Source organism: Azotosporobacter soli, from assembly GCF_030542965.1.
Classification (GTDB): domain Bacteria; phylum Bacillota; class Negativicutes; order SG130; family SG130; genus Azotosporobacter; species Azotosporobacter soli.
The window spans coordinates 1-57,671 of record NZ_JAUAOA010000006.1 but is presented as its reverse complement, the minus strand read 5'-3'; the positions used below and the strand labels follow the sequence as shown (position 1 = coordinate 57,671).

Sequence of the window (57,671 nt, the reverse complement as noted above, 5' to 3'; positions counted from 1 at the left end):
CCGTTATTGCAACTGGGGCTACGGCAACAAATATCTGACCGAAATGGCCAAACATTCGACCGTGCCGATCATGAATCTGCAGTGCGATCTCTATCATCCGATGCAGGCGCTGGCGGATCTGATGACGATGAAGGAAAAAATCGGCGATTTGAAACGCACCAAGGTGTCCATCATCTGGGCCTATGCAGAAAGCCATAAAAAACCGATTTCCGTACCGGTTTCCCAGGTTCTTCTCTTCCCCCGCTACGGCATGGACGTTGTGCTGGCGCATCCGAAAGGCTGGGAACTGCCGGATTGGGTCATCGCCAAAGCGAAGGCCAACGCGGAAAAATACGGCGGTACCGTTACCGTCACCGATAATGAAGCCGAAGCCTATGCTGGTGCGCATATCGTCATCCCGAAAAACTGGGGCAACTGGGTTAACGATCAGACCGGTCTGCAGGCCGCTGGCGCAGTCGCTGTCGTCGATGACAAGCTGAAAGCGCAAAAATCATGGAAATGCACCGAAGCCAAAATGGCGACTGCGGACAAGAATGTCATGTACATGCATGCACTGCCGGCTGACCGCAACAACGAAGTGGAAGACTCCGTGATCGATGGTCCGCATTCCGTCGTATATGATGAAGCCGAAAATCGTCTGCATACCGCAAAAGCGGTTATGACTCTGTTAATGGGCGGTAGATAACGATGAACAAGCTGGCGGTAGTTGCCATAGGCGGAAATTCCCTGATCCGTGACAACGATCACCAGTCCGTGGAGGACCAGTTTTCTGCCGTGTGTGAGACGGCCCGACATATCACCGGGATGATTCAACAGGGATACGACGTCATCATCACGCACGGCAATGGTCCCCAAGTGGGCTTCATCCTGCGGCGGTCCGAGATTGCCAGCGAGAAGGCAGGCATGCATCGCGTGCCGCTCGTCAGCTGCGGCGCCGATACGCAAGGCGCGATCGGTTACCAGATCCAACAGGCCATGGATAATGAGTTTAAGCGGCGCGGCGTCGAGAAGTCAGCGATGACGATCGTAACGCAGGTTATCGTCGATCAGAAAGATCCGGCATTCGTTACGCCGACCAAGCCGATCGGTACGTTTTACAGCGAAGAGCAGATGGAAGCGATCCGTAAAGACAATCCCGACTGGGTCATGGTTAGCGACGCCGGTCGCGGCTACCGCCGCGTCGTCGCATCGCCGAAACCGCAGACGATCGTCGAAAAAGACGTGATCAGCAAACTGGTCAGAGACGGCTATTGCCTGATCGCGGTCGGCGGCGGCGGTATCCCGGTCGTGCAGGAAGAGGACGGTACGCTGAAAGGCGTCGATGCGGTCATCGACAAGGATTTTGCCTCCAGTCTTTTGGCGACGCAGATCGAAGCCGACACGCTCGTCATCTCGACCGGCGTTCCGGTGGTCTACCTGAACTACGGCAAGCCGGATGAAAAAGCGTTGAACAAAGTGAGCTTAGCCGAACTCAAGCAATATGCGGCAGAAAAACACTTTGCCCCCGGCAGCATGCTGCCGAAGGTCGAAGCGGTGATTCAGTTCCTAGAAAACGGCGGCAAACACGCGATCATCACCAATCCGGAATCGCTCGAAGAAGCCGTTGCCGGAAAGACCGGCACCCACGTTTACCCCTAAAAAAACATGGGCGCGAAGCGGGGAGCAAAGTCTCCCCGTCTCGAGCCGATTGTTCAATGAGCAAAGAGTAAAGCGGCTTATTTTTTACTGATTGAATAATATTGAAAAGGGGAACGGTTAACACGAAGACACGAAGAATGGAAGAGTCGAAGAATATATAGAGTGAAATTCTTCGCAAGCTTTGCTTTTCTTCGTGTCTTCGTGTCAAATCACCCCGGAGTATTTTGCTGGCTACGGCAATCGTTTTTCTAAGAAGAAAGGGTGTTGGCGATGTTTATGTTTACGGTCAATGGAAAAGACTGTGCATGCGAATCCGACGCGAATCTGCTCGACTATCTGCGTGACGAGCTGCGATTAACCTCGGTGAAAAGCGGCTGTGCGGAAGGCGCCTGCGGCACCTGTATGGTGCTGCTTGACGGAAAGGCCGTCCGCGCCTGCCTCTATAGCCTCGCGAAGCTGAACGGCAAGCGGATCGTGACGGTCGAAGGATTGTCGAAACGTGAGCAGGAGGTCTATGCCTGGGCGTTTGCCGCTGCCGGAGCGGTGCAGTGCGGCTTTTGCATTCCCGGCATGGTAATCAGCGCCAAAGGGTTAATCGATCTGGAGCCGGAACCGACGCCCGAACAAGTAAAAAAAGCGATTCACGGCAATATCTGCCGTTGCACCGGTTATGTAAAAATTGAAGAAGCGATTTTAGCGGCGGCAAAACTACTGCGTGAAGCTTTGCCGGTACCGGAAAACGGTACCGGTTATCGCGTCGGCGACCGGATGCCGCGTCTTGACGCGCGGGCCAAGGTACTTGGCATCGGACAATATGTCGACGACATGCAGTTGCCGAATATGCTGCATGGCGCTGTACTGCGCGCGCCAATGCCAAGGGCTTTTATCAAAACGATTGATGCCAGCGAAGCAAAAAAACAGCCGGGCGTCGCGGTTGTACTGACGGCCAAAGATGTGCCGGGCGAACGCTTTCAGGGACATATCATTCATGACTGGCCGGCGATGATTGCGGAAGGCGAGGAAACCCGCTACGTCGGCGACGCGGTGGTGCTTGTTGCGGCCAAAACGCGCCGCCAGGCCAAAGCGGCGCTGGCATTCATAAAAGTGGACTATGAAGAACGCGAGCCGCTTACAACGCCGCAGGCGGCGCTTGCCGAGGATGCACCGAAGCTGCACCCGAAAGGGAATCTGCTCGCCAAAACGGTACTCAGTCGCGGCGATACGGCAGCCGCGTTTGCTGCGGCTGCACATGTCGTCCAATACACGTTCCGTACGCCGCCGACCGAACACGCTTTTCTCGAACCGGAAAGCGCGCTTGCGGTGCCGGAAAGCGATGGTACGATGACCGTTTATACCGGAACGCAAAGCATATACGACGATCACGAAGGCATTGTCGGCGTACTTGGCGTGCCGGAAGAACGGGTGAAGGTCGTTAGCAAGCTTGTCGGCGGAGGCTTCGGCGGCAAGGAAGACTTGTCGGTGCAGCATCATGCGGCGCTGCTGGCCTGGCATGCGGGCGTGCCGGTGAAAGTGACGCTCGACCGCCAGGAAAGCATCCGCGTGCATCCGAAACGGCACGGCATGGAAATGAAGTATGAAGTGGCCTGCGATGCTAAAGGCCATCTTACTGCGGTAAAGGCGCACTTGCTGGCCGACAGCGGCGCGTATGCATCATTAGGCGGGCCGGTTCTGCAGCGCGCCTGTACGCATGCGGCCGGACCCTACAAGATTGCCAACGTCGATGTGGTCGGTCTTGGCGTATATACAAATAACCCGCCGGGTGGCGCGTTTCGGGGCTTTGGCGTGACGCAATCCTGCTTCGCGATGGAATGTTGCCTGAACATGCTGGCGGAAAAAGTCGGCATTACGCCTTGGCAGATTCGCTTTCAAAACGCAGTTGCACCGGGCGATGTGCTGCCGAACGGCCAGATTGCCGATCCGGGAACCGGCATTATCGATACGCTGCTGGCCGTGAAAGAGATTTGCGACAGCCGACCCGATGCGGGCATTGCCTGCGCGATGAAAAACGCAGGCATCGGCGTCGGTTTGTCCGACGTCGGTCGCGTCAACATCCGGATCGAAAACGGCAAAGCCGTGATCTATACCAGCGCCGCCTGCATGGGGCAGGGCATAGCGACGACGATGCTGCAAATCGTGGCCGAGACGACAAAGCTGCCGACCGACTGCATTGAAGTGGCTATGCCAGACACCTCGCGGACCCCGGATGGTGGAACATCGACCGCATCACGCCAGACGGTATTTAATGGAGAAGCATCCCGTCTGGCCGCGCTTGATTTAAAGAAAGATCTGGACGAGACGCCGCTGGCAGAGCTGGAGGGACGGCAATATTACCGGGAATATTCCGGCGTGACGGACCCGATGAATTCCGACAAGCCAAACCCCGTCAGCCATGTCGCCTATGGCTACGCGGTGCAGGTCGTACTGCTCGATGCGGAGGGGAAAGTCGAACGCGTCATTGCCGCGCACGACGTCGGCAGAGCGATTAACCCGACCAATATAGAGGGACAGATCGAGGGCGGCGTCGTGATGGGACTCGGCTATGCGCTGACGGAAGACTACCCGCTGCAAAAGGGTGAGCCGACGGCTAAGTTCGGCACGCTCGGTCTCTTTCGCTCCAGCCAGGTACCGAGGATCGAAAGCGTTTTGGTCGAAAAGAACCCGGATAAGCTGGCTTACGGTGCGAAAGGCGTCGGTGAAATCGTCACGGTACCGACCGCGCCGGCTGTGGCCGGTGCGTACTTCCGGCGCGATGGAATTTTTCGCACCGAACTGCCGCTTTCCGGCACGCCGTACAGTCGTAAGAAATAGAACCACCGGGACGTTTTTTACACGAAGAGTCGAAGGAGGGAGGAAGAGATTATTATTCTTCTTTCTTTCTACCGGGCCGATCGGATCGGCCCGCTTCGCTTCTTCGTGTTACCGTATTCTGTTTTAAAAATTGTCCACACTCTGAGGCGGCCGATCGTATCGGCCGCCTATCGCCTTTTTGAACGTTGTGTCTTTGCGGTTGCGTATTTTTCAGCAGGAGAAAAGCGCTGCGAGGCGAAAAGGTAATATTGTATGTTAAAATTTCCAGGAGGTATCTCAAATGAGAAATTCAAATCCGATTTTTAAGAGCGATACGTTTACTCGCTCAGGGTATCAGGTCGGCCAGGAAACGATGACAGTCAGCGGTACGATCAACAAGGCGATGAGCCTGCTCTTCTTACTGGTTGCGTCTTCCCTGTCCACCTTCTTGTATCTGGCAATGACGGGTAAGTTCGAAACCGTTGCGATCTTTGCCGGCGTCGGCATCGTTGCGACGCTGATTCTCGGCATGGTCGCCTGCTTCAAACCGCAAACCTGTCATGTAACGGCGCCGCTGTATGCGGTGTTCGAAGGCTTTGCTCTCGGCTCCATCACGATGATCCTGTCGATGAAATACGGCGGCATCGCATTTCAAGCGGTGATGCTGACGTTTGGCGTCGCAGCGGCGATGTTCGGCTGCTATCGCTTCGGACTGATCCGTGCGACGGAAAAATTCAAGTCGTTCGTGGCGGCGGCTACGATGGGCGTTTTTCTGGTGATCATGGCCAATCTGCTGCTCGGCATGTTCGGCATTAACCTGCCGTTTCGCAGCGGCGGCATCATTGGCATCGTGTTTAGCCTGGTCGTGATCGGCGTCGCGGCGTTGAACCTGATCCTCGACTTCGACCGGATCGAAGACGGAGCGCGTCAAGGCTTACCGGCGCAGATGGAATGGTTCGCGGCTTTCGGCCTGATGGTCACGATGGTCTGGCTGTACTGGGAAATCCTACGTCTTTTGATGATTCTGCGCGGCAGCGATGACTGAATGAAAAAAGCCCCTGCCTAAACAGGGGCTGAGAATGTCGATAAAACGAAAGCAAGTGGGACGTTTTTTACACGAAGAATCGAAGAAGGGAGGAAGAGTTTAGTATTCTTCTTCCTTTTTTTCGGGCCGATCGAATCGGCCCGCTTCGCTTCTTTGTGTTACCGTTTCTTTTCAGCCTTACCAAAAGACTCGGCTTAGGCCGGGTCTTTTGGTATCCGATATTCTTCCAAGGGCAGTGCAAAAAACGCATCGAGCACCAACGGGTCGAACTGTGCGCCGGAACAGCGTTTCAGTTCCTCCACTGCCTCTTCCAGTGGAATTCCCTGGCGGTAAGGGCGATCAGCGGTCATCGCTTCAAACGCGTCGGCTACGGCGCAAATTCGCGCCAGGAGTGGTATGTCCTCGCCTTTGAGACGGTGCGGATAGCCGGTACCGTCATAATTTTCATGATGAAAGAGCGAGACCTCCAGCGCGTCGCGCAGATAGGCGGCATCCTGCAGCACTTCATAGCCGATGCGCGGGTGTTCCTTCATTGACTCGTATTCCTCAACGGTCAGCGGCCCCGATTTTAATAAAATTGCATCTTCAATCGCCAGCTTGCCGATATCGTGGAGCAGTGTACCCCATTCCAGTTTCAACAATTGTTCTTCGCTCAGTTGTAGCTGCCGTCCGATATCCATCGCGATCTGGTTTACGCGCAGCGAATGCGATGCGGTGCGGCTTTCGCGGACTTCGAGCGTCTTAAAAAAGGCGCGGATCGTCAGGTCGTAGCCTTGCGCAAGCTGATCGTTTGAATCCTTCAGATAACCGATCATCGCGACCAACTTCTGCCGCATGCCGTCGATATCCTCTGCCAAACGGCTGATCTCATTCTCGCCTGCGATAGAAACCGGCTCGTTGAAGTTGCCGGATGCGATGCGGCGTACGCTATGAGAGAGGCGCAAAATCGGCTGCGCGATTCGGTTCGTCAGCCAAAAGCTGCAAAGAATGCCGCCGAAAATCGCGGCAAGCGCGATCGCGCCATGCAGCAAAAGGTACTTTTGCCAACGCAGCTGCCATTTGCCGGTGTCATAGACGATCTCGACCACTTTGCCGGTCAAATAGTCCTTCTGGCGCGGCAGTGGCAGATACTCATAAGTCAAAGCGCCTTCGCTCAGCTGCTGCGGCTTTTCGGTATGAACGGCGGATTGCAGGGCGGCCAGTTTTTCGCCGCTCAGGCGATACTGTCCCGTTCCCTTAGCCGCGGTGAAATCGGAGCCGGCCCGGTCGTACACCCGGACAGAGGCCAGGATGTCATGCTCGGAGATCAGCTGCTCGATCGCGGCATCGAAGTCGATGACGCCAAGCGCATCCTGGTGCTGCGAGAGCGCGATGCCGATCTCCAAAAAGTATTTGTCGTCAGGCGTGCTTTGGTAAGAGAATTTCTTAACGCCGTCATAAAGACTGACCGAAGAGCGATCGACCAGGTACTCGTCGTTTTCCCGCGCGTGCTGCAGCGATTTTGCCAGACTCGAATCCGGTCGTATCACGAGCTGGTTCAGATCCGGCGAAAACGTGGTGTAGATGACGCGGCCCTCGTTGTCGAGGACGAAAAGATCGATGTCCAGTCCGGCATTGCGCTGGATGCGCTGCAGATCGATTCGCAACGGGTTCTTTCCGTTGCGCAGATACGCCTGCTGGAAAAGATCCATCGCTTTTTTCATCCGTTCTTCCAGCTGCTGCTCATAAAGCAGATAGGCCTGATCCTGAAAAGCCAGCGTCTGCTGCACCGTGCTGCGGACATTGGCGGCTTCGCTGCTTTGGTACTGCGAGTTCAATTGATAAAAAACAAACGCGTTGCTGCCTTCGACGAGCAGCAGGATTGCGACGATCATCAGTAAGAGCAAGGTGAGGAGTTCGCGTCGAAAAGGTTTACACGGTTTTGTTTCATACATCATGCAATGCTCCATCGTTTAGAAAGTGTGATAGGACAAGCATAGCAAATTACAAAATGAATAACAACGCGAGCGGGGTTTTTAAAGTTATTATACTTTTTCTCGCGAAAAAAGGAAAAAACGTTTAAAAAACTCCTGTTACGGGATGAAACGAAAAAAAGCCGTCGCTTGCCTCGGCTGCGCGCTTAGCGGCAGGAGACAAGGACGGCGCAAGGTGAGAAAGAAGAGCAAAATGCGGCAGGCCTAGAAAATTTCCAGGCCGACCGGGCAGTGATCGCTGCCCATTACGTCGGGATAAATTTTAGCGTCCTTCAACTCGCTGCGCAGGCGGTCGGAAATCAGGAAGTAGTCGATCCGCCAACCGATATTGCGTTCGCGCGCCTTCATCATATATGACCACCAGGTGTAGGCGTCTTCCTGCTCCGGATACAAATGGCGGAACGTATCGGTAAAGCCCGCAGCCAAAAGTTCGCTCATCTTGCCGCGTTCCTCGTCGGTGAAACCGGCGTTGCGACGATTGGTCTTCGGATTTTTCAGGTCGATCTCCTGATGTGCCACATTGATGTCGCCGCAGAGAATGACCGGTTTTTGCCGATCCAGTTCCTGCAGGTAAGCGCGAAAGTCGTCTTCCCATTGCAGCCGATAATCGAGCCGCGCCAACTCGCGCTGCGAATTCGGCGTGTAGACCGTGACCAGAAAAAACGACTCGAACTCAAGGCAGATGACGCGCCCTTCCTGATCGTGTTCGCTCTGCCCCAAATCGTAGCGCACCGACAAGGGTTCCAACCGGGTGAAGATCGCGGTGCCGGAATAACCTTTCTTTACCGCGCTGTTCCAATACTGGCGGTAGCCGGGAAAATCGATTTTGGCCTGGCCTTCCTGCATCTTCGTTTCCTGCAGGCAGACGATATCGGCGTCAATGCCAGTGAAAAAATCGGCAAAGCCTTTGCCCAGACAGGCCCTAAGACCGTTTACGTTCCAGGAAATCAATCGCATAACGTACCATCCTCATTACTTCAATTTGAGTGTAATTATAGCAGACGCAAACAAACATGCCAAGAAACTTCAAAGAGTGATTCATAGAAGAGAAGTGTGCGTAAAAGCGAAAAGTTATCCACAAAAATCGGTGGATATCCTGTGGGTAACTTGTTGGCAAGGTGTGGATTTACAGGTAGAATAGAAGCAGTAAAGCAAATAAAAATAAAGGGAGTGCGAGCATGATAAACGAATATTGCGGGCGAAAGGCAAAATGGATCGGCCTGTGTCTGTCGGCGCTGCTTCTTATCGTTACAGGCATCGCGGGCGCTGGCGTTCCGGCAGAGAAAGACAACAACACAGCGGAAGGCAACAACCAGTTTGCGGTCGATCTGTACCAACGCATCCAGCTAGCGCAGCCGGACAAGAATACGTTTTATTCGCCGCTCGGCGTTTCAACGGCTTTGGTCATGACCTATGCCGGCAGTCGCGGCCAGACCGAAGCGCAAATGGCGAAAGCCTTGCATTTTACGGGGCCGCAAGACGAGCTGCATCAGAAATTCTCCAACCTGCTGACGCAGCTGCAAACGGGGAAGGATAAAGGCTACCGGCTCGAGATCGCCAATGCGCTTTGGGGACAGAAGGGCTTTTCGTTTAGCGAGCCGTTTCTTTCCCTGACCGACCGTTATTACCAGGGGTCGTTTCAAACGCTTGACTTTGCCAAAGATACCGAGAACAGCCGTATGACGATCAACCATTGGGTGGAAGAACGAACCGACAATAAGATCAAAAATCTTTTGCAGCAGGGCGATCTGACCTATCTGACGCGCCTCGTGCTGACCAACGCGATTTACTTTAAAGGCGACTGGGAAAAACCATTTAAGGCCGAAGCGACAAGCAACCAGCCGTTCCGCCTCGCTGACGGCAGCAAGATCGACGCCGCGCTGATGCGGCAAAGCGATACGTTTGCCTACGCCGAAAGCGAAGGCGTCCAGGCCGTCGAACTGCCGTACGCAGGCGATGACGTCGCGATGCTGGTCTTGCTGCCGAACGGCAGCGCGGCCGATTTGGCGCGCAATCTTTCGCCGGAGCAAATCAGGACATTGCGTGCGCAAATGACGATGAAACAGGTCGAAGTGTCGCTGCCTAAATTCAAATTCGCGACCCGCTATTACTTGGACGACGAAAAACTTCTCCCGGCGCTCGGCATGGCCGATGCCTTCGATCAATACAAAGCCGATTTGTCGGGCATGGACGGGCGCAAAGATTTGTACATCAGCCATGTGATCCATCAGGCGATGATCGAAGTCAACGAAAAAGGCAGTGAAGCCGCCGCTGCGACCGCTGTCGTGGTCGGACTTAAAAGCTTTCTGCCCCAACAACCGACGATCTTCCGCGCCGATCATCCGTTCCTATTCCTGATTGTGCATAAGCCGACTGACTCTATCCTCTTCATGGGCGCGGTGAACGATCCCAGCAAAAGCTAACGGAACAAAGTAAACAAGTAAATAAAGTTATCCACAAAAAGCAGGGGATAAGCTGTGAGCAAGTTGTTGAAAAAGAGTCGTTTATGTGCATAAGTGCAAAACTCTGTTGATAACTATTTTGCCTGTTCATAACAAGGCAAACACCTGTGCGTAACTATGGATAAAATGACAGAAGATTTGCGGTTTAATGCTGCGTGTGATAATATGGATACATAACAAGGGGGCGGATGAGGTCTGGTGGTCTCTGCGGTCTTCAAAACCGTTCGCGGGGCGGCAGTACCGTCCTGGGTGGGTTCGATTCCTACACGCTCCCGCCATAGGTAAATCAAGGCTTCTCGGTCGTTTGACCGAGAAGCCTTTTTATCAATTAATGTTGGAAAAGGATGAGCGAAAGTGATGGTTCAGTGACAGATGGAGTTAAGGAAACGGTGCGCATTAAGACTCGGCTGCTAAATAGGCATCGGCTATTTTTGTTAGTTCAGGCCGGGTTTTATCATCGTCAATCAAGAAGTCAATGAAGAAGGATTCGACTTCCTCTGTTTTGATCGTGGACAAAAATTGAAACGCTTCATGCCATAAGAGGCAATAATTACGATTTTTGGCGATTCGTTTTACTACGGAAAAAGCTCTGTCATCGTGCAAACCGATTAACGAGTTCATGATAAGCTGCAACTTCTCTATGGAATCTTCTTCCTCACTTCGCAATAGGCGGTCAATCCGATCACTCGACAGGTCGCCTGCGCATTCTGCGCAGGCCAAAGCAAATGCATTGGGATATTTGCGACCTGCTTCAAGCGTAGCTTGCGGCCATTGGTATTGATCCCACGATTCTACAGACTGAGACAATCGTTGCTCCACCTCATCTACACTTAAATTGTCATAGCAGAAAAAGCCTTTGCTTATCAGATTGTCAGCGTTTGAAGATAGGCTTTCCGTGTTGAACCAGACACCGCCCAATGAGATTTTATAATCTACTCTATTTTGCTCATACGACTCGGAATGCACAGGCAAAATTGTTAGACAGCGTAGTTTTTGCCCTTCCAGAGCAGCAGCCAGAGCTTTATGATGGCCGTCAAGCAAGACGCAGAGACTATAACCTATGTAGTAAGCCAAACCGTGTAAAGGTTCGCCTGCACGTATTTTCTCACGGTATGCATTGACGGTCTCTTCGTCGATACGGTTTGGCGGCTGGCTCGCCAACAAGAATGTTGGTTGACCTTCCGCGACAAAGCCTTTTAGATGAATCCAGCGGCTTCCTTTGTTAGGAACAGGAATGTTTGTTTGATTCCAAAAAAGGTTTCCGTTTCCGTCCGATGGCAAAAGCGGCAAATCGGCCAGCGCATAAAAACCGCTTTTCAGCAAATTCAAAATCGGACGTAATTCGTCCAAAGAAGAAGAGATCGATTCATAAGGGCGGTTCAGATGAGTACGAATTGTCGAGATTTCTTCGGCGCTGAGCGTTCCTAAGCCGTAACCGGCAGAGATCAGTTTTTCACAAGTAGGGCAAAGGTTTTCATCGATAGAATGTATTTTGATTAAGGGTGTATCGTTCAAGTCTAAAAACACCTTCAAACGATGGTCTTTGGCAAGTCCGCATTCCATACGCAAGCGAGCCAAGCCGTTTTTTATAAAAAAGACGGCTGCATCATTTTCCCACGGAGAATCATTGCGCGAAAAAGTTTTAAGCAATTGGATGGCGGTTGATTTTCGCCATAGTTTATCAAGCATATAGCCTCCTTTCTACTAAGGGAACGTTATTGCATGTCTTGCTCAGTAAGCGGCGATTTGCGCCAAGAGATATGCTTTAAAATAGCTTCTTCAGCAGCGTCATATTTCGCATGATAAAAATGCTTATGCGGGGTCGGAATGTTTATTTCTTCAACAGGACTGCAAATTTGCTGCACATACTCGGTTTGCAGCGTGTTCAGCCCGTACAGAAAAAGGAGATTGTGGCGATCATAGACAAGGGTTGTATTTGATTTTGGCGCATGAAGCCATAGATCATGGCGACCATCGTTCTCCAGATATTCTTCAAATTCTTGCAGCAAAAGAACGGCGTCTTCTTTCGATCGTTCGGCGCTTTGATAACGGGCTGCCTCCGCTGTTGTTCGAGGCGTATGGAGAATGTAGAGAAGAAAAAACGGCCCATCCATTTTTTCGAGGAGCTGTATGAGTGTAGCGATGTGCGATTTCGATAAACTTACTTTGAGTCGATTTGTGTCGGATGTATTTTCGACAACATATGAATTGGAATAGAAATGTTCGATTGTTTTCTCATTCATACCGTTTCCTAACTTGAACATGAAGTCCTCCTTGTTGCATATCTGTTAATTTTTTGTGGCGGACAGTATGATATTCATTTTATTTGGCCGCAACGAAGCTGCTTTTTGCAGACGTGCATAAATGTTCATGGTTGTTGAAGTTCTTGAATGACCATCGTGTTTCTCTGTTCAGTCGCTATTTTGCAACTGTTTTTCTATAGCTTTGAATAAGTCATATTTGCAAGCCCCGAGCACTCTAGAGCGGAACGTGATCGGTTGGCGTACAAGCGCGTTGAAGATGAGTTATTAAAACATTATATGTGTTGAATTAACTCTACTCCAAACTCGCGGTCTTTTTTTCTGGCGCGAAATAGTTGAGGTTGATAACTAAGTTTATTAATAGTTGCATTCAATTCGTTGAATTCCGTATCGTTCATATTACAACCGGCAGTAACTGTTTTAAGAAGCCATGGTTCATATTGAACAAGTCCAACGTAATTTAAAGAGAATGCCCGGTGTTCTTTTTCATAAGCCCACTCAGGCGATTTTACAGTCAAACAGTTAAGCATGTCATCTTGAGTGTTAATGAATAAGTTTATCTGAGGCAAAGTAGGAAGATAGTTTATAGGAGTTGGTGAAAAAATAGGGTTCCTAGCGCCTATGCTGGTGAATACATTAAGTGATGATGGTAGGTGAAATTCTAAACAAAGACCACTGTGTTTTTCAGCATAGTGGGACCATAAAAGAGTACTTTTGTGGTCATCTGGTTTTAATTCAGAAAAACAGCAAACTCCTATTCTTTGCAATAGAGACAATTGATCAGCTACAGCTTTTTCTTTTCCTTCTTTGGTATGCAACTTTCTAAGTTTAATAAGCTCTTTAGCCTTTAAAGTGGCAGCTTTTATTTTTAAGCTTTCTGTAATCATAATAGTTTCAATCGCTTTTTCTAAAATTTGTGATATCGTTGCATTGACATCGCAAAAAGGTGACAAATCAAAGGGATCGTTGAAGTATTTGGAAGAATTGAAGTAAAGGTGTGAGCTTAGTAAATTTTCGCGACTATGGCAATTAGGCTTCAATTCGCATTCTTTATTGTTGTCATGTTGACAGAGTTGCTTAATTGGGAATGGATTCCATGAAACATATTTGAACAGAGACATACAAATCACTCCTAAAAAATATGATCATCATAAACAGAGTGCTTGAAAAGAGTTTGATGTACTATGAATCGTCGTCAAAATGACAATTGCGTCAAAAATACTATAATTATAAGTGTAAGCTATTTTAGCGAGGCGAGCAAATTTGCTCGCGGAAGCAAGGGTCGGTTTGAAACCACTGAAAAATTCTCTTTAGAAAGGGTTTTCCAGGTCGAAGTTTGAAGTAAGTTATCAAGGAGAAACAAGGGACTTGATATTAAAAATTCATCCCAAACAGCTAAGTCCCTATGCGATTCTCTATGATAAAATCCCTGATAAACACATTTTAAAATTAATTGATAAAGTCGTTGATTTTAGTTTTATTAATAAACTGTTGGAAGGTTTCTACGGCGAGGCCAAACCTCGGATATCTCTTGTTTTACCGAAAAAGAACTGCCTGATGCTAGTTTGTTGGCTAAGTATAGGATTCAATGTTTACAAGAAACGTTTGTAGATGAATTGATTTAAGAAGTTGTGAGCCAGAATATCCATAAAGATATTGAAAGGATCTGAGATTGTGGGAATTTTCGAGGATGAAGTAGTTGTGGAATTCATGAAGTGGAAAGAAGCAAACCGGGATAGTTTTAATTGGTGGAGCTATGTGAATTTAAAAGCTGATTTGCAGACAGCATTGGGATTTGCAAAGTTTTATTGGCCTGAAATTGTTGAAGTCGATGGGTGTATTATATTAAAAGATAAGTTCTCAAAAGAAATGTATGATAGTTGGAAGGAGGATTGTAAAGGGGAAAAAACTTGTATTGAAAAAACGATGAATTTATATCAGTTGAGAGACTTTTTTCATATAAATACACAAGATGACGGTAATTTAGAAGAACAAATAGAAACTCTTGGAAATATATTGCTAATGTTTTGGAATATGAGTTTTAAAGCCAGATTTCCTGAAAGGTCAATTGAAGCTAAGGTGGTAAGAGAAACTGATGGGGAATTATTTATTACTGTTTTTGAAGACTTGAAATAATTTAACAAAAGATGTATCAGAACTTCAAATCAAAGGAAGCAAAGGTACGGTTTAAAACCGATGAATTTTAAAAAGTACAAGAAGCGTGCTTTATGAATGGACGAATGGCGAAATGAAACGCTTCCATGGATTAAGGGCGCGCCTCTTAAGAAGTGTGCTCTTACAAAGCAAGTGGACGGCATTGGCGGTAAATTTGAAGAGGATAGCGAAGCTGAAGTTATTGCAATGATGCAATATTGACACCATTTTATATATGTGAACAAGGTATTTTGGAAATTTATGATTATGAATTAAACATTAGGAAGGTTAATAGTCCTAGTACAAACAGTTTTATATTAACTAAGACTGGGGAAAAAAGTCTTGATGAAGTAGATCCAGCCATCGAGCAGAAACTAAAACATTGCTATATAGAAATAATATCACCCAAACAATCCCTACCAATTAGTAAACTGCAAGAATATGTTAATTATTTAAGGAATTCTTTTGAGGTTAAAGCTAGAATTAGTGATACCCTAAATGAATGTTGTGACAGCAAGTTTTTCTTTGAAGTGTACTAATGCCAAGGGGCTGTCAATAAAAGCGTGAAGGAAGAAAAGAGAACAGTCTATTTGTTTAATCTTAAGAATAACTAGGAGTAACAATTATGTGGAAAAAACATCGTGTAGTTCAATGCATAGTTGCTATTATTTTTGTAATTAGCTTCGCTATTCCAGCTTTTCAAGTTTTAGGTGATTTGCTTATAAATCCATCAGTTTATCAGGATCGTAAGGCAAATATGAAACAGGAGTATGCCAATATTAATCCTCCACCAAATGCAAAAAAAATAAATGAAACAGTCAGTAGCAAAATTACCCGTATATGGATTAGTACTGATTATTCAGTTGAGATGGGAAAGGAAGATATGGAAAAATATTACCAAGAAGAATTAAAAGAGAAGGGATGGAAGTTTGATAAAGTGGATAATGCTGGTTCATTACTTTTTGTTAAAAAAGAGTGTATATTTGTAATTACTTCTTTAGATTATAATAAAGTTCATACAAGCATGCACTATAAAGGTGATGGGCCTAATATTTGAAGCAGGAAACGAGACGAATCGTTCTTTGGCGTCCCTTATTTAAATCTAAAATGAAAAATCGAACCATCCCCGTGTTTGCAGCAAAAGAAAGGGCAGATAAAAACATGATGAGTAAAGGTCAGAGTGAAGAGTATTCTTATACAAAAGGAGATGTTTTTATTGTTGCCATCATAAATATATTTTTAGGGATTGGTACAGACATATTTTTTAATACACAGTTGATAAGATTTTTTATGTACGCGGCAAGCATAAGTGCTTATTTAATGATTATTAACCAAAGAAAATGTATAGATAACGCTTACAAAGAGTCTTATAAAGAATGGATTGAAAAAAATATAGGTGTTTTTAGAACTAAGATTTTTTTAAAAGTATTAGTGGCAATGTCTATTTATGTTAGTGTAACCGCGTGGCTATGTGTGGAGTTTGCTAAAGAGTTTCCACCTGAGGTGATTCAATTTACAAGTAAAAATGGATATATACAAAGTATGTTGATGATTTTAAGAAATATAGCCTGTGAAGCAGGTGTTTTTCTTATTCTATTTAATTCTTTACAGTCTTATAGCAAGAGATGGGCATATATAATATGTTCACTGTTCTTTGCGTCAATCCACACCGGTGTTCCAGCGGTGTATTATATTGGATTATCTTTTTTTGTGAATTGGTTTTATGATAAATTCAAACGATTTAGTATAGCTGTTTTCATACATACCATAGCATCATTTATGCTTTATTTGATGTGTTTTTTATTCAGTAGAATATAAAGAGCGAAGATCACGAAATTATATTGAGAGAATAGGCCGATAAAAGCTATGTAGCAAAATTTCCATTCAAAAGACATTCACAAAAAAACATCATAAACATTTAGCTGAATCAATGGTTTACGGCATTATGTCGTAAGCCGTTTTTTCGTTTCTACTACCAATTCAAATAAAAACAGGGCCAACATGTCTATTTTTTATAGACTGCGGCAGAGGTCTAAAAAAGCGCGCAGTGCGGGCGTGAGCCATTTTTCGCGATGGTAGAGCAGTTGCGTTTTCACCGGGAAGGCAGGGCCGCCCCAGTGGAGTTCGACCAACTGTCCGCGTGCCAATTCGTTTTGGACGGCGATTTTTGGCAGGATGGAAAGGCCGAGGTTGCAAATCGTACACTCTTTGATCGCGCCGACACTGGAGAGTTCCATGATCGAGCTTGGTTTCACGTCATATTCTTTGAGCATGGAAAGAATTAAGGGCCGGTAGCCGCAGCCGGGCGAAGTGAGGATCAAAGACGCGCCGGAAAAATCCTGAGGCAAAATGGTTTCTTTCGCGGCCAGCTTGTGCAAGGGGCTTGCGACAATGGCCATGCGTTCTTCGTGCAGCGTGTTCACGATGAAATCGGGAGCGCTGATTTGATCGGTCAAGACCAAGGCGGCATCGATATCATTGCTTTTAAGCCGTGCAGAAAGCGTTTCGCAACTTTCGGTATGGATGCGGATTTCGACTAGCGGATGTTGTTTGCGATAGGTTGTTAAAATCTGCGGCAGGCGATAGACGCAGAGCGTTTCGGCAGCGCCAATCTGGATCGTACCCCGATAGACGTCGGGTGAAAATTCTTCTTTGGCGCGTTCGCATAACTGCAAAATTTTTTCGGCATTTTGCAGAAAGCTTTTGCCTTCGCTTGTCAGTTGGATGCCGCGCCCCAGACGTTCGAACAATTTTATTTGCAGTTCGTCCTCCAGCTGCCGGATTTGGCTGGTGATGTTTGACTGCGCATAGCCCAGCTTTGCACCGGCCTTGGTAAAGTTAAGCGTCTGGGCCGAGGCGCAGAAAATTTGCAACTGACGTAATTCCATAAGCTCACTCCTTATCAGGTATATAAAAAAGTGATTGAAATGATATAAAACAATCGTTTTTTATCTTGATAACTAGATGATATACTATGGAAAAATTTAAGTCTAGCAACGGAGGCCAGGAAAATGAGCAATGTATTTTATCGCGCCGTCAATAAAGAGCTGCTGGAAGTCGACTATGGAGAAGGCATTTATCTGTATGATACCGCAGGTAAACGCTATATCGATGCGGCTTCGGGAGCGGCTGTATCGAATCTCGGCCATGCGCATCCGGTTGTGCTGGAGGCGATGATGAAACAGGCAGGCAAAGTGGCCTTTAGCCATTTGTCGCGCTGGACATCCAAACCGATTCAGGAATTGGCGGACTTGGTAGCGGAAGTAGCGCCGGGCGATCTGAGCAAGTTGTATCTGGTGTCGGGCGGGTCGGAAGCGACCGAGTCGGCGCTGAAAATGGCGCGTCAGTACTACGTGGAGCGCGACGGGCAAAGCTCAAAATACAGAATCATTTCACGCTGGAAAAGTTTTCACGGTAACACGCTCGGCGCGCTGTCGATGACGGGCGATGGACGCCGTAAAAAATATACGCCGCTGCTGCTCGACTTTCCGCATATTGCGCCAGCCTACTGTTACCGTTGTCCGTTTGACAAGAAGCCGGAAAGCTGTGGCGTCGAGTGCGCGCAGGATTTGGAGCGCTGCATCAAGACGGAAGGCGCGGAGTACGTCGCGGGGTTTATCAGTGAACCGGTAGGCGGAGCCGCGTGCGGCGCGATTGTGCCGCATCGAAATTACAGCAAAATCGTGCGTCAAATTTGCGACCAATACGACATCCTGATGATTGACGATGAAGTGATGGCGGGTTTTGGCCGCACCGGCTCGCTGTTTGCGATCGATGATTTTGAGGTCGTGCCGGATTTGATCTGCGCGGCCAAAGGGATGAGCGCAGGCTATTCGCCGCTGGGAGCGGTCATTGCTTCGCAAAAGATTTATGATGCCTTTAAACAAGGCTCGGGCGTTTTTGTGCACGGGCATACCTACGGCGGCAATCCCCTGTCCGCCGCGGTGGCGTTGTCGGTTGTTCGGGTGTTGATCAAAGATAAGATTGCGGCAAATGCCCGCACTGTCGGCGCGTATCTGCTGAACCGGCTGAAAGAAACGTTGCTGCGGTTCCCGTTTGTCGGCGATGTGCGCGGCAAAGGGCTGCTGCTCGGCGTGGAAATCGTCAAAGACAAAACAAGCAAGGAACCCTATCCGCTGGCCAAGGGGATGGCGGCGCGCCTTACGCAGACTCTGGCGGAACATGGCGTGATCGTATATCCCGGCACGGGAAATGCGGACGGCGTGAACGGCGATCAGTTTCTTGTAACGCCGCCGCTGATTCTTACGAAAGACCAGGCGGATGAATTAGTCGCGGCCATGCGGGACGCTTTTACTGCGTTTGGCAAAACGATTTAAGTATATGCAAACGGAAGGTGAAATGAAATGGAAAAACTGATAATCACAATTGCGCCAACGGGGAACGTACCCACCCAAGCGATGACGCCGCATGTGCCGATAACCCCGCTTGAGATTGCGGAGGATCTTATCGCCTGCTACGAAAAAGGCGCAGCGGTTGCCCATATTCATGCGCGCGATGCAGAAGGCGCGCCCACTTGCGAGCGGATATATTTTGCGGAAATCCTGCGTTTGCTGGATGAGGCAGGTTGCCCCATCGTAACGCAAATTTCAACGGGCGCGCGCGGCGGAACGTCCGGCGAGGCGAGAGCGGAGGGACTGGAGCTGCGTCCGCTCTCAGGCAGTTTGTCCACCGGATCGTCCAATTTTCCTGCCAGCGTCAATGCGAATGAACCGAAACTGGTGGAGTATCTGGCAAAAACGATGCTGGAGCAAAACATCAAACCGGAGATTGAAGTGTTTGACGCGGCGATGATTCACAATGCGATTCGCTTGCAAAAAGAAGGACTCTTAAAAGGGCCGCTGCTCTTTAATTTCGTATTAGGCGTAAAAGGTTCATTACCGGCAACGCCGAAGAATTTATTTTTTCTATACGACAGTTTGCCGCCCGACGCCGTCTGGAGCGTTTCGGTGATTGGGCCGCAGCATGTGAATTTGTCCGTAATGGCGATGGCGCTCGGCGGACATGTGCGCGTCGGCATCGAAGACAATATCTATTACAGCAAAGGCGTGCTGGCGACCAACGAAGCCTTGGTTGAACGAATCGCGGCCATCGCGAACGCAATGGGACGCGAGCTTGCCGGGCCGGAAGACGTTGTGCGCATCTGGGGCAGATAAGGTTGTGGCTACCTCTTGAAAAGATTGTGTGAAGGCAGTGAAAAAGTGAATACAATAAGAAACGGGGCCAGCGGAACAAAAAATCCGCTGACCTCGTTTTTCTGTGCAGGCGCTTTTGCGTTATAAGCGGAGATAAAACGAAAATTGCGGTTCGTTTCATGCATCATATATAATAAAAAGAGAATCAGGTTAAAAGGAGCGGATACGATGCTGCCGAATCCTTATACGCCCGGGGCGGGGCTTATTCCGGGTTATTTAGCCGGACGCGAAGAGATGCTCAAGAAAGCTGCGGAATCGATTGCGGCCATGGCGCAGGGCTATCCTACGCGCTCGGTTGTTTATTACGGTTTGCGCGGCGTTGGCAAGACTGTTTTGTTGAATAAGATAGAGTCAATTGCCGAAGCAAACGATGTCCTTTATGAACACATCGAAGTGTCGGAACGCTCTTCCTTTAAGGCGGCGATTGCGTTTCACGTGCAGAAGCTGATGCAGCAGACCAGCACGAAGGAACAGGCGAAAAGTTTTTTACACAAGACGTTTGCGGTACTGAAAGCGTTTCAAATCACGTATTCGCCGGAGGGCGAGATCGGCTTCGGTTTAAAGGATGAAATCGAAGCGGCGGTTGGCGTATCGGATACGGGGAATTTTCAAAACGACCTGACGGAACTGTTTGTCGCGCTGGGCTCGCTGGCGCAGAAGAATCAGCGGGCGGTCTGTCTTTTTATTGATGAAATCCAGTATTTAAAAGAAGAGGAATTCGAAGCCTTGATCGCGGCCGTTCATCGCTGCAACCAAAAAGGTTTGCCGCTTGCGCTTTTTGGCGCGGGGCTGCCGAAGGTGACGAAAATGGCCGGCGATATCAAATCGTATGCGGAGCGGCTCTTCAGCTTTGTCTCGGTTGACTCGCTGCAAGAGGAAGCGGCCTGGCTGGCGCTCACGGAACCTGCCAAAGTGCTTGGCGTTTCGTATACCAAGGACGCCGTAAAGAAAATCGTCCAAGTGACGCGCGGCTATCCTTATTTCATTCAGGAATACGGCAAACAGGTCTGGGAGTTTCGCACGAAACAAGAAATCAGCCTGTCCGCTGTGGACGCCGCCTATGCGGCATTTGAAAAGAGCATTGACGACAGCTTTTTTAAGGTGCGTTACGACAGAGCCACGCCGAAAGAAAAGACGTTTATGCTGGCGATGGCCGAATGCGAGGCGCTGCCTTGCACGATGAGTCAAATTGCGCTGAAAATGGAGAGCAACGTGCAAAGTCTTTCGCCGGTTCGAAACCAGTTGATCCATAAAGGTTTTATCTATTCCGCCGGAGCGGGCGAAGTCGATTTCACCGTGCCGCAGTTTAAGGGCTATCTTATGCGCAGGCGAAACGCTTTGGAGTAGGGAAAAAAGGCCGTATAAGGAAGCGCGGCGAAAATGATCCATCTTGCGTCGAGAAAAACGAGGGGAGCAACAGGGGATGCTAAGAATTTTAATGCTGTGCCTGTTCGTGCTGCAGGTGCTTGGAGGTTCGGTAGAAGCGGCGGAGTGGCAATGGCTGGGGTCTACGGAAAAAGCCGCTTATTATGTCGATGCTTCCAGCCTGAAAGCGGAAAAGGTTGGCGACGCGCGCTACATAACCGCCTGGTTTAAATGCGAGTATGTTTCCGAGACGGAAAATATAAAAGAAAGTTTGAAGAAACTGCGATTTGAGGTAAGTGCGGATCGCGAGGTGAAATGTACACAAGCGCAGGAAGTCTATTATAATGCGCAGCAAAAGGTGTGGCCGCATACGGATGATTCGTTTGCGCCGCATTCCATGAATGAATTGTTTTTTGCGGCACTGACCGATTATTTGTTGGGAACAGAGGCAAACTGGCTGAACAAGCTGGATGGAGATGACAGGTGGGTTTGGGTTGGCGCAACGGTCGATGATGAGGATTTAATTTGGTTTGACCAATATCGCTCAAGGCTGCTTTCAGCGGGAAATTATCAAATGTATATATATAAGAGCAATAAAGAAGGCCAATACAGAGTTTATTCCAGACGGTTTGAGTTGGAAAAAAGACAAATCGATCATCGGGCGGTTGTCCCGGACAGCATCGGTGTTCTTATGCTTGAAAAAGCGGAGCAGATGATGAAGACGCCGAGCGTAGGGATGATTCAGTGGCGGGCTGCAATGACCAATTTGCGGCGGGTAATCGCAGAGCGCGCCGCTAAGATGAATGTGACCCCAAAGGCAGGCTAAGTTTTATTTTCTGCGCATTTCGCCCTGGCGGCAGGATTGTCTGCTTTGGATGCGGAATCGGTGTAAGGAGAGAAAACGTAGCTGAAGAATTTTGAGGGTGAGCAGAACGGGAGGAAAAGCATGACGGTCAGCAAACGGTTATTTGGTGAAACGAAGCGAAAAGCGGTCTATGAATATACGCTCGAGAACAGGAACGGGATGCAGGTTTCCTGTCTGGATTACGGCTGTGCGATCACTAAGATCGTGACGCCGGATCGGAACGGGGTCTTCGCGAATGTTGTCCTTGGTTTTTCGGATCTGGCCGGATACCAGGAAAACGCGATTTACGCGGGCGTCGTCCTGGGCAGGGTCGCCGGAAGGATCAAAGGGGCGCAGTTCGAACTGGAGGGTGTGCGCTACGCTCTGGCGGCCAACGATGGGGCAAACCATCTTCATGGCGGGGAAAAAGGTTTTCACAAGGCGCTCTGGGATGCGAAGGTTCTCCACGAAGAGGATGGCGAGAGCATCGAGTTTTCGCATATCAGCCTGGACAAAGAGGACGGCTATCCGGGAACGCTGCAGATGAAGGTTCGCTATACGCTGACGGAGAACGATGAGCTCATCATCCGCTACCGGGGAGAAACGGATAAGACGACGCTCTTGAATCCGACCAATCACAGCTATTTCAATCTAAGCGGCGATCTGAAAGACGAGATCGGGCAGCATGTCCTGACGCTCGACAGCAGTCGCTATCTGGAACTGACCGACGATCTCTTGCCGACGGGAACACGCTGCGACGTGTCCGGCTCGGTTTTCGATTTCAGAAAGGGTCGCAGGATCGCCGACGGCCTAAACGACAAGGATGAGCGGAACCGCAAGGTCGGCAGCGGTTATGACCATCCGTTCGTCCTCGACAGTCACAACAACGGCGAGATCAGGCTCTATGATGCGGCGAGCGGTCGCAAGCTGACGATCGAGACGGATGCGCCAAGCGTCGTGCTGTACACCGGAAACTACATCCCCGAAGGTCTGGCGGTCTCTGCCGGAAAGACGTGCCGCTATGCGGGGCTTTGCCTCGAAACGCAGGGCTTTCCGGATGCGATTCATCACGAAGATTTCCCCTCCTGTGTCCTGACGAAGGAGCAAGTCTTTTCGACAATGACGAAATATGCGTTTGGCGTAGAAAAAGCATAATTTAAAAAACAAAAGAGAGAGCAACGGACAAAAAATCCGTTGCTCTTATTTTTCTGTTCATTCAAAAACAATCTTATAGTAAAACTACTTGCAATTTTCAGACAGCAGTAGTAAATTTAAAGTAAGTTGTATGACAAATGTGAAGAATGAATAAATAGTTGTAAGATGTTTGCGGTGGAGGGCTTGTTGAATTACGGGGTATTTCATTCTGACCGGGCGCAGGGAACAAAGGGAGAGGGATGGCAGTTCTGCAAAGCGAGGAGGCGAAAAGAAGTAGCGGCTGAAACATTCGATGATTCTCTCGGCTGGCCAGGAAAGGAATAATTTATTAATTCAGGAGGAATGCGCAGATGAAATGTAAGAAACTCGTAGCGGTGCTATTATCTTGTTTGTTCTTAGTGGTCATGGCAGGGTGCGGCAATAGCGGGGAAAAACCGGCGGCCGACGGCGCGAAAAAGGCAGGCGGCAAGAAGATCGGCGTCGCAATGCCGACGCAGTCTTCACAGCGTTGGATTCAAGACGGTAAGAACATGAAGGAGAAACTGGAGAAACTCGGTTACACGGTGGACCTGCAATACGCCGAGGATGATGTGCAGGCGCAGGTATCGCAGCTCGAGAACATGATCACCGGCGGGGCAAACTGCCTGGTCGTCGCTGCGATCGACTCCAATGCATTGGTCAATGTCCTGGCACAGGCGAAAAGCAACAACATCCCTGTCATCGCGTATGACCGGCTGTTGATGGACACCGACAGCGTTTCTTATTACGCGACGTTCGACAATAAGGGCGTAGGCGTTGCCATCGGTAAATATATCGAAACCAAGATGGGTCTGAAAGAAGGCAAAGGCCCGTACAATATCGAGTTCTTTGCCGGATCGCCGGATGACAACAATGCGCATTTCCTGAACGCAGGTGTGTTCGAAGTCCTGAAGCCTTACCTGGACAAAGGCCAGCTGGTCTGCGTGTCCGGACAAACCAAGTTCGATACGATCTGTACGTTGCGTTGGTCGCAGGAAGTTGCACAAAAACGCATGGAAGACATCCTGTCCGGTTATTACAGCACCGGGAAGAACCTGGACATCGTAGTCAGCCCGTTTGACGGCATCAGCTACGGCGTTGCCGCCGCACTGGAAGGCGCAGGCTACAAAGTGGGCCAAAAATGGCCGCTTATTACCGGGCAAGATGCGGAGTTGATGGCTTCGAAGAACATCATGTCGGGCAAACAGTCGATGACGATCTTCAAAGATACGCGCGTGTTGGCTGACAAATGCGTCAAGATGGTACAGGCCGTACTCGAAGGCGGCCAGCCTGAGATAAACGACACGACTTCTTACAACAATAAGAAGAAAATGGTTCCGTCTTATCTGTGCACGCCGGTTCCTGTAGATAAAGAAAACATCCAAAAGGAACTGATCGATTCGGGTTACTATAAGAAGACCGATCTTCAATAGGCGACATTAAACGTATCGGGGGGCGGAAAGCGGCAAGAGCGTTTTCCGCCCGCTGATTATAAGGGAGCTGAGCAAAAGGCATGGCGGACATTATCTTGGAGATGAAGCATATCACCAAGGAGTTTTCCGGCGTTAAAGCGTTGGATGACGTCAATCTTAGTATTAAGAAAGGCGAAATCCATGCACTGTGCGGCGAAAACGGCGCGGGAAAGTCGACGTTGATGAATGTTCTTTCGGGCGTCTATCCACATGGATCGTATAGCGGCGATATTCTTTACAAGGGCGAGGTATGCAAATTCAATACGATTCGCAGCAGCGAAAAAAAGGGCATTGTTATTATCCATCAGGAGCTTGCGTTGATTCCGTATCTTTCGATTGCGGAAAATGTTTTTCTCGGCAATGAAGTGAAGTCGATGCCGGGCGTAATTGACTGGGATGAGACGGATCGGCGTGCGCGGGAAGTCTTGCGCAAGATCGGCATGGATAATGAAGATTTAAGCCAGATGGTCAACACGTTAGGCGTGGGGAAACAGCAACTCATTGAAATTGCGAAGGCTTTGGCTAAAAAAGTGGAACTTTTGATTTTGGATGAACCGACAGCGGCATTGAATGATGAAGAAAGCAATATTCTGCTGGAAATCATGCTGGCGCTAAAACAGCAAGGCATTACATGCATCATGATTTCACATAAATTGAATGAAGTGAGTCGGGTTGCCGATGCGATCACAGTCATTCGTGACGGGCGTACGATTGAAACGATCGAGAAGAGCGAGGAAGAGATTGAAGAAGATCGGATTATCAAAGGCATGGTTGGCCGGGAATTAACCAACCGCTATCCGGAGCGTGACAGTAAAATCGGCGACGTTGTGTTTGAAGTGAAGGATTGGAACGTGTACAGCCCGGATGATTTGACGCGCAAAGTGTTGCAGGATATTTCACTGTATGTGCGCAGCGGCGAAGTGGTAGGCTTGGCCGGATTGATGGGCGCGGGACGGACGGAACTGGCCATGAGTTTATTTGGCAAGGCGTATGGGGAAAATATATCGGGCAGCATTATAAAGAACGGGCAACCCATACAGTTAAACAGTATAAAACAGGCGATTAACCACAAGATTGCCTATGTCTCGGAAAATCGCAAAAAATATGGGCTGGTACTGCCCAATGATTTGAAGTGGAATATGACGCTGGCAAGTTTGGAATCGAGATTTTCCAAACGGAATGTGATTGATGAAAATGAAGAGATCCATGCTGCCGAAGAGTATCAGAAAAAAATCAACATTAAGGCGAATTCGATCGAACAAGCAGTGGGCTCTCTTTCCGGCGGCAATCAGCAGAAAGTGGTTCTGGCAAAATGGATGTTGTCCAATCCAGACGTGCTAATGTTGGATGAACCGACGCGCGGCATTGACGTCGGCGCAAAATATGAAATATATAAGGTCATTAATTCTCTGGCGGATGAAGGAAAGGCGATTATCGTGATTTCTTCGGAGATGCCGGAATTGCTCGGTATTTGTGACAGAATCTATGTTATCAATGAAGGGGAAATTGTCGGCGAACTGGAAAAAGCGGAGTTTTCCCAGGAACGGATCATGAAGAATATTATGACGCATATTGGAAGGGAGAAAATGGCGCAATGAGCAATACGGCAGAAAATACCGCGACTTTGCACAATGTTCCGGCTCAGCCCAAGAAAGCGGCGATGAGCAATTTAAAGCAATATGGCATGATGATCGCCTTGTTTTTGATTTATGTGATATTCACCGTTTTATCGGACGGGAAAAATGCGGCGGCGATGAACATCAATAATCTGGTGATGCAAAACAGTTATATTGTCATTCTTTCGATCGGCATGCTATTATGTTGCTTGACTGCGAATGTCGATCTCTCGGTCGGCTCGGTCGTGGCCTTCTGCGGTGCGGCCGCGGCGATTATGGTCGTCGATTATCATATCTCGATACCGGTCACGTTTGCAGTCGTACTGGTCATGGGCGTGCTGATCGGCATGTGGCAAGGCTTTTTCATTGCAGTCTTGAAGGTTCCGCCTTTCATCGTTACACTGGCGAACATGTTATTGTTCCGCGGTTTTACGATGGTCATCCTGAATGGGCAGACCAAAGGCCCGTTGCCGCAGGAGTTCACGCAGTTCGGCGCGGGTTATCTGCCGCAAGTGTTTATGCAAGTGGGCGGTACAAGAGTCGAATTGCTGGCGCTGGTTGCCGGGATCGTGGTGTCTGTTGTACTGGTGTTGCTGGAAATCCGTTCGCGGCGGAATAAGATCAAGCATCATTTTGCGGTCTTGCCGATTTGGCAACCGATCGTTAAACTGACTGTCATTATCGGGATCTTGAATTTTATTACCTACAAGTTGGCCGTTTATATGGGCTTGCCGTTTGTTCTCTTATTGATGTTAGTGCTGATTCTGGTGTATTCTTTTATTACCGACAAGACGGTGGCCGGACGGCAGGTTTATGCGGTTGGCGGCAATGTGAATGCGGCGCGGTTGTCGGGCATCAATACGGACAAAGTCATGTTTTGGGTGTATACGAACATGGGGCTGCTGGCAGGTTTGGCGGGGATTGTCCTTGCGGCGCGCAATGCGTCGGCTACGCCGAAAGCGGGCGACAGTTTCGAGCTTGACGCGATCGCGGCCTGTTATATCGGCGGCGCGGCGGTGCAAGGCGGCATCGGAACGATTTCCGGCGCGGTCATCGGCGCTTTGATCATGGGCATATTGAACAACGGCATGTCGCTGATCGGCTGGTCGATTGATATCCAACGCGTAGTCAAAGGACTTGTTTTGCTGGCGGCAGTCACCGTCGACTTATATAATAAGCGTAAGAATGCATAGGCGTCTTTCGGGATTCAGGCAGCGGGATCGGATGGCGCAAGGAAAGGATAGGGTATGACCAAGCAAAATGACCCCAAATATCTAGAACTGGTGAACTGGATAAGAGAGCGGATCCGCAGCGGTGATTTTTGCATAGCCGATCGATTGCCATCAGAAAATGAGCTGGGGAGCATGTTCAAGATCAGCCGACAGACGGTAAGGCAGGCGACCAGCATCCTGGAAAGCGAAGGTCTGCTTGCGCGAAGGCGCGGCAGCGGGACGTACATCGCTTCGGCGACCCAAGCGGCGAACGCGGTCACGATGAGCATCGGCGTCATCACGACGTATCTTGATGACTATATCTTTCCGAGCATCATCAAGGGGATCGACAATGTGCTGACGCAAAACGGCTATTCGATGCAGCTGTCGATCACGCACAACAAAGTGGAAAACGAAATGCGAATTTTAGCCGCGATGTTGAAAAACGGCGTGGACGGGATTATCATCGAGCCAACCAAGAGCGGTCTGCCGAACATCAATGCGGATCTGTACGCACAGATCAAAAGACAGGGCATCCCCTGCATCTTTATCAACGGTTACTATGCGGATCTTTCCTTCCCCTTCGTCGCGATGGACGATCATGCCTGCGGAGAAGCGGCGGCGAAATATCTGGTCGAGCGCAAGCATTCGCGCATCGCGGGCATTTTCAAATCGGACGATATACAGGGGCATCTGCGTTACAGCGGCTGTGCGAAATGGCTGAAAAAGAACGGCCTCGTGATGTCCGACGAGCACGTGATCTGGTATACGACGGAAGACATGCCGATGTTTTCCGAAGCTGCGTTTGCGCAGCGCCTCCTCGAACGGATCGACGGCTGCAGCGCGATCATCTGTTATAACGACATGATTGCCGCCAAGATCATCAGCCTTTTGGAACGCAGCGGCAAGAAAATACCGGAAGACCTTTCGCTGATCAGCTTCGATAATTCGGATCTGAGCGTCAATTCGGCGATTGCGCTGACGACGTTCTCGCATCCGAAAGCGGAGCTCGGCAAGGCGGCGGCTTCGAACCTGCTCCGTTTGATCAAACAGGAGAAATATGCGGCGACGGTGAAATTTGCACCGGAGCTGGTGGAACGCGATTCGGTGCGCACGCTGTAAGCGGCGCGAAAAAAAGAAAAGCAGCGTGAAGCTGCGCATAAAGTTGTATGACAACATCGGCGTAAGACGCCGAAAGCGGTAGGGAAGAAAAGGAGGCGTCACTATGAAAAGTTTTACGCAACAGCAATTCTGGTTTATCACAGGAAGCCAGCATCTTTATGGGGAAGAAACGCTGCGGCAGGTCGCTGAGAATTCGCGGCAAATCGTCGAGCAGTGCAACGCGAGCGCTGCGATTCCGGCACAGATCGTGCTAAAAGAGGTGGCGACCGGTTCGAATGCGATTGAGGATGTGATCGCGGAGGCGAATTATGATCAGCGCTGCGCCGGGATCATTACCTGGATGCATACGTTCTCTCCGGCGAAGATGTGGATCAGGGGTCTTGGCAAGCTGCAGAAGCCGTACCTGCATTTGCATACGCAATTCAACCGCGAGATTCCGAACGATACGATCGATATGGATTTCATGAATCTGAACCAGGCGGCGCACGGCGACCGGGAGCATGCCTTTATCGCGGCACGGATGCGTCTGCCGCGCAAGATCGTCGTCGGACATTGGGCGGAGCCGAAGGTGCAGGAAAAAATCGGTCGCTGGATGCGCAGTGCGGTCGGCGTGAGCGCGAGCAAAAAGCTGAAGGTGGCACGCTTCGGCGACAATATGCGCGAGGTCGCGGTGACCGAGGGCGACAAGGTCGAAGCGCAGCTGAAACTGGGCTGGTCGGTGAACACCTATCCGGTGGGCGATCTGCTGCCCTATGTCGAACGCGTGACGGAAGGCGAAATCGACAAGCTGCTGGAAGAGTATAAAGCGGCCTATCAGATCAAGACCGAGAATCTTTCGGCGGTGCGCTATCAGGCGCGTCTCGAGATCGGTATCGAGAGCTTTCTGAAAGAGGGCGGCTTCGAAGCGTTCACGAACACGTTCGAAGACCTGCACGGTTTGGAGCAGTTGCCGGGTCTTGCGGTACAGCGCTTGATGGAGAAAGGCTACGGCTTCGGCCCGGAAGGGGACTGGAAGGTCGCGGCGATGTCGCGCATCATGAAACAGATGGCGCAGGGGCTTACGGGCGGGACGTCGTTGATGGAAGACTACACCTATCATTTTGACGGCGAGGAAAGCCTGATCCTCGGCGCACATATGCTGGAGATCTGCCCGTCGCTCGCGGCGGAAAAGCCGAGGATCGAAGTGCATCCGCTCGGCATCGGCGGCAAGGACGCGCCGGCGCGTCTCGTTTTCGAGGGCAAGAGCGGCAAAGCCGTCTGCGCCTCGCTGGTCGACATGGGCGGCCGGATGCGGCTGATCGTCAACGATGTATTGGCGGTTGCACCGACGATGGAGATGCCGAACCTGCCGGTGGCGCGCGTGATGTGGAAACCGATGCCGACGCTCGAGACGGCGGCGGAAGCCTGGCTGAGCGCGGGAGGCGCGCATCACAGCGTCTTCAGCTTCGCGCTCGATGCGCAAATGCTGCGCGACTGGGCGAACGCGCTGGAAATCGAGTTTGTGCATATCGATGAGACGCTGGAGCTCGATCGTTTCCGGCAGGATCTGCTGTTTGCCGATTTGGCCTGGAAATTGAAATAACGCGCGGTGAAAATTCGGCGTTCACGGCCTGTAAATGTGAAGCGGCGTCCGGCGCTTCTGCGCGATGCCGAAGGAGAGTACGATGCTGGAAGAGTTGAAAAAAGCCGTCTATGAGGCGAATATCGAACTGCCCCAGTACAAGCTGGTGACGTTTACCTGGGGCAATGTCTCGGGCATCGACCGAGAAAAGGGTTTAGTGGCGATCAAGCCGTCCGGCGTCAGCTATGCGAACATGTCCGCGCAGGACATGGTGATCGTCGATCTGGCGGGGAATGTCGTCGAGGGAACGCTGAAACCGTCGTCCGATCTGGCGACGCATCTGGCGCTGTATAAGGCGAGCCCCGATATCGGCGGGATCGTGCATACGCATTCGCGCTACGCGACGATCTGGGCGCAGGCCTGCTGTGCGATCCCCGCGCTCGGCACGACGCATGCCGACTATTTCTACGGCGACATTCCCTGCACACGTGCGCTGACAAAGGCGGAGATTGAATGCGCGTACGAAGAAGAGACCGGCAATGTAATCATCGAGACGTTTTCCGGCAGGAAATATCTCGAGATGCCTGGGGTGCTGGTGCATTCGCATGGGCCGTTCGCCTGGGGCAAGGACGCGGCAGACGCGGTGCATAATGCGGTCGTTCTGGAAGAAGTTGCGTGTATGGCCTGGCATTCATTGCTTTTGGCAGGCGGCGCGCTGCCCGCCATGCAGCAGGAACTGCTCGATAAGCATTATTTACGCAAGCATGGAAAAAACGCGTACTATGGACAGCGCTGAGTAAAATAAAAAAGGCAAAGGCTTTTCGGATTTATTTTCGGGAAGCCTTTCTTTATCGAAAATGCTGCCGAAGAAACGGTGGTGTTTTGACGACAATAGTATTTTTTACCAAACTGCGTTACAATTAAATTTGTGTGTGCTATGCAGAGAAAAGTGCAAAGAAATTTTTCGCCAGAGTAGGACTTGCGAGAGAAAAGAGGTGTGATGTTGGCGATGTTATCCGGATTTTTCCGCAATAAGGCGATCGGTTTCAAACTGCAGCTTTATTTTTTTATCCTGACGATGTTGCCGATCATCACGCTCGGCATCTTGGGGAATCTGATCTACAGCAATGCGGTCGAAGAACAGGCCAACATTCACACGGTGCAGATGACGGAACAGGTGATGCGCAATGTGGAGCTTCATATCCGCGACATGGAGAACATCGCCTCTTATATCAACAGCGATGCGCAGGTACTGGCCTTTTTCAAAGAAGAGGAGAAGACGCCGGGCAGCCTGGAGGCATACATCTGTGCGGATCTGTCGCGCTACAGCCGCGTGCATCCGGAAATCGCGGGCATTCTGCTCGTGAACGCCAAGGGCGATTATATCAGCAATGAGATGGTACGGATCGCACGCGATCCGCTGGTCAATGAGAGTTGGTACAAGAAGGCGATGGAGCGGCCGGAACAGCTGCATCTTTTCAGTAAGCCGATCGGGCGCAACATCAAGACGATCCGCAATTACAGCGCGAACGATGTCGTGTCGATCGCGAAAGCGGTGCTGGACCCGCAGGACGGAAAACGTCTTGGCGTGATTTTGATCGACCTAAAGCTGGATATGATTAAAAGCGTCATCGAATCGATCACGCTGGGGAAAAGCGGTTTTTTATATATCATGGATGACCAGGGCGGCATCGTCTACGCGCCGGTCAACCCGGTTGTCTACCGCGTGAAGCCGGAGTGGCTGAGCGGTAAGGAAAAGAGCGTGGAAAAGACGATCCAAGACAATAAGTATCAGATCATCTATAAGGCGTCGGACTATACGAAATGGAAAACGGTCGGCGTGTTTTCGGTGAATGAAAATCTCAAAGAGATTATAAATATGCGCCAGTATTCGATACTGATCGCGCTGGTGACGCTGGTGTTCTCCTCGGTGGTGGCCTTCTTTTTCACCGGCTCGATCGCAAAGCCGCTCGGCAAGCTGCGCGTCCTGATGAAAAAGGCCGAAGACGGCGACCTGACGGTACGCTTCAACAGCAAGTATCAGGACGAAGTCGGCGCGCTCGGCAACAGCTTTAACCATATGATTATCAAGATCGGCGAATTGATCCAACTGGTGTACAGCGAGCAAAAGCGAAAACGCGAAGCGGAACTGAAGATCCTGCAGGCGCAGATCAAGCCGCACTTTTTGTACAACACGCTCGATACGATCCACTGGATGGCCAGGGAACGAGGCGCCAATGACATCGTCGCGATTGTCGGCGCACTGGCCAAGCTGTTTCGCATCGGTCTCAGCAAGGGAAAGGAGATCATCACGGTCGGCGAAGAGCTGGAACATATCCGCAGTTATCTGCTGATTCAAAAGGCGCGCTATGAAGACAAGCTGAATTATGAAATCATCTATGACGAAGAGGTGCTCGCCTGCCGGGTGCTGAAGGTGATCCTGCAGCCGCTGGTGGAAAATGCGATCTATCATGGACTCAACGCCCGGCGCGGCGGCGGGACGATCGTGATTAAGGCGGAAATCAAAGAAGATAAGCTCTTCTTCAGCGTGGCCGACGACGGGATGGGCATGGATGAGGAGAAACTGGCCGCGCTCAATGAAATCATCGCGGGTGAACGCGAGCCGGGCAGCATCGGTTTTGGCGTGTACAATGTCAATGAACGAATCCGGCTGACGTTCGGTTCGGAATATGGGCTTCGCTACCACAGCGTGTGCGGCGAAGGAACGACGATTGAGATCCTTCATCCGCTGAACGTGCCGTGAGAAGGCGGCGGATAAACGAGAACGGTTTGACGGGAGGAGATTTTCTGTGTGGAAAGTACTGATTGCGGACGATGAACCGAAGATACGTCGCGGCATCAAGAGTTTGCCGGACTGGTCGCTGCTCGGACTCGAAGTTGCGGCGGAGGCAGAGGACGGCGAGATGGCGCTCGAAGCGGCGCGTGAGGTGCGGCCCGATATCATCCTGGCTGATATCTGCATGCCGTTCATGAACGGGCTGCAGTTTATCGAGGCGATCAAGAAAGAGCTGCCGGAGGCGCAGATCATTGTCATCACCGGACACGACGAGTTCTCTTATGCACAGCAGGCTCTGAAACTGCAGGTGATGGACTATCTCTTGAAGCCTGTCGGCCAGGAGCAGCTGGAGGAAGTCTTGAAAGCGGCGTGCGAAAAGCTGGCGGCGCAGCGCAGCGTCGGGCAGTATCTCACGCTCGCGAACCAGGAGACGCAAAAGAACCTGACCGCGCTGCGCAACACTTTTTTTGCCGAATGGGCGGGCGGCCGCGTGGCAGAGGCGGAGCTGGCCGGGCGGATGCGGTTTTTAAAGATCATGACGCCTGCGGCAGCGGGACTGGTGACCGTCAAAGCGATCGACCGCCATACCTGCGGCCGGACGCAGCGGGAATGGGAGAAGGAACTGGTGCTGTTTGCGGTGCGCAACATCATGCTCGATGTGCTGCAGGCGTGGCAGCCCAGCCTGTTCCAAGGCGAGAAGGGCGTCGTGAGTGCGCTGGTCGACATTCATTCGGATCAGGAATGGGAAACGCTCGCGGAGCAGCTGCAGGGCGCACTCGAACGCTACGGCAAACAGACGGTGTTCGTCTGCCGCAAGCGGCTGGCGACGTTGAACGAGCTGCCGGATGCGTATCATGCTGCTCTGGAGGAGATGAAAAAAGCGGAAAGTTATACGCCGACGGTGCTGCTTTCGAAAAAATATATCGAAAAGCATTATCGACGTGAGGGACTTTCGCTGCAGGACGTGGCGGACGCGATGCAGATCAGTCCGACGTATCTGAGCCGTCTCTTAAAATGTGAAATGGGCGTGTCGTTCATCGATTATCTGATCGAGGTGCGGATGCGAAAGGCGATGAAACTGCTTTGCAATCCTGAACTGAAACTCTATGAGATCGCGGCGGAAGTCGGTTACAGCAATCAGCACTACTTCAGCACGGCGTTCAAGAAGGTCGCGGGGCTGTCGCCGGCGGAATACCGCAAAAGGAGCAATGTGAAGTGAAACGGAACCGACTGCGACGAAGCCTCAGCCTTTTCCTCGCCGCCTGCCTTTTTCTTCTGGGCGGCTGCTCCGGCCTTGGCGAAAAGAAGAACGCGCCCGATAAAGTCGAATTTTTGATCGGCGTTTCCCAGGCCAATCTCATCGAACCATGGCGAATCATCATGAACGAGGAGATCCGCCAGGAATTGAGCAAACATCCGGAGGCGCGACTGGTCTTCACCGACGCGGCGCAAAGCAGCGCACAGCAGATCCGCGACGTCGAACAGCTGATGCAGCAGGGCATCGATCTTCTGATCATCTCGCCAAACGACTCGAAGGAGCTGACGCCGATCGTCGCCGAAGCTTATAAAAAGCTTCCGGTCATCGTGGTAGACCGCGCGGTCGAAGGCTATGATTATACGCTCTACATCGGTCCCGACAACAAAGGAATCGGGCGCGAAGCCGGAAAATACACGCGCGAACTGTTGGGCAGCGGCGGCGGAACGGTCGTCGAGCTGCAGGGGCCGCTCGGCGTGCCGTCGGCGCTCGAACGTACGGTGGGCTTTCGCGAAGTGGTCGAACAGCACGAGAACATTAAAATCGTATCGGCCACCTGCAGCAACTGGCAGCGCGATGAAGCGGAGGACCAGATGACGACGCTGCTAAAAAAGTATCCGCAGGTGGATATCGTCTTTGCGCACAGCGATTATATGGCGCTCGGCGCATATATGGCGGCGAAAAAACTGGGGCAGGAGCGGATCAAGATCTTCGGCGTCGATGGCTTTGTCGACGCGCAGGGAAAACTGCCGCTGATCGCGGAAGGCATCTTAAGCGGCACGATTTCCTGTCCGACCGGCGGGCGGGAAGCCGCGCAATATGCGATGGACATTTTGCACCGCGAAGGCGGACTGCCGAAGAAGATCATCACGCGCAGTACAAAAGTGACCAAGGCGACGCTCGAACAGTACCTGCAGGCGCGCAGCGGCCTGAAGAAAGAGAGCGAGAACAAGAAGATCGTGCTCGGCTTTTCGCAGGTGGGCGCGGAAAGCGACTGGCGTAAAGCGAATTCGCAGTCGATCAAGTCGGCGGCGCAGGCGGACGGCATCGAACTGCTCTTTGCCGAAGGCGATCAGAGCCAGGCCAGTCAGATCAAAGCGATCCGCTCGTTCATCGCGCAGAAAGTGGATGTGATCGCCTTTTCTCCGGTCGTCGAATATGGCTGGGGTGAAGTGTTGCGCGAAGCGAAAGAGGCCGGAATTCCGGTCATCCTCAGCGACCGCTCGATCAAGCCGGACGATGATTTGTTATACGACAGTTTTATCGGCAGCGACTTTCTCGAAGAAGGGCGGCGCGCCGCCCGCTGGCTGGTGGACCATACGAAAGACCGACCGCAGGTGCGCATTCTCGAACTGGAAGGCACCGCGGGCTCGGGCCCGGCGGTCGATCGCAAGCTGGGCTTTGCGGAAATCATCGCCAGTCATGACGAATACCGAATCCTCTCTTCGGAACTCGGCGACTTCACCAAGGCCTCCGGCGAGAGTCTGATGAAAGACGCGCTGAAACGCTACGGCCGGTCGATCGACGTCGTATATGCGCACAATGACGACATGGCGCTCGGCGCGATACAGGCGATCTCGGATTACGGTTTGAAACCGGGACAGGACATCATCATCGTCTCGATTGATGCGACTGCGGCGGCTTTTCGTGCGATGATCAGCGGCAAGCTGAACTGCACGGTCGAGTGTACGCCGCTCTTGGGGCCGCAGCTGATGCAGGCGGTGAAAAAACAGATGGCCGGGCGGCAAATCCCCGTGCGGATCATCACGTCCGAAGGCGTCTTCCCGGCGGAGGTGGCCAGGCAGGAAATCAATGGACGCAGGTATTGAATCGGAATAAAAATCCCCAAAAGTCTATTGCAGAACAGGCGGGAAAGCCGTTTTGCAATGGACTTTTTTTGTCAAAAAGAAGAGCAGTGCGGAAAAGTATAAGAAAGTGGCGGTTTATTCTAAATACATAAGTTGGTATTTTTCTTATAATTTAGATAATTCTCGAAACCCAAATAAGGTAAGGAGGAAAGTGGAATGAAAAAAATCTTGAAAGTCGGCGCACTTCTGGTCGCAACCACATTGATGGTCGCGTTGGGCGGTTGCGGAAGCAAAGACAAGCCGGCAGAGGCGCCGAAGGCCGACAAGAAAATCGTAGTCGGCTTTGCGCAAATTGGTGCAGAAAGCGAGTGGCGGACAGCCAATACGGAGTCCATCAAATCGTCGATGGCCGCAGCAGGGATGGACCTGAAATTCTCCGATGCCCAGCAAAAGCAAGAAAATCAGATCAAAGCCATTCGTTCCTTTATCCAACAAAAAGTCGATGTAATCGCGTTCTCCCCAGTTGTTGAAACAGGTTGGGACGCAGTGCTGCAAGAAGCCAAAGCGGCTAAGATTCCTGTGGTTCTGACGGACCGCGCGGTCAAACTGAGCAGCGGCAATCCGGAAGACTTTTATGTGACCTTCATGGGTTCCGACTTTAAAGAAGAAGGCAAACGCGCCGCTAAATGGCTGGTTGACTTCATGAAAAAAGGCAGCGAACCGGTAAATGTCGTTGAGCTGCAAGGCACCACCGGCTCGGCTCCGGCGATCGACCGCAAGACCGGCTGGGAAGAAGTCATGAAAGACCATCCGAACTACAAAATCATCAAATCGCAAACCGGCGATTTCACCCGTGCCAAAGGCAAAGAAGTCATGGAATCTTTCTTGAAATCGGCTAAAGCCGAAGGTCAAAAAATTGACGTTCTCTACGCTCACAATGACGACATGGCGATCGGAGCAATCCAAGCCATTGAAGAAGCCGGTTTAAAACCTGGCAAAGACATCATCATCGTATCGATTGACGGCGTAAAAGGCGCTTTCGAAGCGATGATCGCAGGAAAATTGAACTGTTCGGTAGAATGCAGCCCGCTGCTTGGACCGCAACTGGTTGAAGTAGTAAAAGATCTGGTTGCCGGAAAACAAATTCCGAAACGCATTCTGACCAACGAAGGCGTGTTCCCGGCTGACGTAGCGGCTAAAGAACTGCCGAACCGCAAATACTAAAACACCGCGTACATAAGGATGAGCCACTCCACGCTTCTACGGAAACGCTCAGGGGTCGTCGCTGCGATGACCCCTGGGGGAGTGGCCTTTTCTTTTAGGCAAACGTCATTTTACGATGGAGGTGAGAGTTCAGCATGGATGAGAATCAAACCTTATTAACGATGAAGGGAATCTGCAAATCGTTTCCCGGCGTCAGGGCGCTGCACAAGGTCGATTTCGAACTGAAAGCCGGAGAAATCCATTGCCTGATGGGCGAGAACGGCGCGGGGAAATCGACGCTGATCAAAGTGTTGACCGGTGTGGAAAGCATGGACGAAGGAGTCGTCTGTCTGGCCGGACAATCCATTCGCGCGACGTCGCCTCATCATGCGCAGGTCTTGGGAATCAGCACGGTGTACCAGGAGGTCAACCTTTGCACCAACTTGTCCATCGCGGAAAACATATTCATCGGCCGTCAGCCGATGAAACAGGGACGCATCGACTGGGCGGCGATCAATCTGCGCTCCAAGGCGCTGCTCGATAAACTGGATTTGGATCTTGACGTGACCCAGCCGCTGGAGCGGTATTCGGTCGCGATCCAGCAGATGGTCGCAATCGCCAGAGCGCTGGATATCTCGGCGCGCGTATTGATCTTGGACGAACCGACTTCAAGTCTCGACAGCAAGGAAGTGGAGAAGCTGTTCGCCGTTATGCGGCGCTTGAAGGCGGAAGGTATGGGCATCATCTTTGTCACGCATTTCATGGATCAGGTCTATGCGGTTTCGGATCGCATCACGGTACTGCGCAATGGCGAACTGGTCGGCGCGTACGACACCGCGGCGCTGCCGCGCGTGCAGTTGATTGCCAAGATGATCGGCAAGGAGTTCGACGGCTTCGAGACGGCGCAAAAGCAGTCGGAAGAGGCGCTCGAGGAGAAGGCGCAAACGTATCTGTCTGCGCAAAGAGTCGGGCGACAGGGGTGCATCGCGCCGTTCGATCTGGAGGTTCGCAAGGGAGAAGTCTTAGGCATCGTCGGTCTGCTCGGTTCGGGACGGACGGAAATGGCTAGAATCCTGTTCGGCATCGATCCGTCGGATTGCGGCGAGATAACGATCAAAGGCCAGACGGTCAAACTGAATACGCCCGCGAAAGCGATTGCGGAGGGCATGGGCTTTTGTCCGGAAAATCGCAAGGTCGAAGGCGTTATCGGCGACTTGTCCGTAAGAGAGAATATAATCCTGGCGCTGCAGGCCAAGCAGGGCTGGAAAAAGAATATATCGCGCAGGCAGCAGGAAGAAATCGCAGATCGCTATATCAAGCTGCTGAGCATCAAGACTGCGGGGCCGGAACAGCGCATCAAGAACTTAAGCGGCGGCAACCAGCAAAAGGTGATCCTGGCGCGCTGGCTGCTGACGCAGCCGGAACTGCTGATCCTCGATGAACCGACGCGGGGCATCGATGTCGGAACCAAAGCGGAAATCCAGAAGCTGATCATGAACCTGGCGCAGGAAGGGATGTCGGTCATCTTCATCTCTTCGGAATTGGACGAATCGATTCGCTGCTCCGATCGCATGGTCGTCCTGCGCGACAGAGAAAAGATTGCGGAACTGTGCGGCGGGGAAATCGCGGAAAAAACGGTAATGCAGACAATAGCGGGGATGGTGTGACATGAGCATAAAAGAAGGATGGGAGAGATTTTCTAAGTCACAGTTGTTCTGGCCAATCCTTGCCTTGGCTATCGTGTTATTATTCAACCTGATCTTTACCAAGGACTTCTTCAGCATCGAGATCAAAGAAGGTCATCTCTACGGCGTTGCGATCGACATCCTGAATCGCGCCGCGCCGCTGATGATCCTCGCCACCGGGATGACGCTCGTCATCGCCACCGGCGGGGGCGGCGTCGATGTCTCGGTCGGTTCGGTGATCGCGATTTCCGGCGCGGTGGCCGCCGCGCTGATCGGCGGCAGTCTGCAGTATGTCGACGGCGTGCAGCAGTTCGTGACCAATGTCTCGATGCCGGTCGCGATTCTGGCCGCACTGGCTGTCGCGACGCTGCTTGGGGCTTGGAACGGGTTCTTGGTAGCGAAGATAGGCATCCAGCCGATCGTCGCCACGCTGATTTTGCTCGTGGCCGGTCGCGGTTTGGCGCAACTGGTCACGCAGGGACAGATCATCACGATCTATTACAAACCGTTCAGTTATATCGGCACCGGATTCTTGCTTGGTCTGCCGTTCACGATCTTCATCGTGGCCGCACTTTTCGGACTGACGTATTACATGGTGCGCAAGACGGCAATGGGGCTGTTCATCGAATCGATCGGCATCAATGCCTCCGCGAGCCGTTTTTCCGGCATCAACGTGAGCAAATACGTTTTCATGGTCTATGCCTTCTGCGGTTTCTGCGCCGGCGTGGCCGGTCTGATCATCTGTTCGAACGTAAGCTCGGCGGACGGCAACAATGCCGGACTCTTCATGGAACTTGACGCCATCCTGGCGGTGGCGCTGGGCGGCAATTCGACCAGCGGCGGACGGTTTACGCTGGTTGGCAGCCTAATCGGCGCACTGGTCATTCAAAGCATCACGACAAGCATTTACGCGCTCGGCGTTCCGCCGGAAATTACGCTGGTGGTCAAAGCGCTCGTCGTTATCGCGATCTGCCTGATGCAATCGGAAGAATTCAGAAAAACGCTGCAGCGCAAGGGGAGCACGAATAGGGGGAATCAATGTGGGAAAATTGAAGCTAAATTATAAATACATTTCCTTATATATCACGATCCTATTATTCTCCGGGCTGTTTGCCGCAGGCTCGATGCTGTACGACGGATTCTTTTCGCTGCAGGTGCTCTTGAATATGCTGATCGATAACGCGTTTCTGATCGTCACCGCGATCGGCATGACGTTCGTGCTGATCATTGGAGGCATCGACATTTCCGTCGGCGCGGTTATTGCGCTCATCTGCATGCTCTCGGCGCATCTGCTTAGCGTAAGGCACATCAGTGCGTTTATCGTTTTGCCCGCGATGCTGCTGGTGGGAATGGCGTTCGGCTTCGGGCAGGGATATCTGATCCAGAAATTCAAGCTGCAGCCTTTTATTGCGACACTGGCCGGGATGTTCCTGGCGCGCGGCCTCTGCTACGTAATCAGCATCGATACGATCATGATCAGCGATCCGTTTTATATGCAGATGTCCACGTATAAGATCCCGATGCCGTTTGATACGCATATCTCAATCAGCGTCGTGATCGCGCTGGCCACGCTGCTGGCCGGACTATACCTGGCGAACTTCACGAAATTCGGTCGCACCGCCTATGCGATCGGCGGCAATGAACAATCCGCCGTCTTGATGGGCTTGCCGGTTGCCAGAACCAAAATACTGGTCTATACGCTCAATGGTTTTTGCTCCGCACTCGCGGGCATCGTCTTCAGTTTTTACATGCTCTCCGGTTACGGTCTGCACGGCGTCGGGCTCGAAATGGACGCGATCGCTTCGGTCGTCATCGGCGGCACGCCGCTCTCCGGCGGCATCGGCTTCGTCACCGGCACGCTGTTCGGCGTATTGATCCAAGGCGCGATCCAGACGCTCATCATGTTCCAGGGCACGCTCAGTTCCTGGTGGACGAAGATCGCGATCGCCTCGCTGCTTTGCGTCTTCATCATCTTGCATAAGCTGATCATCTCACGCCGGGAAGGGCGCAAATCGATCGCCTAGCAAAAGGACTTGTGATTTCAAAGATCCTGTTTTATTCTGATAAACGAAGGGAGTCATTTCGCATGGAGAATATTCCAAAAGTAAGACTCGGCATCGTTGCCATGAGCAGAGACTGCTTTCCCGTCGAACTGAGCGTAACGCGGCGCGCGAACGTCGTAAAGGCTTGCACGGCGAGCGGCATCGAACTGTTTGAAGCCAAAACGGCGGTCGAGAAAGAAAGCGACGTCCTGCAGGCGCTGAGCGAACTGAAAGACGCGGGCGTCAACGCACTGGTTGTGTACCTGGGCAATTTTGGGCCGGAAGGTCCGGAAACGCTGCTGGCGCAGAAATTCGGCGGGCCGTCGATGTTCGTCGCGGCCGCGGAAGAAGCCGAAGGTAATTTGATCGATGGGCGCGGCGACGCATACTGCGGCATGCTGAATGCCTCGTATAACCTGGGGCTGCGTAAACTGAGACCGTATATCCCCGAATACCCGGTGGGCACGCCGGATGAAGTCGCCGGCATGATCGGCGATTTCAGCGACATCGCCCGCATCATGCTGGGTCTTTCCGGACTGAAGATCATCAGTTTCGGGCCGCGCCCGCAGGACTTTCTGGCCTGCAACGCACCGGTCAAACCGCTCTATGACTTGGGCGTCGAGATTATGGAGAACTCGGAACTCGACCTATTCGAAGCGTTCAATCAACATGCGGGCGACGCAAGAATTCCCGGCGTCGTCAAGGAGATGGAAGAGGAACTGGGCGGCGGCAACGGTTATCCGGGCATCCTCGCCAAACTGGCGCAGTATGAACTTACGCTCAGGGATTGGGCTGCGAAGCATAAAGGCGCCTCCGACTATGTCGTCTTTGCCAACAAATGCTGGCCTGCTTTTCAGACACAGTTCGGTTTCGTTCCCTGCTATGTGAACTCACGCCTGGCCGCAAGCGGCATCCCGGTTGCCTGTGAGACCGACATCTATGGCGCGCTGAGCGAATACATCATCACCTGCGCGACGCAGCTGCCGGCGACGCTGCTCGATATCAACAATTCCGTGCCGAAGGACATGTACGAGAACAACCGTACGCAGTTCGCCGGATACACGCTGAAAGACCTCTTCATGGGCTTTCACTGCGGCAACACACCGTCGAGCTGCATGAAGAACTGCTCGATGAAATACCAGCTGATCATGCATCGCTTGCTTGAAGCCGACAAAGAACCCGATATCTCGCGCGGCACGCTCGAGGGAGCGATCCGGCCGGGCGCGATCACGTTCTTTAGGCTGCAGGGAACGGCTGACTGCAAACTGCGCAGCTATGTCGCCGAAGGAGAGATCATCGACGTCGACCCGAAATCGTTCGGCGGCATCGGCATTTTCGCGATTAAGGAGATGGGACGTTTTTACCGGCATGTGCTGATTGCCAAGCGCTATCCGCATCACGGCGGCGTCGCGTTCAAGCACTCCGGCAAAGCGCTGTTCGCCGCGATGAAACTGCTCGGCGTGAAGGACGTGGCGTTCAACCAACCGGCCAACATGCTCTATAAAGATGAAAACCCTTTTTAATGAAGAGATGAGCGGATTCAAAGGAGGTAATTATGAGCCTTGCACGTAGTGAAATGAAAAACGCCGTCGAGAACGGCCAAACCACGATCGGAATCGAACTCGGCTCGACGCGCATTAAGACCGTTCTGATCGGCAGCGACAACAAGCCGATCGCGTCCGGCAGCCATGATTGGGAAAACCGGTGTGTCGACGACATCTGGACGTACAGCATTGAGGACATCTGGCAAGGGGTGCAGTCGAGCTACCAGGACATGGCTCAATGCGTCAAAAAGGAATTCGGCGTGAGCATCAGGACGACCGGAGCGATCGGCTTCAGCGGCATGATGCACGGCTATATGGTCTTCGATGCGCAAGAGAAGCTGCTTGTGCCGTTCCGTACCTGGCGCAACAACATAACCGGTCCGGCGTCGCAGGAACTGACCGAGCTGTTCGGCTATCCGATTCCGCAGCGCTGGAGCATCGCGCATCTCTATCAGGCCATTCTCAAGCGCGAAGAACATGTCGCGAAAATCAGCCGCATGACGACGCTGGCCGGGTATGTGCACGGCAAGCTGACCGGAGAGAACGTGCTCGGCGTCGGCGAAGCGTCCGGCGTCTTCCCGATCGACTTGAAGACGCAGCGCTTCAACGCACGGATGATCGAACAGTTCAATGAGAAGATCGCAGCGCAGGGCCTCGGCTGGCGTCTCGAAGATATCCTGCCGACCGTTCTGACAGCCGGGACGCAGGCGGGCGTACTGAGCGCAGCCGGAGCGAAACTGCTCGACGTTTCCGGCGAACTGCAGCCGGGCATTCCGTTCTGTCCGCCGGAAGGCGATGCGGGCACCGGCATGGTCGCCACAAACAGCGTCGCGGCGCGCACAGGCAATGTCTCTGCCGGAACCTCGGTCTTCGCGATGATCGTACTGGAAAAGGAACTTTCCAAAGCCTATCCGGAAATCGATCTGGTCACGACGCCGGACGGCAAGCTCGTCGCGATGGCGCACTCGAACAACTGCTCCTCGGACTATGATGCCTGGATCAATCTGTTCGGCCAGGCGATCAAGGCGCTGGGCATGGATGTCGACAAATCGACGCTTTACAACACGCTGCTGAACGCGGCGCTAAAAGGCGATGCGGATTGCGGCGGGCTGCTGGCCTACGGCTACGTTTCCGGCGAACACATCACGCACTTCGCCGAAGGACGCCCGCTCTTCACGCGTGCGGCAAACAGCAATTTCAGCCTGGAGAACTTCATGCGCGTCAACCTCTTTACCGCGCTCGGTGCGCTGCGCACTGGGGTGAACATCCTGCTGGAGCAGGAGAACGTGAAGGTCGACAAGATCTTAGGGCATGGCGGCTTCTTCAAGGTGAAGGGCGTCGGCCAGAAAATCATGGCGGCCGCACTGAATACGCCGGTCTCGATCATGGAAAATGCCGGAGAGGGCGGCGCCTGGGGTATCGCGCTGCTGGCCTCGTATCTGGTTAACCGCGCAGAAAAGGAGTCGCTGCCGGAATTCTTGAAAAATCGCGTCTTCGCCGGCACGCAGGCCAGCACCGTCCGGCCCGAACCTGCCGATGTGGCCGGTTTTAACGCCTTCATGCAACGTTATCATCAAGGGCTCGCCATCGAACGCGCGGCGATCGAGCATTTGAAATAAGCGCGAAAAAACATCCCGCTTTCTGCTTTTTGCAGAGAGCGGGATGTTTTCTTGCGCCCATAGGGCAAACCGCTTTTTTTCTGCTGAAAAAGTGCGTTATAATAAAAGAGGAAACCAGCTAAAGGAGAACGTGGCGATGAAATATGAAGTGATTCTGTTTGATGCGGATGAAACGCTGTTTGATTTTAAAAGATCCGAGAAAGTTGCGTTGGAAAAATCGATTACGACATTCAATATAAAATATGATGAAGCGTATCACCTGCCGATTTATTCGGCGATAAACAAGCGGGTATGGCAGGAGCTCGAACAGGGGATATTGTCAGCAGAACAATTAAAAACGGAACGCTTTAAAAGACTGACCGAAAAGTTGAATCTCACGTTTGATCCAAACGAATTCAGCAATATCTATTTGAATTCACTGGCGGAAGCCTCTTTCTTATTGGAAGATGCGTTAGAAATCGTCACTTATCTGAATAAAAAATATAGACTGGTCATCATCACGAATGGCTTGACGGTCGTGCAAAAGAAAAGGATCCAGCAATCGAGCATAGCAAATTATTTTGAAGCGGTTGTCATTTCGGAAGAAGTGAATGTATCGAAGCCGAATCAGGAAATATTTCGATATGCGCTAAGGCGGATCAAGCATGAAAATAAAGAGACGGTGTTAATGGTGGGCGACAGTCTGAGTTCCGATATACAGGGAGGGTTGAATTTTGCGATCGATACGTGCTGGTTCAATCCGAATCGAAGCAAGAACGAGAGCAACATCACGCCGACGTTTGAAATACAGAGTCTGTTGGAACTAAAGAAGCTGCTGTGAGAAAAAGAGTACTGCGTGCACTTTTGAAGAAGCGGAAGGTTGGGCGAGAAACGGTATGATCTATTTGTTCGACAAGATGGATTCGTTTTCGGATGCGTTGCTGGAGCGAAACCTGCGGGTGGTTTCGCGCGAACGCGCCGAAAAAGCAAAGCAGTTCAGAGACGTGCGCGATCAAAAATTGTCGGTGCTTGCGTATTTGCTGTTGGCCTATGGCCTGCGAAAAGAATATGGCATCGTTGAAGAGTTGCAGTTTGCTTACGGCAAAAACGGAAAACCGTATCTGCGCAACTACCCGGCGATTTTTTTCAACGTCAGCCATTGCCGACGCGGCGTGGTCTGCGTAGTGGCCGACGCAGAAGTCGGGATCGACATCGAAGAAGTGACCGACTATGACCAGGACACAATAGACTATGTCTGCAGCGAGAGCGAAGAGCGGCAAATCCGGCGTGCGCAAAATCCCGCGCTGGAGTTTTGCAAATTGTGGACGTTGAAAGAAAGCGTTTTGAAATACACGGGGCAAGGGCTTGCAGACAATCTAAAAACGTTATTGCCGGATGAGCGTGTGAGGCTTACAACCAGCGTTGCGCCGGACGGCAGTTATGTGATTTCACTGTGCGAACGGCGGTGTGATCGGTGACAGGGCTGTATTTTGTCGTAATGAGAAAAAGGGGCTGTAGCAAAATGAGATGACGATCTGATCTTGCGGCAGCCTCTTCTCTAGATTTCTTAGCGGCGCGTATCCTGTTTTACCGGAACGGCAAAACGCAGCGGCAATACGGCCGCTTTGTAAGGTTCGGAGGCCGAGAGCGGTAAAACGTCTTGCGGCTCGCTGAGTTCGAACGTATCCTGCGTTGCTTTCCTCGTTTGCGCTGAGCGCGGGTTTGCCTCATAGTGGTTGCGATGTTCGGAATTGGCATTCGCCGTTGCCTGGGTTGCTGCGACGGAGTATGTGTTTTTAGAGGAATAGTAGCGACTAATAAGAGATGAAATATACATGTTGAACAACTCCTTTCATCCCTGATATCGGGCCTTTTTCCGCGGAAATAAGCGTTTTGCGAAAGTGTAAGACAAGCTTAAGACGCCCTTAATAAGTTTGTAGTAAAAAATGAAAATGGTGGATGGATAGTAAAAAAATAGAAAAAACAGACGCGAGATTATTGCGTCTGTTTTTTCTATTTTGGGGTGTTTTACGTAGTGTAAAAAATAAAAGCGGTAAAATAAGTTAAAAAAATTACTGAAACTTGTAATGAAGACAATCAGTGATACTATGTAACCTAATAAAAGGAAATGAGATGGAAATGAGGTTACCATGGAAGACGAAACGATACGAACAGAGCGGGAAACGGAAATAAGAAAGTGTCTGGCGGTAGTTGCCGCAGACCTGGGCATTCGGCTGGAAGCAAAGGAACTGGCGGAGTTGGCTGCTGCCGTCGTTCAGCGTAAAGATACGTTGACGGCCATTAAGCAGGCGGTGAGGAAGGTCGGCTTAAAGGCGCAGGAAAAAAAGACAGGGCCGCGGGAGTTGGAGAACCTTGCTCTCCCGGCATTGTTCATCGCGGCAGATGGAAGATGTAAGGTGATCCGCCAGGTAAACGGCGAAAGCGTAATGCTGTTCGATCCGGCAGCGAGCGGCATGCTCATCAAAAGCGCGGCGGATTTTGCCGCGGAAAATCTGGTACAGAGTCTCGTCTTTCAGCGCTTGTTCAGCCTGAAGGATATCCGGCGACAGTTGAATCTTACCTGGTTTATTCCGATCATCATCCGCTATAAGCGATATTTCGGCGAAATCATCGGTGCTGCTTTTTTATTTCAGTTGTTTGGTCTGGCCATTCCCTTATGCACGCAGGTGATGATTGATAAAGTGATCGTGCAGCAGGGCGAGGCGACGCTTCTGGTACTCGGTGTCGGTCTGCTTTTCACGGCTCTTTTCCGCAGTGTGATGAACATGATCCGGACTTATTTATTTACGCATACGACCAATAAGATTGATGTGATTTTGGGCAGCCGGATGTTCCGGCATCTGATGCGTCTGCCGCTGCGTTTTTTTGAGGCACGACGGGTCGGCGACACGCTGATGCGTGTCGCGGCGCTTACCTATGTGCGGGAATTTTTGACGGGTACGGCCATGACGGTGTTGATTGATCTGGTCTTTTCTTTTGTCTTTTTGGGCGTCATGTTCTATTACAGCGCGTCACTGACGCTGCTGGCCGTTTTGGCAATTCCGATTCAACTGCTCATCAACCTGATCGGCGCGCCGCAGTATCGTAAACGCCTGCAGGAAGCGTGGGACGCCAACGCGGAGAACAATGCTTTTCTCGTAGAGGCGATGACGGGCGTGCAAACGATAAAATCGCTGGCGGTCGAGCCGCAGTTCAACTTTCGCTGGGAACGCCTGGCCGCGCGCAATGTTGCGACAAATCTGGAAAAGGTGCAGTTAAGCGTCGTCATGCAAAACGCCGCCAACTTTACGCAAAAGCTGTTTAGCTACCTGATCATCTGGTATGGCGGCATGATGGTGATCGACGGCAATGTGACGCTGGGTCAGTTCATTGCGTTTCAAATGCTGACGAACCAGGCGAATGCGCCGCTGCTGCGTCTGCTTGGCATGTGGCAGTCGTTTCAGCAGACCAAACTGGCGATGATGCGAATCGGCGACGTGCTCAATGCCGTGCCGGAACCGGCGTATGGCACGAAACGAGAGGATGAAAGCGTGCTGCACGGCGCAATCGAGTTGGCCGATGTTTCATTTCGCTATGAACTCGATGCTCATCCTGCGCTGCGCAAGGTGAATTTAAAAATCGCGCCGGGCATGAAAGTCGGTATCGTCGGACGATCCGGTTCGGGAAAAAGCACGCTTTCGAAGATTTTGCAGCGATTGTATCTGCCGGAATCGGGCAAACTTTACATCGACGGGAAAGATATGGCAGGGCAGGATCCGTCGTGGCTGCGCCGCCAGATCGGCGTTGTGCAGCAGGAAAACTATCTCTTTAACGGCAGTATTCGCGATAACATCGCCTTTGCCCGCCAGGGGACAAGGCTGGAGGCGATCATCCACGCCGCCAAGCTGGCCGGAGCGCATGAATTTATCTGCGAATTGCCGGATGGCTATGACACCATCGTCGGAGAACGCGGCAACCGCCTGTCGGGTGGACAAGCGCAGCGCATCGCGATTGCCCGTGCGTTGTTGTCGGAGCCTAAAATCCTGATTTTTGATGAGGCGACCAGCGCGCTTGATTATCAGTCGGAAAGAAGCATTCTGGACAACGTGGCACAGTTGGCTGCCGGACGTACGATGCTGATGATCGCGCACCGGCTGGCCAATGTCGTGCAATGCGACCGGATCATCGTGATGGACGGCGGCGCAATTGCCGAACAGGGGACGCATGAGGAACTGATGCGTAAACAAGGCTTGTACCATAATCTTTATAAGCAGCAAGGGGAGCAACGTCATGGTTAAAAAAATAATGACTTATTTAAAAAGCGGCAAAATGGCCGAATCCGCGCAAGTCTTTTTGGAACGGGCCAGAATCAAGGATGTCGAACGGTATCAACGGCGCGAAGCCGAATTTCTTTCGGCGGCGCTGGAAATTGTCGAGTCGCCGCCGGCCTATGCCAGCCGCACGGTGCTGTGGACCTTTTTTACCCTGGCGCTGACGGTTTTGCTGTGGCTCGTGTTTGGCAGCGTAGAAGAAGTCGCGAGTGCGCCGGGCAAGATCATTCCGGACGGGTATGTGCGCGTCCTGCAGGCGGAAGATAAAGGCATTATTAAAAATATCTATGTGGCAGAGGGTCAGAAGGTGAAAAAGGGCGATCTCTTGCTGGAACTCGATCAGACGGTTTCCGCAGCGGATTTAATGCAGCTGAAGAAAAAAGTCGCCGAGCTGCGTCTCGAAGTGGAGAGACTGCACTGTGAAAAAGAAAACCGGCCGTTCCTGCCGCAACGGACGGACGGCGCCGACGAAACGTATGCGCGGACGCAGCTGAGCCTTTACAACAGCCGTCGCTCTGCGCAACAAGCCAAAGTGGGCGAGGCGCTTCAGGGCGTGCAGCAAAGCCAGGCTGAACTGCAGCGCAACTTGGCGGAGCAGGAAAAGCAGCGAGAATTGCTGCAATACGCACAGGAAAAGACCGGAAAACTGCAATATTTATATGATCAAAATGCCATTTCCGAATTAACCGTACTGGAACAGCAAATGAAGCGCCAGGAATTAAAACGCAGCGTCGAGTCGCAACAGTCGGCGGTCGAGTCGCAAGCGGCGCTATTGGCGCAAAAGCAGACGACCGTAAAGCGTGCGGCAGCGGAATATGCCACCGAAGTCGATTCCAGCCTGGCGGAGGCGCTTGCCAAACTGAACGAAGCCAGTGAACAGCTGAAAAAAGCCGAAGAAAAACATGGCCTGTGCCAGTTCATTGCGCCGGATGACGGCTATGTCAGCAATTTGACGGTGCATACGATCGGCGGCATCGTGACGCCGGCGCAAGTCATCATGGAAATCGTGCCGGAAGAGGCTAACCTGTTAGCCGAGATTTTGGTTGCGAATAAAGATATCGGCTTCATTCAGACCGGACAGCGGGCAGAACTGAAGGTTCAGACCTTTACGTTCCAAAAATACGGCACGGTTCCGGCGGTCGTCGCGAATATCAGCCCGAATGCGGTCGACGATCCCGAACAGGGCCGCGCATTCAAGGTGCTTTTGCAGCTGGACAAAGATAAGATGGATGTGAACGGGCGCATGGTGCGTCTTGGCAGCGGCATGAGCGTGAGCGCCGAAGTCAAGACCAGAGATAAGAAGATCTATGAGTATTTTTTAGAACCGTTTAAAAAATATACGAGCGAATCGTTGAGAGAGAGATAAGAGATGGCAGAAGAAGGCAAACAGGGACAAGAAAAAGCAAAAAATGCGCCCGCGTTCGATGCTGCGCTGGACTGTTTATGTTTTATTGCGGGACTCTGCGGCGTGAATGCGGATGAGAAGCAGATACGCCGCGCGAATATCATCAAAGCAGGCGGCATGGATCTGCCGACGCTGGTCGGCGCAGCGCGACAACTGGGCTTAAAGGCGCGCTGCATCGATTACGCGGCCAAGAAAGACGAGGCGACGCTGCCGCTGCCGGCGATTATCATCCTGCGCAACGGCTCGCATGCCGTGCTGCTGGAGCAAAGCGAAGGGCAAGCGGTGCTCTATGACCCGTTTTGCAAAACAACACTGGCGCTAACGGAGAGCGCGTTTCTGGAACAATGGAGCGGTCAGGCCGTGTTGATCGCCAAAGAGAAGAAGCATACAGAAGGCGCAGGCGCTTCCTTCGGTTTGCGCTGGTTTGCGCCGATCCTGCTGCGCTACAAGCGCGCGTTTGGCAAGGTGCTGCTCTTTTCGCTGCTGATTCAGGGCTTTGGCCTGATCAGTCCGCTATTTACCCAGGTCGTCATCAACAAAGTGCTGGTGCAGCATAGCGTCGGCTCGTTGCACGTCATGGTCGCCGGCATGATCGCCATTTGCGTATATGAAGCGTGGATCAGCGGCTTGCGCAGCTATATGCTGAATCATCATCTCAGCAAAGTTGACGTTGTGGTTAGTGCGCGGCTCTTTAAAAAGTTGCTGGCCCTGCCGTTGCCGTTTTTTGAGCGACAGCAGGTCGGAGACATCGTGGCTCGGCTGCGCGAAATGGAGACCATTCGCGGTTTTATCGTCGGCTCCGCGTTTACGACGATTGTTGACAGCGTTTTTGCACTGGTGTACCTGTTGATCATGTTCTTTTACAGCGGTTATCTCACGCTGGTCGTGCTGCTGACGCTAGGTTGCTATGCAGTGCTGAATCTGGCGCTGACGCCGCTCTTGCGTCGGGGCTTGAAAGAAAAATTCAGACTGGGCGCAGAAAACCAGACCTTTTTGATAGAAGCGATCACCGGCATTCAGACCGTTAAGACAGCGGCGGCCGAACACTATTTCATCAAGAAGTGGGATGAAATGCTGTCCGGCTATGTGAAACGGGTGTTTGCCAACGCCAACATCGATAATATCGGCAACAACACGGCAACGTTCATCCAGCAGGTCTCGATGATTTGCATCCTCTGGATCGGCATCCGGCAAGTCATCGACAACCAGCTTACCGTCGGGGAGTTGATTGCGTTTCAAATGTATGCGACTGCGGTCGTTTCGCCGGTACTGCGTTTGGTTGCGCTCTGGCAAAACCTGCAGGAGACCAAAGAGGCGGTCGCGCGCTTAGGTGAAATCGTCAACGAACAGGCGGAGCCGACCTTCGATCCGGCCCGGACAACGTTGGCGACGATTTCCGGCGAGATTGTTTTAGATGGCGTCACTTTCCGTTATGAAAAAAACGCCAAAAAAATATTGCACGACATCAACCTGCAGATCAAAGCCGGCAGCCGCGTCGGGATCGTCGGACGATCCGGTTCCGGCAAAAGCACATTGGCGAAAATGATCCAACGCTTGTACCTGCCGGAGAGCGGACGCATCCTGATTGACGGCATCGATCTGGCGCAGGTCGAACCGGCTTGGCTCAGACGGCAAATCGGCGTTGTACTGCAAGAAAATTATCTCTTCCACGGCAGCATCAAAGACAATATTGCGTTAGCCAAACAGGATGCCAGCTGGGAGGAAATCGAAAGCGCGGCCGCTATCGCCGGCGTGGATCGTTTCGCCGCCGGATTGTCGAAAGGGTATGACGCTTTGGTTGGCGAACGCGGCACGGCGCTGTCCGGCGGACAAAAGCAACGCATCGCGATTGCCCGGGCCTTGCTGACAAACCCACGCATCCTGGTCTTTGACGAAGCGACCAGTTCGCTGGACAACGAAGCGGAAGAGCTCATCCGAAACAACCTGGGACGGATGGCGGAAGGCAGAACCGTACTGATGGTGGCGCATCGCTTGTCAACGATCCAAGACTGCGACAGCATCATCGTCATGCAAGACGGCAGGATCGTCGAGCAGGGCCAGCACGAAGAGCTCCTGGCGGCGCGCGGCGAATACTATCGACTCTATAATAGCCAACAATTAGCAACCACAAGCAATACAGAAAAAAGGAGCGGTATAGCATGAGTTATGATGGATCAGGCGAAGGCGGAAATAGCGGCGGCTACGGCGGCGGTTACGGCGGAGGAAACGGAGGCGAGTCAAGCGGCGGCGACAGCCAAGGCAGTGCGGGCGGTTTCGGCGGCAGCGGCGAAGCAAGCGGCAGCGAGGGACAAGGGCTGGGTGGCGGCAATTTCGGCGGCGACGCCTCAAACGAGAGCGCAACGAACGCTTCCTCCGGCGGCTTCGGCAGCGAGGCGGCAGATGCAGGCAGCAGCGCCTCTTCGGAAGGTTCCGAAGGCGAAGGCGTGCAAGGCGGTACGCCCTGCTCTTACAGCGGCGTCGATAACGACGCGCTCGGCGGCTCGTATACCGCCGCCGAAACAACGCAGATCGGCAGCGGGTTGGCTGCGCTAGGCGATATGGGCAGCGGTTTTCTGAACAGCGTTGCGGGTTGGTGCAGCGAAAACATTACCGGGCCGTTCGCAGCTGCGACGCAGCAACCGGTCTCTGCGGTCGAAGCGGAATCGACCGCTGCGATGCTCAGCGATAACGTGCCGGGTATGACGCGGCAAGAAGCGGAGACGGGCCTGCAATCCTTCGGCATCGGCGCAGCGGAGGAGAACTCCGATTCCGGCGTCTCCGTCGAGAGCGGCGCGCCGGGACTTGCGCAGCAGGACGTCGCAAACGGCGTACAGGGCGGAACGCCGTACAGTTTTAGCGGCGTCGACAACGACGCGCTCGGCGGTTCGTACGCCAATCCTGAAACCGCGCATTTTGCGAGCGGAATTGATGCGCTGAGTGACGTAGGCCGCGGTGTAGCGAATTGGACCAGCGAACATATCACAGGCCCGCTTGCAGCTGCGGCGCAGCAGCCGGTATCGGCGGTCGAAGCGGAATCAACCGCGGCGCTGCTGGGCGATAACGTGCCGGGGATGACGCGCGAAGAAGCGCAGCAAGGGTTGCAGTCCCTCACCGGAACAACGGAGGAGTCGCAGACGATATCCGGCTTGCTGGCCGCGAATGTGCCGGGAATGACGCAGCAGGAAGTGGATAATAGTTTGAAAGCGATGGGGGCTGACCCGGAGACTCCCGTTGGTCAAGTCGCCTCCGTGCAGGAGGGGCAAAAGGTGGATGTCGCCTTTACCGATGTTGCGGCGTGGGACAACGGACATGGAAGCGTCCTGCGAAACTCGGTTGTGAATGCAGGCGATACGGCGCTGGGAACCCGGGTAGCCTCCTTAGAAACGCTTGCCGTCAGCAAAATCGGGCTACCTTCGTTAGGCGTGGCATCAGAAATAGCCGTGGCGGAAAAAGTATGTGGGGTGGCTGAATTAAAGGGTGCGATGAGGTACACCGGGCCGTTGAGCATCCTTTCTACCGGTGCTGACATAGCGATGGACTGCCAGGACTATAAGGAGAGAGAGCTAGCCGCTGCAATTGTGCTAGACATAGGTGCATGGGGAGTAGGGTCGGTAGTTTCGGGAGCACTCCTGACAGCGGGAATGCTTCCTGCAGGATGTGCAATTGCAAACACCTTTGTAGCAACTAGTATTGGGTATGGGGTTAATGCTGTGAAAAGTAGTCAGTTATCAAAAAAGTGAAAGATATAGGGATCAAATAAAATGGGAATAAAAATGAAAGCTAAGCAAGGCTTTATAATCGGATCGATTGTGACGCCGATCGGCTTGCATCTAAAATATCCATGGAATGCTGCTGTGACGATTATTGCGAGCATAATGTTCTTATTTATCATGATTCGTGACAGAGGAAGCTACAACAAATACATTTTTATCGGGACTATGATAATGGTTGTGGCTGGCATCTTTATGGGAACGGTAATGATTGAAAATCCGATTCCTGGAGCTTCCGTATTAATGCCTGTTGCAGTCAGTCTGGTCATGATGTTTATCGGCATTTTTGTCATCGGCGTTGGCAACCACATTAAAGATCCGAAGCGAGTGACAAAAAAAGACCTAGCGTACATCTTTGGCGCATTTTGTTTCATTGTAATTTATTTTGGGGCATTGGGGTGGTTTGTGTATAACCTGCATCACTAATAAGAAGGTCATAGGAAACGAGATAGTTCATCAACGAATCGTTTTTTTGAAAGCAACTGTCGTAAGGAAAAAATAAGATTGAAGTGAGAAGAACATGGAAGAGAAATTAACCGCGAAGCAAGGCTTGGTAATCGGATCAATTGTGACGCCGATCGGTTTGCATCTCAAATATCCGTGGAATGTTGCATTGGCGATTATTGCGAGCGTTGTGTTTCTATTGGTCATGATTCGTGACCGAAAAACATACAATAAATATAATTTTATCGGAACCATGATAATGATTGCGGCAGGTCTTCTTGCTGCAATGGTGATGAGTGGAAATCCGATAGCAGGGGCGTCCGAGTTGCTGCAAATCGCAGTCAGTCTGGTCACGTTGTTCATCGGCATTTTTACCATCGGCATTGGCAACCACATCAAAGATCCGAATCGAGTGACAAAGAAGACATTGGCATATGCTTTTGGCGGATTTTGTTTTTGTGTAATCTGCGTTGGGGCAGTGGTGTGGTTTGCGTATAGTCTGCATCACTAATCTATAAGCGAAAAATAAATACGATTGCAGCGGGAAGAAAAGGTGGCATTCCGATTCTGATCAAGGAGGGCGTGCGTGTTTAGACGAGTTAAGATAGTGATTTTTTTACTTGTCTTGGTGATTTTATCATACGAAGCAGTCAAACCAACGTTGTATCATGTAGATATTGCGCAGGAAGAAATGAAAATAAAAGCAGACTTGAATGAAATTCAGATCATGCCGGGATCACATTTGAAAAAAATGGACGTGATGACAAAATCAGACCGAACAAATGTAGAAAAGAAATTTGTAGCGTTCTTTAGCTATCAAGAAATCAATGACTACTATGAGAATGAAATGAAGCGGCTCGGCTGGGATAAAGTTGAGGAAAAAGATATAAAAATCTGGGGTAAAGATAAGGGGAGCAAAGAAATTAGATACCGAAAAAATGACCGCGAAATCTATCTCTACTATCGGGCCGCGGATCAAAGTGGGGATGATTTTTGGACGTACGCAATCGGGGCGTCTTGGAAGCTTTAGTGAGCGCAGAAAAAAGAAGGGAGGGCAGTATGGAAGATAAAATAACGTCAAGGAAAAACTTCGTAATAGGGTTAAACAGGGGAAGAAAGTTATGACAAAAAAGCAAAAAATGACAATGAGCTTTCTTATTATACCGATAGGAATGCATCTTGCTTATCCCTGGAATGCGATTGCGGCAGTTAGTGCTTTAGTGGCGATGTTTGTCTCTCTCTTTTTCACATGGCGGGAGATGAATCGTTACAGCGTTTTGGGCTATGGGATTTGCGCAGTGGGTGGCGTGGGAATTACAAGCGCTTCCATGGGCATTCTGATAGGTGATATGTCTTTGCTGGAACAAATATCGCTAGCACTTGGCTTAGTTTTAATGGGAATTTTTATCGTAGGTATTGGCAGCCGCATTCAGAATCCGGAAATGGTGACCGTAAAGTCGTTATTGTATTCATTGCTTAGCTCCTGCATCCTGGCAGCTGTGTGGCTATTTTTACTTTATAGCTAGCATGCATTTTGATTGCGTTAGAGCAAACGATTAGTCTTTTGAAAGAAAATGCCATGAAAATATAAAGTTTGAAAGTCTGTTTGAAGAATAAATAAGATTGAAGTGAGAAGAACATGGAAGACAAATTAACCGCGAAGCAAGGGCTGATAATCGGATCGATTGTAACGCCGATTGGCTTGCATCTGAAGTATCCATGGAATCTTGGAATGATAATGCTCATAGTTGTAGGAATTGTAATCTGGATTATTTATAAACGGAAAAAATACAATACCTATAATCGAATTGGACTGAGTGTAATAGCAGGTGCTGGAATGGGAAGCGGTCTTTTGATGGCTGGCCAGATGATTGAGGGAATCCCGATGCTGCGCCAGTTATTGGCAAGTATCGGGATGATGCTCGTCGGATTGCTGCTGTATGGTTTCGGCAATCATATTAAAAATCCGGAAGAGGTGACGAAGGCAAAGCTGGTGTATAGTTCGGCTATTTTTATTCCATGGGGAATTTTATGTCTTTTAATGTGGTAGTAGCAGGATAAAGAATAGCAAAAACATAACTGATCAAATCTTGTTTGTATAAAAAATAATGAAACTATTATAGATTACTGAAAATTGACGGTAAGGTTCAGATAAAAAGGAGCGAGTATGTATGACAAATACGAAAATAATTCGTGTGGTTGTGATTTTATCGCTAGCATTGCTGTGTTTTTCAGTTTTCTATTTCATCACAAAGGATCCACAGTGTCAGATTTGGCTATACAGTCATCAGATTGAAGGAACGCCGGATCAAAGCCGCGATGCATACTACAAAAGAGGCATAGCATATTCGAAAAGACATCAATATGATTTAGCGATAAGTGATTATTCAAAAGCGATAGAACTAGAACCAAAAAAGGAAGACGCGTATGTTTCGCGAGGAATTGCTTATGCGAACGTAGAGAAGATAAACCTGGCATTGGAAGACTTTACGAAGGCGATCGAACTGAACGCAACGATGGCGGAAGCGTACAATAATCGAGGCGGCATGTATTTTGTAAAAGGTGAATATCAGAAGGCGGTGGAGGATTGTACGAAAGCAATTGAGATCGCTGGCGATGCTAAATCGTTCTTGCTTCGCGGCAATGCCTATGTTGGATTAAAGGAATATGAGAAGGCAATCAGCGATTATCAACAGGCCATTCGAACAAATCAAGATCTTGTGCATGCCTATTTTGAGCTGGGAGCTGTTTATGAAAAGAAACAACAATACAAAGAAGCGCTGAATGCCTACAATGAATTTATCAAAAATGCCGCGCCGAGTGATCAACGAATTGCCCAGGCAAAAGAGAGGATTAAGGGATTGCAATAAAAGCAATGGGATAAACGATGGAAAAGCGTGATCCATTAATTATCAACATTATAAGGGGCGGCAACCACAAGCAATACAGAACAAAGGAGCGGTATAGCATGAGTTATGATGGATCAGGCGAAGGCGGAAATAGCGGCGGCTACGGCGGCGGTTACGGTGGCGGTTACGGCGGAGGAAACGGCGGCGAGTCAAGCGGCGGCGACAGTCAAGGCAGTGCGGGCGGTTTCGGCGGCAGCAGCGAATCAAGCGGCAGCGAGGGACAAGGGCTGAGCGGCGGCAGTTTCGGCGGCGATGCCTCAAACGAGAGCGCATCGAATGCTTCCTCCGGCGGCTTCGGCAGCGAGGCGGCGGATTCAGGCAGCAGCGCCTCTTCGGAAGGTTCCGAGGGAGAAGGCGTGCAAGGCGGTACGCCCTGCTCTTACAGCGGCGTCGATAACGACGCGCTCGGCGGCTCGTATACCGACGCCGAAACAACGCAGATCGGCAGCGGGTTGGCTGCGCTAGGCGATATGGGCAGCGGTTTTCTGAACAGCGTTGCGGGTTGGTGCAGCGAAAACATTACCGGGCCGTTCGCAGCTGCGACGCAGCAACCGGTCTCTGCGGTCGAAGCGGAATCGACCGCTGCGATGCTCAGCGATAACGTGCCGGGTATGACGCGGCAAGAAGCGGAGACGGGCCTGCAATCCTTCGGCATCGGCGCAGCGGAGGAGAACTCCGATTCCGGCGTCTCCGTCGAGAGCGGCGCGCCGGGACTTGCGCAGCAGGACGTCGCAAACGGCGTACAGGGCGGAACGCCGTACAGTTTTAGCGGCGTCGACAACGACGCGCTCGGCGGTTCGTACGCCAATCCTGAAACCGCGCATTTTGCGAGCGGAATTGATGCGCTGAGTGACGTAGGCCGCGGTGTAGCGAATTGGACAAGCGAACATATCACAGGCCCGCTTGCAGCTGCGGCGCAGCAGCCGGTATCGGCGGTCGAAGCGGAATCAACCGCGGCGCTG

At 51.4% G+C, this 57,671-nt stretch carries 48 protein-coding genes, 1 tRNA gene and 1 pseudogene (1 of these 50 running past the window's edge); 43 read left to right on the top strand and 7 right to left on the bottom strand.

What is annotated here, in order from left to right; translation table 11 throughout:
• The 4 genes from QTL79_RS07600 to QTL79_RS07585 all read left to right on the top strand — a co-directional run.
• A protein-coding gene (locus tag QTL79_RS07600) for an ornithine carbamoyltransferase (RefSeq protein WP_346354362.1) crosses the window boundary here: on the top strand, window positions 1–685 show its 3' portion. Its footprint begins 320 nt before the window's first position; only the last 685 of its 1,005 coding nucleotides appear in the window; its start codon lies beyond the left edge, outside the window; the stop codon is at window positions 683–685.
• A gap of 2 nt (window positions 686–687) precedes the next feature.
• Entirely contained in the window at window positions 688–1,638 is a 951-nt protein-coding gene (gene arcC, locus QTL79_RS07595; RefSeq protein WP_346354361.1) for a carbamate kinase, read from the top strand.
• 270 nt (window positions 1,639–1,908) lie between these two features.
• A complete protein-coding gene (xdh, locus tag QTL79_RS07590; RefSeq protein WP_346354360.1) occupies window positions 1,909–4,467 on the top strand; it encodes a selenium-dependent xanthine dehydrogenase in 2,559 nt (852 codons plus the stop codon).
• Between the two features lie 280 nt (window positions 4,468–4,747).
• Complete coding sequence (locus tag QTL79_RS07585) at window positions 4,748–5,491, top strand: Bax inhibitor-1/YccA family protein (protein WP_346354359.1); 744 nt, start codon at window positions 4,748–4,750, stop codon at window positions 5,489–5,491.
• 194 nt (window positions 5,492–5,685) lie between these two features.
• On the opposite strand, the gene QTL79_RS07580 is transcribed toward QTL79_RS07585, so the two are convergent.
• Window positions 5,686–7,428 (bottom strand): HD domain-containing phosphohydrolase, encoded by a 1,743-nt coding sequence (locus QTL79_RS07580; protein ID WP_346354358.1) that lies wholly within the window; start codon window positions 7,426–7,428, stop codon window positions 5,686–5,688.
• A 240-nt stretch (window positions 7,429–7,668) separates the two neighbouring features.
• Window positions 7,669–8,421 carry an exodeoxyribonuclease III gene (locus tag QTL79_RS07575; RefSeq protein ID WP_346354357.1) on the bottom strand — a complete coding sequence of 251 codons (753 nt, stop codon included), beginning with the start codon at window positions 8,419–8,421 and terminating at the stop codon, window positions 7,669–7,671.
• A 221-nt stretch (window positions 8,422–8,642) separates the two neighbouring features.
• On the opposite strand from QTL79_RS07575, the gene QTL79_RS07570 reads away from it, so the two are divergent.
• Window positions 8,643–9,887, top strand: coding sequence for a serpin family protein (locus QTL79_RS07570; RefSeq protein WP_346354356.1), 1,245 nt, complete (start codon window positions 8,643–8,645; stop codon window positions 9,885–9,887).
• 219 nt (window positions 9,888–10,106) lie between these two features.
• Window positions 10,107–10,204: transfer RNA gene (locus QTL79_RS07565), tRNA-Sec, on the top strand.
• 118 nt (window positions 10,205–10,322) lie between these two features.
• On the opposite strand, the gene QTL79_RS07560 is transcribed toward QTL79_RS07565, so the two are convergent.
• The 3 genes from QTL79_RS07560 to QTL79_RS07550 form a co-directional block, all read right to left on the bottom strand.
• Window positions 10,323–11,615 (bottom strand): hypothetical protein, encoded by a 1,293-nt coding sequence (locus tag QTL79_RS07560; protein ID WP_346354355.1) that lies wholly within the window; start codon window positions 11,613–11,615, stop codon window positions 10,323–10,325.
• Window positions 11,616–11,641: 26 nt separating this feature from the next.
• On the bottom strand, window positions 11,642–12,190 hold the full coding sequence (locus QTL79_RS07555; RefSeq protein WP_346354354.1) for a hypothetical protein: 549 nt from the start codon (window positions 12,188–12,190) through the stop codon (window positions 11,642–11,644).
• Window positions 12,191–12,462: 272 nt separating this feature from the next.
• Window positions 12,463–13,308: a DUF2971 domain-containing protein gene (locus tag QTL79_RS07550; RefSeq protein WP_346354353.1), complete on the bottom strand. Its 846-nt coding sequence runs from the start codon at window positions 13,306–13,308 to the stop codon at window positions 12,463–12,465.
• A 580-nt stretch (window positions 13,309–13,888) separates the two neighbouring features.
• Between QTL79_RS07550 and QTL79_RS07545 the strand changes: the two genes are divergently transcribed.
• From QTL79_RS07545 to QTL79_RS07530, 4 genes and pseudogenes are all read left to right on the top strand, one after another.
• Complete coding sequence (locus QTL79_RS07545) at window positions 13,889–14,323, top strand: hypothetical protein (RefSeq protein WP_346354352.1); 435 nt, start codon at window positions 13,889–13,891, stop codon at window positions 14,321–14,323.
• A gap of 53 nt (window positions 14,324–14,376) precedes the next feature.
• Window positions 14,377–14,537 (top strand): annotated as a pseudogene (locus QTL79_RS07540) (IS5/IS1182 family transposase); the annotation flags it as partial.
• 429 nt (window positions 14,538–14,966) lie between these two features.
• Window positions 14,967–15,398, top strand: a complete 432-nt coding sequence (locus tag QTL79_RS07535) for a hypothetical protein (protein ID WP_346354351.1) — start codon at window positions 14,967–14,969, stop codon at window positions 15,396–15,398.
• Window positions 15,395–16,159, top strand: a complete 765-nt coding sequence (locus QTL79_RS07530; RefSeq protein ID WP_346354350.1) for a CPBP family glutamic-type intramembrane protease — start codon at window positions 15,395–15,397, stop codon at window positions 16,157–16,159. Before QTL79_RS07535 ends, QTL79_RS07530 begins: the two co-directional genes overlap by 4 nt.
• 194 nt (window positions 16,160–16,353) lie before the next feature.
• Here the strand turns inward: QTL79_RS07530 and QTL79_RS07525 are convergent, their stop codons facing one another.
• On the bottom strand, window positions 16,354–17,229 hold the full coding sequence (locus QTL79_RS07525) for a LysR family transcriptional regulator (protein WP_346354349.1): 876 nt from the start codon (window positions 17,227–17,229) through the stop codon (window positions 16,354–16,356).
• A 123-nt stretch (window positions 17,230–17,352) separates the two neighbouring features.
• On the opposite strand from QTL79_RS07525, the gene QTL79_RS07520 reads away from it, so the two are divergent.
• The 22 genes from QTL79_RS07520 (at window position 17,353) to QTL79_RS07415 (ending at window position 45,328) form a co-directional block, all read left to right on the top strand.
• Complete coding sequence (locus QTL79_RS07520) at window positions 17,353–18,678, top strand: aspartate aminotransferase family protein (RefSeq protein WP_346354348.1); 1,326 nt, start codon at window positions 17,353–17,355, stop codon at window positions 18,676–18,678.
• 27 nt (window positions 18,679–18,705) lie between these two features.
• Window positions 18,706–19,515, top strand: coding sequence for a beta-keto acid cleavage family enzyme (locus QTL79_RS07515; RefSeq protein WP_346354347.1), 810 nt, complete (start codon window positions 18,706–18,708; stop codon window positions 19,513–19,515).
• A 207-nt stretch (window positions 19,516–19,722) separates the two neighbouring features.
• Window positions 19,723–20,901, top strand: a complete 1,179-nt coding sequence (locus tag QTL79_RS07510) for an AAA family ATPase (RefSeq protein ID WP_346354346.1) — start codon at window positions 19,723–19,725, stop codon at window positions 20,899–20,901.
• Window positions 20,902–20,977: 76 nt separating this feature from the next.
• A complete protein-coding gene (locus QTL79_RS07505) occupies window positions 20,978–21,745 on the top strand; it encodes a hypothetical protein (protein ID WP_346354345.1) in 768 nt (255 codons plus the stop codon).
• A gap of 120 nt (window positions 21,746–21,865) precedes the next feature.
• Complete coding sequence (locus QTL79_RS07500; RefSeq protein ID WP_346354344.1) at window positions 21,866–22,918, top strand: aldose epimerase family protein; 1,053 nt, start codon at window positions 21,866–21,868, stop codon at window positions 22,916–22,918.
• 350 nt (window positions 22,919–23,268) lie between these two features.
• On the top strand, window positions 23,269–24,369 hold the full coding sequence (chvE, locus tag QTL79_RS07495; RefSeq protein WP_346354343.1) for a multiple monosaccharide ABC transporter substrate-binding protein: 1,101 nt from the start codon (window positions 23,269–23,271) through the stop codon (window positions 24,367–24,369).
• An 80-nt stretch (window positions 24,370–24,449) separates the two neighbouring features.
• On the top strand, window positions 24,450–26,006 hold the full coding sequence (mmsA, locus tag QTL79_RS07490) for a multiple monosaccharide ABC transporter ATP-binding protein (protein ID WP_346354342.1): 1,557 nt from the start codon (window positions 24,450–24,452) through the stop codon (window positions 26,004–26,006).
• A complete protein-coding gene (mmsB, locus tag QTL79_RS07485) occupies window positions 26,003–27,217 on the top strand; it encodes a multiple monosaccharide ABC transporter permease (protein WP_346354341.1) in 1,215 nt (404 codons plus the stop codon). Before mmsA ends, mmsB begins: the two co-directional genes overlap by 4 nt.
• A 54-nt stretch (window positions 27,218–27,271) precedes the next feature.
• Window positions 27,272–28,357: a GntR family transcriptional regulator gene (locus QTL79_RS07480; protein ID WP_346354340.1), complete on the top strand. Its 1,086-nt coding sequence runs from the start codon at window positions 27,272–27,274 to the stop codon at window positions 28,355–28,357.
• Window positions 28,358–28,460: 103 nt separating this feature from the next.
• The gene (gene araA, locus QTL79_RS07475; RefSeq protein ID WP_346354339.1) at window positions 28,461–29,939 is read left to right on the top strand and encodes an L-arabinose isomerase; all 1,479 of its coding nucleotides are present in this window, start codon (window positions 28,461–28,463) and stop codon (window positions 29,937–29,939) included.
• Window positions 29,940–30,021: 82 nt separating this feature from the next.
• Window positions 30,022–30,714, top strand: a complete 693-nt coding sequence (araD, locus tag QTL79_RS07470) for an L-ribulose-5-phosphate 4-epimerase (protein WP_346354338.1) — start codon at window positions 30,022–30,024, stop codon at window positions 30,712–30,714.
• Window positions 30,715–30,918: 204 nt separating this feature from the next.
• The gene (locus QTL79_RS07465; RefSeq protein ID WP_346354337.1) at window positions 30,919–32,682 is read left to right on the top strand and encodes a cache domain-containing sensor histidine kinase; all 1,764 of its coding nucleotides are present in this window, start codon (window positions 30,919–30,921) and stop codon (window positions 32,680–32,682) included.
• Window positions 32,683–32,728: 46 nt separating this feature from the next.
• The gene (locus tag QTL79_RS07460) at window positions 32,729–33,934 is read left to right on the top strand and encodes a response regulator transcription factor (protein ID WP_346354336.1); all 1,206 of its coding nucleotides are present in this window, start codon (window positions 32,729–32,731) and stop codon (window positions 33,932–33,934) included.
• Window positions 33,931–35,799 (top strand): substrate-binding domain-containing protein, encoded by a 1,869-nt coding sequence (locus tag QTL79_RS07455; RefSeq protein ID WP_346354335.1) that lies wholly within the window; start codon window positions 33,931–33,933, stop codon window positions 35,797–35,799. Before QTL79_RS07460 ends, QTL79_RS07455 begins: the two co-directional genes overlap by 4 nt.
• Window positions 35,800–35,994: 195 nt before the next feature.
• The gene (locus QTL79_RS07450) at window positions 35,995–37,002 is read left to right on the top strand and encodes an ABC transporter substrate-binding protein (RefSeq protein WP_428845469.1); all 1,008 of its coding nucleotides are present in this window, start codon (window positions 35,995–35,997) and stop codon (window positions 37,000–37,002) included.
• A 134-nt stretch (window positions 37,003–37,136) separates the two neighbouring features.
• The gene (locus QTL79_RS07445) at window positions 37,137–38,648 is read left to right on the top strand and encodes a sugar ABC transporter ATP-binding protein (RefSeq protein ID WP_346354334.1); all 1,512 of its coding nucleotides are present in this window, start codon (window positions 37,137–37,139) and stop codon (window positions 38,646–38,648) included.
• Between the two features lies 1 nt (window position 38,649).
• Window positions 38,650–39,732 (top strand): ABC transporter permease, encoded by a 1,083-nt coding sequence (locus tag QTL79_RS07440; protein WP_346354333.1) that lies wholly within the window; start codon window positions 38,650–38,652, stop codon window positions 39,730–39,732.
• Entirely contained in the window at window positions 39,707–40,690 is a 984-nt protein-coding gene (gene yjfF / locus QTL79_RS07435) for a galactofuranose ABC transporter, permease protein YjfF (RefSeq protein WP_346354332.1), read from the top strand. The genes QTL79_RS07440 and yjfF overlap by 26 nt, the downstream gene beginning before the upstream one ends.
• Before the next feature lie 62 nt (window positions 40,691–40,752).
• A complete protein-coding gene (locus QTL79_RS07430) occupies window positions 40,753–42,231 on the top strand; it encodes an L-fucose/L-arabinose isomerase family protein (protein ID WP_346354331.1) in 1,479 nt (492 codons plus the stop codon).
• Between the two features lie 32 nt (window positions 42,232–42,263).
• Complete coding sequence (locus QTL79_RS07425; RefSeq protein WP_346354330.1) at window positions 42,264–43,871, top strand: xylulokinase; 1,608 nt, start codon at window positions 42,264–42,266, stop codon at window positions 43,869–43,871.
• A 136-nt stretch (window positions 43,872–44,007) separates the two neighbouring features.
• Window positions 44,008–44,691, top strand: a complete 684-nt coding sequence (locus QTL79_RS07420; protein ID WP_346354329.1) for a YjjG family noncanonical pyrimidine nucleotidase — start codon at window positions 44,008–44,010, stop codon at window positions 44,689–44,691.
• Window positions 44,692–44,746: 55 nt separating this feature from the next.
• Window positions 44,747–45,328 (top strand): 4'-phosphopantetheinyl transferase family protein, encoded by a 582-nt coding sequence (locus tag QTL79_RS07415; protein WP_346354328.1) that lies wholly within the window; start codon window positions 44,747–44,749, stop codon window positions 45,326–45,328.
• Between the two features lie 89 nt (window positions 45,329–45,417).
• Here QTL79_RS07415 and QTL79_RS07410 read toward each other — a convergent pair whose 3' ends face one another.
• On the bottom strand, window positions 45,418–45,687 hold the full coding sequence (locus QTL79_RS07410) for a hypothetical protein (RefSeq protein ID WP_346354327.1): 270 nt from the start codon (window positions 45,685–45,687) through the stop codon (window positions 45,418–45,420).
• 313 nt (window positions 45,688–46,000) lie between these two features.
• Here QTL79_RS07410 and QTL79_RS07405 point away from each other — a divergent pair, with 313 nt between their 5' ends.
• The 11 genes from QTL79_RS07405 to QTL79_RS07355 form a co-directional block, all read left to right on the top strand.
• Window positions 46,001–48,148 carry a peptidase domain-containing ABC transporter gene (locus QTL79_RS07405; protein WP_346354326.1) on the top strand — a complete coding sequence of 716 codons (2,148 nt, stop codon included), beginning with the start codon at window positions 46,001–46,003 and terminating at the stop codon, window positions 48,146–48,148.
• Window positions 48,141–49,547 (top strand): HlyD family type I secretion periplasmic adaptor subunit, encoded by a 1,407-nt coding sequence (locus QTL79_RS07400; protein ID WP_346354325.1) that lies wholly within the window; start codon window positions 48,141–48,143, stop codon window positions 49,545–49,547. The genes QTL79_RS07405 and QTL79_RS07400 overlap by 8 nt, the downstream gene beginning before the upstream one ends.
• Window positions 49,548–49,550: 3 nt before the next feature.
• A complete protein-coding gene (locus tag QTL79_RS07395; protein ID WP_346354324.1) occupies window positions 49,551–51,749 on the top strand; it encodes a peptidase domain-containing ABC transporter in 2,199 nt (732 codons plus the stop codon).
• Entirely contained in the window at window positions 51,746–53,326 is a 1,581-nt protein-coding gene (locus tag QTL79_RS07390; protein ID WP_346354323.1) for a hypothetical protein, read from the top strand. Before QTL79_RS07395 ends, QTL79_RS07390 begins: the two co-directional genes overlap by 4 nt.
• A 21-nt stretch (window positions 53,327–53,347) precedes the next feature.
• Window positions 53,348–53,782, top strand: a complete 435-nt coding sequence (locus tag QTL79_RS07385; RefSeq protein WP_346354322.1) for a hypothetical protein — start codon at window positions 53,348–53,350, stop codon at window positions 53,780–53,782.
• A gap of 94 nt (window positions 53,783–53,876) precedes the next feature.
• A complete protein-coding gene (locus tag QTL79_RS07380) occupies window positions 53,877–54,311 on the top strand; it encodes a hypothetical protein (RefSeq protein WP_346354321.1) in 435 nt (144 codons plus the stop codon).
• 75 nt (window positions 54,312–54,386) lie between these two features.
• Window positions 54,387–54,830, top strand: coding sequence for a hypothetical protein (locus QTL79_RS07375; RefSeq protein ID WP_346354320.1), 444 nt, complete (start codon window positions 54,387–54,389; stop codon window positions 54,828–54,830).
• Window positions 54,831–54,921: 91 nt separating this feature from the next.
• On the top strand, window positions 54,922–55,326 hold the full coding sequence (locus QTL79_RS07370) for a hypothetical protein (RefSeq protein WP_346354319.1): 405 nt from the start codon (window positions 54,922–54,924) through the stop codon (window positions 55,324–55,326).
• 113 nt (window positions 55,327–55,439) lie between these two features.
• A complete protein-coding gene (locus tag QTL79_RS07365; protein WP_346354318.1) occupies window positions 55,440–55,850 on the top strand; it encodes a hypothetical protein in 411 nt (136 codons plus the stop codon).
• A gap of 121 nt (window positions 55,851–55,971) precedes the next feature.
• Window positions 55,972–56,670 carry a tetratricopeptide repeat protein gene (locus QTL79_RS07360; RefSeq protein WP_346354317.1) on the top strand — a complete coding sequence of 233 codons (699 nt, stop codon included), beginning with the start codon at window positions 55,972–55,974 and terminating at the stop codon, window positions 56,668–56,670.
• Window positions 56,671–56,768: 98 nt separating this feature from the next.
• Window positions 56,769–57,671: hypothetical protein (locus QTL79_RS07355; protein WP_346354316.1), on the top strand; the 903-nt coding region annotated here is incomplete at its 3' end.

Bases quoted from the DNA above. Each gene is read 5' to 3' on its own strand.
- QTL79_RS07560 (WP_346354355.1), bottom strand. From the start codon at position 11,615: ATGCTTGATAAACTATGGCGAAAATCAACCGCCATCCAATTGCTTAAA.
- QTL79_RS07525 (WP_346354349.1), bottom strand. From the start codon at position 17,229: ATGGAATTACGTCAGTTGCAAATTTTCTGCGCCTCGGCCCAGACGCTT.
- QTL79_RS07385 (WP_346354322.1), top strand. From the start codon at position 53,348: ATGGGAATAAAAATGAAAGCTAAGCAAGGCTTTATAATCGGATCGATT.
- QTL79_RS07480 (WP_346354340.1), top strand. From the start codon at position 27,272: ATGACCAAGCAAAATGACCCCAAATATCTAGAACTGGTGAACTGGATA.
- QTL79_RS07580 (WP_346354358.1), bottom strand. From the start codon at position 7,428: ATGATGTATGAAACAAAACCGTGTAAACCTTTTCGACGCGAACTCCTC.
- QTL79_RS07360 (WP_346354317.1), top strand. From the start codon at position 55,972: ATGACAAATACGAAAATAATTCGTGTGGTTGTGATTTTATCGCTAGCA.
- QTL79_RS07395 (WP_346354324.1), top strand. From the start codon at position 49,551: ATGGCAGAAGAAGGCAAACAGGGACAAGAAAAAGCAAAAAATGCGCCC.
- QTL79_RS07500 (WP_346354344.1), top strand. From the start codon at position 21,866: ATGACGGTCAGCAAACGGTTATTTGGTGAAACGAAGCGAAAAGCGGTC.
- xdh (WP_346354360.1), top strand. From the start codon at position 1,909: ATGTTTATGTTTACGGTCAATGGAAAAGACTGTGCATGCGAATCCGAC.
- QTL79_RS07570 (WP_346354356.1), top strand. From the start codon at position 8,643: ATGATAAACGAATATTGCGGGCGAAAGGCAAAATGGATCGGCCTGTGT.
- QTL79_RS07505 (WP_346354345.1), top strand. From the start codon at position 20,978: ATGCTAAGAATTTTAATGCTGTGCCTGTTCGTGCTGCAGGTGCTTGGA.
- QTL79_RS07425 (WP_346354330.1), top strand. From the start codon at position 42,264: ATGAGCCTTGCACGTAGTGAAATGAAAAACGCCGTCGAGAACGGCCAA.
- QTL79_RS07575 (WP_346354357.1), bottom strand. From the start codon at position 8,421: ATGCGATTGATTTCCTGGAACGTAAACGGTCTTAGGGCCTGTCTGGGC.
- QTL79_RS07410 (WP_346354327.1), bottom strand. From the start codon at position 45,687: ATGTATATTTCATCTCTTATTAGTCGCTACTATTCCTCTAAAAACACA.
- QTL79_RS07510 (WP_346354346.1), top strand. From the start codon at position 19,723: ATGCTGCCGAATCCTTATACGCCCGGGGCGGGGCTTATTCCGGGTTAT.
- QTL79_RS07420 (WP_346354329.1), top strand. From the start codon at position 44,008: ATGAAATATGAAGTGATTCTGTTTGATGCGGATGAAACGCTGTTTGAT.
- QTL79_RS07440 (WP_346354333.1), top strand. From the start codon at position 38,650: ATGAGCATAAAAGAAGGATGGGAGAGATTTTCTAAGTCACAGTTGTTC.
- chvE (WP_346354343.1), top strand. From the start codon at position 23,269: ATGAAATGTAAGAAACTCGTAGCGGTGCTATTATCTTGTTTGTTCTTA.
- mmsA (WP_346354342.1), top strand. From the start codon at position 24,450: ATGGCGGACATTATCTTGGAGATGAAGCATATCACCAAGGAGTTTTCC.
- QTL79_RS07520 (WP_346354348.1), top strand. From the start codon at position 17,353: ATGAGCAATGTATTTTATCGCGCCGTCAATAAAGAGCTGCTGGAAGTC.
- QTL79_RS07555 (WP_346354354.1), bottom strand. From the start codon at position 12,190: ATGTTCAAGTTAGGAAACGGTATGAATGAGAAAACAATCGAACATTTC.
- QTL79_RS07515 (WP_346354347.1), top strand. From the start codon at position 18,706: ATGGAAAAACTGATAATCACAATTGCGCCAACGGGGAACGTACCCACC.
- QTL79_RS07450 (WP_428845469.1), top strand. From the start codon at position 35,995: ATGAAAAAAATCTTGAAAGTCGGCGCACTTCTGGTCGCAACCACATTG.
- QTL79_RS07370 (WP_346354319.1), top strand. From the start codon at position 54,922: ATGACAAAAAAGCAAAAAATGACAATGAGCTTTCTTATTATACCGATA.
- QTL79_RS07465 (WP_346354337.1), top strand. From the start codon at position 30,919: ATGTTGGCGATGTTATCCGGATTTTTCCGCAATAAGGCGATCGGTTTC.
- QTL79_RS07430 (WP_346354331.1), top strand. From the start codon at position 40,753: ATGGAGAATATTCCAAAAGTAAGACTCGGCATCGTTGCCATGAGCAGA.
- mmsB (WP_346354341.1), top strand. From the start codon at position 26,003: ATGAGCAATACGGCAGAAAATACCGCGACTTTGCACAATGTTCCGGCT.
- QTL79_RS07365 (WP_346354318.1), top strand. From the start codon at position 55,440: ATGGAAGACAAATTAACCGCGAAGCAAGGGCTGATAATCGGATCGATT.
- QTL79_RS07585 (WP_346354359.1), top strand. From the start codon at position 4,748: ATGAGAAATTCAAATCCGATTTTTAAGAGCGATACGTTTACTCGCTCA.
- QTL79_RS07390 (WP_346354323.1), top strand. From the start codon at position 51,746: ATGAGTTATGATGGATCAGGCGAAGGCGGAAATAGCGGCGGCTACGGC.
- QTL79_RS07405 (WP_346354326.1), top strand. From the start codon at position 46,001: ATGGAAGACGAAACGATACGAACAGAGCGGGAAACGGAAATAAGAAAG.
- arcC (WP_346354361.1), top strand. From the start codon at position 688: ATGAACAAGCTGGCGGTAGTTGCCATAGGCGGAAATTCCCTGATCCGT.
- QTL79_RS07550 (WP_346354353.1), bottom strand. From the start codon at position 13,308: ATGTCTCTGTTCAAATATGTTTCATGGAATCCATTCCCAATTAAGCAA.
- QTL79_RS07400 (WP_346354325.1), top strand. From the start codon at position 48,141: ATGGTTAAAAAAATAATGACTTATTTAAAAAGCGGCAAAATGGCCGAA.
- QTL79_RS07380 (WP_346354321.1), top strand. From the start codon at position 53,877: ATGGAAGAGAAATTAACCGCGAAGCAAGGCTTGGTAATCGGATCAATT.
- QTL79_RS07415 (WP_346354328.1), top strand. From the start codon at position 44,747: ATGATCTATTTGTTCGACAAGATGGATTCGTTTTCGGATGCGTTGCTG.
- QTL79_RS07445 (WP_346354334.1), top strand. From the start codon at position 37,137: ATGGATGAGAATCAAACCTTATTAACGATGAAGGGAATCTGCAAATCG.
- araA (WP_346354339.1), top strand. From the start codon at position 28,461: ATGAAAAGTTTTACGCAACAGCAATTCTGGTTTATCACAGGAAGCCAG.
- araD (WP_346354338.1), top strand. From the start codon at position 30,022: ATGCTGGAAGAGTTGAAAAAAGCCGTCTATGAGGCGAATATCGAACTG.
- QTL79_RS07535 (WP_346354351.1), top strand. From the start codon at position 14,967: ATGTGGAAAAAACATCGTGTAGTTCAATGCATAGTTGCTATTATTTTT.